This window comes from Sporosarcina obsidiansis, assembly GCF_009651005.1.
Taxonomy (GTDB): domain Bacteria; phylum Bacillota; class Bacilli; order Bacillales_A; family Planococcaceae; genus Sporosarcina; species Sporosarcina obsidiansis.
This window is the reverse complement of the sequence record NZ_WHVW01000007.1, coordinates 115,343-163,985: the sequence shown is the minus strand read 5'-3', so window position 1 is coordinate 163,985 and position 48,643 is coordinate 115,343. Positions and strand designations below refer to the sequence as shown.

Below are 48,643 nucleotides of genomic sequence, written 5' to 3'. Positions count from 1 at the left end.
GCACCCTGTACAAACTTGAAAGAATGCGCAAAAAATGCGTTAGTTTCTGAATTAGAAGGAGTCGAACAGTATAAAGAAATGCTACTGACTGTACCATTTGATCAAGCGTATGATCCTCTATTTATCGCGTTACATGATGAAATGGAACACGCCATACGAATGTCTACGATTTATAATGGAACAAAATGAATTAGCTGTTGAAATCGTATTTTTGTAAATAGTTCACGCTTTGTAGCATCCGGACACCATACCAGAACATCTCTCCATCAATAAGCTGAATAGTAGTATCCGGCAACATCTCTTGAAATTGAAGCTGTTGTTTCTCCTTGAATGGATAGGGTTCCGAAGACAATAAAACGAGATCGAGCTGTGCCTTCTTAAATTGTTCCTCTGTCACGACGGGATAGCGATCATCTGAGTAGGCAAAAGGAGTGACGAAACCGATTTTCTGTAACAAGGAGTTAATGTATGTATCTTTGCCTGCCACCATATACGGTTTTTTCCAAATAACGTAGGCAACACGTGCGGCAGGCAATGCGGGTAACTCCGCAAATGCTTGCTGGATATTCGTAACAAGTGAGTCCGCTTCTTTTTGTCGATCTGTTACAGCGCCCATATCTGTAATCATTCGGTACGCGTCGTCAATGGTTTGCACTTCTGCTACATATACCGGATAAAATGCCGATAGAGTATCTACCATCTCTTTCGTATTTTCTTCCTTTTCCATAATAATCAAGTCCGGTTTTGCTGCGTGGATCTTATCTAATTGTAAATCTTTCGTTCCTGCAACGGCAGGGATCTCTTTTGCCTCAACAGGATAAATACAATAGCGTGTCCGTCCGACTAGTTCGTCTTCAAGACCGATTGCAAATAAAGTTTCTGTAATACCAGGGCATAAAGAAATAACACGCTTTGGCGGAAATTCATACACAATTGTACGTCCCAAATGGTCTGTAATTTCTTTCCTCAATGCTATGGATACCTCCTCAATAGTGCAAGACTGTTGTTAAAAAAGCTCTATCTGCAACGTACCTGAACCGCTATCAATTGTAAAGACAAATAACCTCACTTCGAATTGCTTTTCATTCAGCTGGTTTTTGTTATAATTGGAACGAAGACCAAGTGGAATAAGGTGAAACAATTGACAATAGTGCTAACCATTTTGTTCATGGCGTTCATAGGAGCATTGATCGGTGGGGTGACAAACCACCTGGCGATTAAGATGCTTTTTAGACCACATGAACCAAAATTTATCGGAAACATACGCTTGCCATTTACGCCCGGCCTGATTCCGAAACGTCGCAATGAATTAGCGGCCCAGCTTGGTAAGACGGTGACAAATTATTTGCTGACACCCGATACGTTTCGGAAAAAGCTATTGACACCGACTATGGAAAAGCGAGTTGAGACATTTGTTCAGGACAAATTAGAAACCTACGTCCTGCAATCGGACAAGACGTTGAATGACTGGTTGGATCTTGCAGGTGGGTCTGAGCTTCCGAAACAAGTAGAAGAGAAAATGCTTCTATTGATTGATCGTCAATTGTCAGAAATGAAATCAAAAGTGACAACAGGAACAGTGGAAGACGTGATGCCGGTGCGTTGGCAACAGCAAGTAGAGGAAAGAATTCCACTTGCATCGAACTTTTTGTTGCAACGTGCAGAACAATTTATTGATTCACCTGAAGGAAGACAGACGTTCCAAAAGTTAATTGATGATTTTCTTAATTCAAAAGGGACGTTTGGCGGCATGCTCCAAATGTTTTTCGGAGAATCGGAATCACTAGTCGGCAAAGTGCAGCGAGAGGCGTTGAGATTTGTTGGCAATCCGGGCACAAAAGAGTTGCTGGATAATTTATTATGGAAAGAATGGCGTAATATTCAGCAACAGCCGATGGAGCAGCTAACGGCTCAGTTTGACTTTGATAGTGTGTTTAGCTCAGTGAAGCAATATGCGCTCGACCAATTAGCACTAACAGATCGGCTAGATCAAAGTCTCGCTCATTATTGGCCTCAAGGTTCTATTTGGACGGCAGAGAATGTGACACCGAAAATTGTCGGATTTTTATTTAGTCAGGCAGAGTCACAACTAGAACAGTCTTTACAGAAACTAAAGCTTGATGAAATGGTGAAAGAACAGGTCGATACATTCCCTGTCGCTGTTCTTGAGGATTTAGTTCTCGGTATTTCACGTAGGGAGTTTAAGATGATTACGGTTCTAGGTGCAGTACTTGGCGGAGCGATCGGAATCGTACAAGGAATTATAGCTCTTGTATTAAATGGAATGTAGGAGGAGATTAGATGTCGGTTAATATTTATGACGATATGAACAGATTGGAATCAACATTACGCAAGACAGATCAATATCTAGCGGTGAAATCTGCGATGGAAGATGTAAAAGGAGACGAGGAAGCACGCGTTTTGTTTGAAAGCTTCCGTGAAATTCAAATGAATTTGCAGCAAAAACAAATGGCGGGCGAGGAAATTGCAGGCGAAGAGTTAGAGCATGCGCAAAAGACTGCCCAACTGGCACAGGAAAATCCTAAAATTATGACGATGCTAACAGCCGAGATGAAGCTGAGTGAGTTGATTGAGGAAGTAAACCGTGTGGTCTTGAAACCTGTACAAGATCTTTATGAAAATTTCAACTGATAAAACCGGCCTTGGCCGGTTTTTTTAGAGCGGATGGAGAGTAGGAAAGAGCGATGCAACAACTAAATGTAAATGAACAGTTTCCCCAAGATTGGATTCGGATGTTCACTCATTTGGCCAATTTATTTTTCGAGCAATCAAAAATTGTGACGGAAGTAGCAGATGATGAGACAATCGATATTCATTTTACTGAACGATATGAAAAGACATCACCTGGCGTGTCGGCAGTATTGCAATGGAAAGGTCAACGACACACTGCACAATTCTCAGAGGACGTATTGGAAACAGATGAACGGGAGATCGTGCGCCAGAGGAAGAGAATGTATTCTCATGTCTTGTTAGAGGTGCTGGAGCGGGCCACAGGCATGGTGCAGGAATGGGGTATATTGACTGGAATTCGTCCAACGAAGCTCTATCATATGTATCGACAAGAAGGCAAAACAGTCGAGGAAGCAAAGCGTTTGTTGCGGAATCGACACCGAGTATCTGTTCGCAAGAGCGAATTAATCGCGCAGATTGCGGATATTCAGTTGAACGCGTTACCTGATTTATATTCGTTGAAGCAGGAAGTCAGTATCTACATCGGAATCCCGTTTTGTCCGACAAAATGTGCCTATTGCACGTTCCCTGCGTATGCTATCCATAGGAAATACGGTCGGGTGGAAAACTTCTTAGATGGCCTACATGAAGAGATGCGAGTCATAGGAAATTGGCTGAAGGAACGTGACATTAGAATCACGACGATTTATTTCGGTGGCGGTACGCCCACTTCAATTGAAGCCGATGAAATGGATGCACTCTATCAAACGATGGTGGATTCTTTCCCTCATATGGTGGAGGTACGCGAAGTGACGGTGGAAGCTGGACGACCGGATACGATTACTATTCCAAAGCTTGAAGTGCTCAAGAAATGGGGCATTGATCGGATCAGTGTGAATCCACAATCCTATACAGATGAAACATTGAAGGCAATTGGCCGGCATCATAGTGTGCAGGAGACGATCGATAAGTATTGGTTGTCCCGTGAGCAAGGTATGCGCAATATTAATATGGATTTAATTATCGGTCTTCCGAATGAAGGTCTTGCCGAATTTGAACATTCATTGGCAGAAACGGAGAAGATGCAACCCGAATCCCTGACGATCCATACGCTATCATTTAAACGAGCTTCCGAGATGACGCGCAATAAAGATAAATATCAAGTAGCGGATCGCGAGACGGTAGGCAAAATAATGAAGCGCGGAGAAGAATGGACGCGGGAAAATGGTTATATCCCGTATTATTTGTACAGACAGAAAAACATTTTAGGCAATCTTGAGAATGTAGGCTATGCAAAGCCAGGAGAAGAGAGCCTGTATAATATTTTGATTATGGAAGAAGCACAAACGATTATTGGGTTAGGATGTGGTGCATCGAGCAAGTTCATGGACCCAGCCACCGGTAAACTGACACAATTCCATAATCCGAAAGAACCCGCTGCGTATATCCTTGGGTTTGAAGAAGCAATCGAACGCAAAATAGTGTATTTAGAAGGACTATTTTCTAGGCATCATAATAGTAATTCCCCGTCATCTCATTGATAGGGGAATTTTTTTGTGAGAAAATTATGCAAATGATCTGGTAATTGTGTATAATGGAATGAATGAATAACCATTCATAAAAAGGGGGAATTAATTTGACAAAACAGATCGTATTGGAAATCGAGGGAAGATTAGCGACGGTGACATTGAATCAGCCAGATGTCATGAATGCGATGGACGGTGTGATGATGAGGGAACTGGCGGATATCGTTGAGGAGTTGAAGGGGAATTCAGCGGTACAAGTCGTTTTATTCCGAGGTGCAGGACGTGCATTTTCTGCAGGAGGGAACGTCAAAGCGATGCTGGACCCGCGCGGACCGATGAAGATGGAAGATATCATGGTCGATCTGTCGAGATTGGCTCTATCGTTGTATAGTATGCCACAAATTACGATTGCTTCCGTGCATGGCGCGGCAGCAGGACTGGGTTGCAGCCTAGCGATTGCTTGCGATGTGGTCATAGCAGAAGAAACGAGCAAGATTGCGATGAATTTCATCGGGATCGGTTTAGTTCCGGATGGTGGTGGTCATTTCTTCCTCAAAGAACGAGTAGGCACTGCAAAAGCCAAGCAACTAATCTGGTCGGGCGAAGTGCTAGATGGAAAACGTGCGATGCAAATCGGCCTTGTTGATCAAGTCGTTCCAGATGGCGATGCGTGGAATACAGCACAGCAACGTGCCCAGCTCATCTTGCATTCACCTACAGCATCAATGGTAGCATCCAAGAACATTTTGCATGCAGCGGGTTGTGCAGAGTTGGAGAGAGTGCTTGCGTTAGAAAGTGAAGCACAAGCAGCTATGCGAAGAACATCGGATCACCGGGAAGGAATTCAGGCATTCGTAGAGAAAAGGAAACCAAACTTTACAGGACAATAAAGTGAAGGGGCAGTTTGGGAAATAATAAAAAAACGCGCATGGCCAATTGCTCTGCGCGTTTACTACTCATTCATTAGCAACTTGATATAATGGATTATTGATATTTTGCGGCTGTTTCTCTCCATGAGAAATAACCCTTTTCAATCGCGCGGAGTAAAAGTTCCGCTGAAGCTAAATTTGTCGCAAGTGGAATCCCATACACATCACATAAGCGAAGTAAGGCACTCACATCAGGTTCATGCGGCTGAGCAGTGAGCGGATCGCGAAAGAATAAAATTAAGTCTAGTTGACCTGTCGCAATCATCGCTCCGATTTGCTGATCGCCGCCAAGCGGTCCAGACATAAGTCGATTTACTGAAAGATCTGTTTCCTGCATGATACGTTTACCTGTTGTTCCCGTTGCGTAGAGATCATGTTTAGCAAATAGGTGTTCATAGGCAATTGTGAAATTTACTAATTCGGCCTTTTTTTCATCATGGGCAATTAAAGCGATGTTCAAACCAGTCACTTCCTTCTACGAATTATTGACGAAGATAGCGTATCACAAACAGGGAGAAAAATCTCGCTTTTCTGAGAGTAAAGACAAAAGGAAATAATCGATGGGGTGACTTGCAGGGAAGAAATCATTCGTGATATCTCGTAAATGTAATTAATTGTAAATATATTTTTTGTTGAGGCTACTAATTAGAAAGATATCGACTGTTTAATTGTTTCCCGGGAAATAATCTTGGATGAATAGGTTAATTTTATATATATATGACTGTAGACAAAAGAAATAGCAAGTGGTCATGCTACCGTTGATCTACGTTCCAGGCGGACGCTTTCCTGGGGGATTAGCGTAACTGGCGAGACCCTGGACTGAGCGAAGGGAAAGCCGTTACTAAGGATAGCTTTTGCGAGTAAAAGCGAAGCGTTAGGAGCACATCTTTGCCATACATCCTCGGACTGCAAGCTAATATTTTTATCCTTTTTACTCTAATGTTAATTCAACTTGATCACTTTATTGTTTGTCTACAAGCTGAGACTGTTTCCCAATTTTGAGGAAACAGTCTTTTTGTTATACATGAAATAATAATAGTTTACCAAGTGGCGATGCCAAGCGGTGTGTACGTTCTAACAAATCTTTTTCAGTGAGCAGTTGGTGTCCTTTTTCCTTTGCAGCATCATCAGTTTCTGCTGTGAATGATTCTTCTGTAATCAACGAGCCGTCTTTCTCATATGCAGTAAGTTTATATGTTTTCATCAATATCTCCTCCATCATCTTTTATTCAGTATACTACGAAAAAAACAAAATGAATAGTCATTCATTATTTAATTTAGAAAACTTTGCAAATTTGTTAGTAAAGTTTGTTTGACATTATCTTTGGTGTAAAGTAAACTTTACGTAAAGTTTATTTTACATTTGAAGTGAAAGATTAGTAAAGGGTGATAGCAGTGAATAATCGAATAAAAGAAAGAAGGGTCGAAATGGGATGGACTCAAGATGGGCTTGCAGAGAGATTGGACGTTTCTAGGCAAACCATTATTTCTTTAGAAAAAGGAAAATATAATCCATCCTTGTTGCTAGCGTTTAAAATTGCTACATTGTTTGCTTGTCGAATAGAAGAAATTTTTATGTATGAGGAGGAATAAATATGTACGAAGGGTTTACTATTTGGTCCTTTCTGTTGGGGATGCCGCTTGGTTTGGCGATTGCAGGAATTATTTGGTACATCAATTGGAAAGTAGGAAAAAAACAACGTCGCTTTGATGAAAGATATAAAAATATACATCGCCAAGCACGTTCGTATTCTTGGGTTGCTACAACGATTGCTATTTTGATAGGGTGGATGGCCGTTATGCTGATGGAAGGGCCAGGGATCGCCTTCTTTATTTTTACCGCCATTTGGGTCATTCACATGACGTCTTACATTGTTGGCGCAACTATAGCAAACAATCAACATTGATTTGAAGGAGGAATTAGTATGTTGCCATCTTTATCGGGTCTCTCAGGTTTTTTTGTTGGATTTGGGACGGTGTTAGTGATTGCGTTGTACCTACGTAGAAAAGGAAAAAAAGAACGCCGCTTTGATGAACGATATGAAAAAATACATGCTAAAGCAAGAACGATTTCATGGGGGATCACAGTAATCGTATTGGCGTTAATGTGGCTTGGTGCATTGTTATATGAAGGAACAGAGCTAGCTTTTGTTTTACTGGCAACAGTTTATGCAATCATGTTGCTATCTTATGGAATTGCAAGTCTAGTACTAGAAAAGAGAGAGTAATGAATCAATTTACTAACTGAAACGTAGATCTAGATAGTGAGAAAGAAAGGAGACTGTAAGGATGGCATTACAGGTAGAGCAGGTAACGAAACGATTTGGTGAATTTACTGCTGTAGACCAATTATCGTTAACAGTAGAAGAAGGGACGATGTACGGGTTTCTAGGGGCAAATGGTGCGGGCAAGACGACCACTTTCCGAATGATTCTTGGATTGCTGAACCCAACAGAAGGATCAATTACTTGGGATGGTCGAACGATATCGTACGCGACAAGCCCCCAAATCGGCTATTTGCCGGAAGAACGAGGTTTATATCCGAAGATGAAGGTGCAAGAGCAATTGATGTTTCTAGGTCAGTTGCGTGGAATGACTAAATTTGATGCGAAAAACGCAGCCCTTCAATGGTTGGAACGTTTTGAAGTCCCGCATTATTCGAATAAAAAGGTAGAAGAATTATCGAAAGGGAATCAGCAGAAAATCCAAGTGATCGCCTCATTGATGCATGACCCGAAGTTGTTGATTCTGGATGAACCATTTTCTGGGCTAGACCCGGTAAATGTAGAAATGCTGAAAAAAGCGATCGTGGACTTCCGGAACAATGGGGCGACTATTTTATTTTCCAGTCATCGAATGGACCATGTGGAGGAGCTATGTGAGCAACTAAGTATTATCCATCATGGGCAACAGCTTGTCAGTGGGAATTTACGTGATGTAAAACGTTCATTTGGTAAACAGAATGTGAGAATACGTTCAGACTTTTCATTAGAAGGATTAGATTCAGTAGAAGGCGTCACCACGTCACATCACTCATTGGAAGGAGCGGTATTCCAGGTGACGGATGAAAACGTAGCGCATAAACTATTGGAGGCAGCATTACAAAAAGGACCGATTCGTCATTTTGAAATAGAAGAACCTTCTTTGCAAGATATCTTCATTGCGAAAGTGGGGGAAGAGCATGCGTGAATTTTGGATTATTTTCAAACAGAGTTTTGTGACCAAGGCGAAAACAAAATCGTTCTTCATTACGACGCTCATTATGGTAGCAGGAATTTTTCTCTTTGCAAATTTACCCAGTCTCTTTAATGTAGCTGATAAATTTATAGGGAATGATGAGGAAAAAGCGATACCTGTACTAGATCAAAGTGGTGTGTTGCTGAAACGTTTACAAGGGCAACTACAGCGCAGTGAAGAATCGATCACTGTAGAACTTGCAGAAGAATCTAAAAAACAGTTGCAACAGCAAGTGAAGGATGAAGAGATTGAATCATTCATTGAGTTGGATTTGGACGCTTCTCAAACCATTCAAGCGAGCTATACGACAGGAAGCTTGGTGGATTCCTACTTGCCTTCTACTTTGCACGACGCTCTGCAGGCTATCCAGACAGAGCTAAAGGCGGAAGAATTATCACTGTCTGGTGAACAAGTAGCGACTTTATTTGCCCCCATCCAGTTTGAAAAGCAAAATATTTCACCCTCCGCTAAATCGGAGGATGAGTTGAATCAAGCACGTGTATTGGTCTATGTGCTGATGTTCGTTATTTATTTTGCTGTCATCATCTACTCATCAATGATTGCAACGGAAGTGGCGACGGAGAAGTCTTCGCGTGTAATGGAAATCTTAATTTCGAGTGTATCACCAGTGAAGCACATGTTTGCAAAGGTGATCGGGATTGGCTCTTTAGGAATTGTGCAGATTCTCATCTATGGAGTCGCAGGATTCATTGCCTATCAAATATCTTCAATGGGAGAAGAAAACGATTTGTCTGCTTTTTTTAGTTTGAAAGATTTACAGATCAGTACGTTAGTCTATGCGATTATCTTCTTCTTGTTAGGCTACTTTTTATATGCAACGCTTGCAGCATTGCTCGGCTCGCTTGTCAGCCGAACAGAAGACGTTCAGCAAATGATCATGCCGATGTCATTGCTCGTGGTGGCAGCGTTTATTATTGCGGCATCAGGTCTTGGTAATCCAGAGCTTGGCTATTTGAAGATTGCTTCCTTCATACCGTTCTTTGCACCTCTCGTCATGTTTTTGCGTGTAGGCATGTTGGATTTACCGTTATGGGAGCCTTTACTGTCGATTGCTATCATGATTGTGACCATTATTGTACTTGGCTGGTTTGGAGCGAAAGTATATCGTGGCGGTGTATTGATGTACGGTCCGTCACGTTCATTGAAAGACTTGAAGAAAGCGATTCAATTAGGAAAAGAATAGAACAGACAAAGCCAGGCATCTTAATTGGATGCCGGGCTTTTATGCGCTATCCAGCAGATGAATAATTATGGTAAAATAGAGAACGAGTATTCGAGGGAGAGGTGTACATATGGAGACAATTCGTTTTTTACATATAGCTGATTTGCATTTAGATAGTCCATTTAAAGGGATGGCATCGGCAGGACCAGATGAATTGGCCAGATTGCAGCAATCGACCTTCGTGGCTTTTGAACGATTCGTGACGTATGCGGTAAAAGAACGGCCGGATTTCGTCGTCATGGTTGGTGATCTGTATGATGGAGAAGATCGCAGTTTACGTGCACAAATCCGTTTTCAGCAAGGAATGCAGCAATTAGAAAAGGCAGAAATTCCTGTATTTCTGTCATACGGTAATCACGATCATTTGGCTGGCAATTGGACGAGAGTTTCTTTACCTGGTAATGTGCACGTGTTTTCGGAAGAAGTGGAACAAAAGCAATTGATAGTGAGAGGCGAGATGGTTTCTCTGTATGGCTTCAGCTATCCTCAGCGCCATGTGCGTGAGTCGATGATAGCAGATTATCCGGTAGCAGGCCAAGACGGCTATCATATCGGTTTGTTGCATGGCAGTGTGGCAGGAGATTCCGCTCACGCAGTATACGCGCCATTTACAGTGAGAGAACTGCAAGATAAAAATTATCACTACTGGGCGCTAGGTCATATACATAAGCGTCAGCAGTTAGCGGAAGAGCCTCTGATTGTTTATCCCGGAAACATACAAGGACGACATCGTAATGAGCAAGGTGTAAAAGGATTTTATGACGTATCATTATCCGGTGAAGATGCGTCTTTAAAATTTGTCCGAACTTCTAACATTGTGTTCACCACTTTGACTGTTTCCTGTGAAGGTGTGGAATATGCAGATGATTGGGTTACGGTATGCCAGGAAGCAATCGATACACTAGCAACCGAAATGGGAAGTATGGTCGTTGAATTAGTGATGGAACATACAGAAGGATTAACTGCCGATTTACTACATGTGTCATCTGAATCAGAATGGATTGATATATTGAGAGAACAATATTCTGGTTTGGATCCATTTGTGTGGATTGCGTCAATTGAATGGCCAGGAACGTCAAATATGGAGTTGTCGAAAACATTGTTGGAACCGGTGGAATATACGTTGGAATGTTGGGATCAGAATGACTGGGACGATCTTGTGAAAGAAGTTTATAGCCATCGCGCTGGACGTTATTTAGAACGCTTGACCCCGAGTGAAACAGAACAATTGAAAGTGAAGGCTGCCGCTTTACTGGCGAATGAACTGCTGAAGGAGGGATGATCAATTGAACATCCGAAAGATCGTCTTGTATGGGTTTGGTCAGCATGAAAATATAGAAATTGAATTACACGAGGGTATGAATCTTCTTTATGGACCGAATGAAGCAGGCAAAACAACTATTCAGCAAGCAATTCTACATATTTTATTTGGATTTCCACAAAAGAATCAGCAAGAGCTCCGTTATGAACCGAAAACAGGTGTGAAATATGGTGGTTGTCTCCATATAGAAGATGAAGAATTTGGAGATTGGATGATCGAACGTATACGGGGAAGGTCATCGGGAGATGTGAGCATTCGCTTTGATGATGGACGCTCGGCAGGGGAAGAAGAGTTGAACCGATTGCTGAGAGGATATGATCGTCGTGCATTTGAAGCGATTTTTTCTTTCTCGCTGTTTCAGTTGCAAGGGCTCGAGAAGATGGATGAAGATGAACTGAGTCGCACATTGCTAGCGTCTGGAACTACGGGCCTCGATGTATTGTGGAAAGTGGAAAAAAGAATGGAAAAAGAGGCAGCTAGCTTATTTAAAAAAACGGGAAGAATACCTCTTATGAATCAAAAACTGGCAGAGATAAAGGAACTTGAACAAGCAATGCAACAAGAACAGCAAAAGCTTGCGACATTCGATTCACTATCAGAACAACAGCGCCAATTGGACGAGCAAGTACAGGCACTGCGAAGGGAAGAACAGAAGTTACATGATCAAGCTGAAAAACAGATGATTGCCATGCAGGTTGTACCGCTGCAACAACAGCAACGACAATTAATGGAGCAGCTTGCACAATTTTCGAATGACAATTTCCCTGTAGATGGAATCCGACGCTATGAAGAGTTGGCTAGTAAACTGGCTGAACTAGAAATTAAAAAAACACGTTTAGTAAATGAACAGCAACAATGGAAAGCTGAAATAGTTGAATTGCGACCAGACAGCGAACGACAGCAGTTGGAACGCTGGGTAGCTCAGGAAGCAGAATGGCATCGGTTACGTACAGATATACTCTCGGCAGAACAGGAAATCAAACTGCTTGATACGAAAAAGGTGCAACTCAAACATCGCCTTGGACTCACAGATGAACAGATGGTAGCAGTGGAGAAAATGGATATCTCCATACAAAGAGAACGTCAGCTAGAACCGCTATTGCTTGAGCACTCTGATGCTGAACAGCAACTGCATGCGCTGAGTCGGCTGATTGCAGAAGTGGAAAACGATCGTCAGGAAGCAGAGAGGCGAAAAGAGGAACTTGATCGGCAGGAGGTTACAGAGCAGGAGCTAACGAAACTGCAACAATGGCCACAGTTGAAACGTAGAGTTGCAGAGGCTAAAGCCATCGTATCTGTTTCTGACAAGCAACAATTATCTAACCGCCTGATCCCACTGTTATTCATCGTCATCGGTCTTGCTATCGGTGCATATAGTATGTTGCAACAGCAGTGGTTGTTTGTGCTTATTGGCTTCCTCAGTTTGGCTACTGGAATTTGGATTTGGAAACAGCAGCCTCATTCATTGGAAGAACAGCGGGCGTTCATTCGAGAAAATGAATCAGTAGCTAGCGAACTTGATAGTTTGGCTGAGCGATATGAAAAACTGCAAAGGGATCGGCAACAGTTATTCGAGGAAATTGGGAGACTTGACCGTAAACTTCAGAAGCTTGCGGCTGAGATGGAACAAGTGCACAGTCAAAAGAAGCAAGCCGTTAATGCATTGCAGAAATTTGTGCAAGAAGATCCAATCGATATGACATTCAATGTAAAAGAGAGTTTCCGTCTACTGCGTGAATTACAAGACGTGACAGCAGAGCAACAAATATGGCAGCAACGTTTGCAGTTAGGGAGACAGCAACTGCAAGAACGATTGGAGGCTGTGGAAGCCATACTCGGGCCGGTAACCGAAGACGTGGTACATGACCAATTGCGAAGAGAACTGATGACTCAAAAAGAACTGCATGCTACAGCTCGTAGTAGGGAGCAGACGCTAGAAGCGCTCGATAATCAGTTGCAGGAAACGGAGTTGTTACTGAATTCTGTGAAAAATGAAATCCAAGAGTTATTCGAGCAAACGGGAGTGTCGGAGAAAGAACAGTTTTATATTGCTTATCAAAATGACCAAGATGCCCAACTGGTAAAAAGGCAGTTGACGGAAGTTAACTCGCAACTCTCCCTATATACAAAAGAACCATTAACAACTGACTGGACCTTGCCAGAACTTGAACGTAGCCGAAAGAAAATAGCAGATCGTCTGCAAGTTCTTCGTAAAGAAGTAACTGAACGGGTAGACGAGCAAGTGCGAGTGACTCATGAGCTATCGCAACTTAAAACAAGTAAGACATACAGTGAACTTCAGCAATTATTTGAAGTTCGAAAAGCTGAACTTGAAGAACTCGCGAAGCAATGGATGGCCCGAAAAGCAGTGTCAGTAGCAATCCGTCAGACGATGAGTGAGTGGAGAGAGCATCAATTGCCTGCTGTTCTGGACAAGGCGAATGAATGGTTTAACCGCTTAACTGGGAATCGTTACCGTACATTAGGTCTAACATCGGAAGGGTATTTTCAGGCAGTAACCCGCGATGGTCAACAATTTACGATAAATGAACTAAGTCAGGCAACAAAAGAGCAGGCTTACCTTTCATTACGCCTAGCACTTGCTTCCGCTCTCTTGGACCGTGCGCCGTTTCCAATTATCATGGATGATCCAATTGTTCACTTTGATAATGAAAGACTTTCGCGTATGATAGAAATAATTAAAGAGTTACAGCCATCTCATCAATTTTTATATTTTACTTGCCATGCAGAAATGGAAACGAAATGGTCAAGTAAATTACATAAAGTCGAGATTGGTACTAGAGTAAAAGGAGAGATCCAGTAATGAAAAAACTAATGGAACACGAAGTTGGAGAGCCTGTTGATCTATATTTGTTGATTAAACAAGCGACTAAAGGCGTTACACAACAGGGCAGTCCTTTCATGACATTGATTCTTCAAGATAAAAGCGGTGATCTCGAAGCGAAATTGTGGGATACGGGCGAGGAACAAGCACGTATGTATCAAGCTGCCACTATCGTAAAAGTAGGCGGAGAAGTACATGAATATCGTGGTAAAAATCAATTGCGTATTAAAGCGATCCGTCCGATTAAGGAAGATGAAGGAGTTACGATTGCAGATTTGGTTCCATCCGCCGAAAAAAGTAAAGAAGTGTTATTTGAAGAATTAATGCAATATTTCTTTGAAATGAAAAATCCACATATTCAGCGGATTACTCGCCACTTATTGAAAAAGCACCAGCAAGATTTTATGTTGTATCCTGCTGCTACGAGAAACCATCATGACTATGTAACAGGTTTGCTAGACCATGTAGTATCGATGCTCAAGCTTGGAAAGGCTATCGCCGAGTTGTATCCAACCTTGAATAAAGACTTACTGTATGCGGGTATTATTTTGCATGACGTAGGGAAAGTCATTGAACTATCCGGTCCAGTCGGCACACAGTACACGATTGAAGGGAATCTTCTCGGACATATCACGATCATGGTGAATGAAATTTCCAAGGCTGCAGAGGAACTCGAGTTAGAAGGCGAGGAAATCATGCTACTTCAACATATGGTGTTGTCACATCATGGGAAGGAAGAGTGGGGTAGCCCGAAACGACCAATGCTGAAGGAAGCAGAAATTCTTCATTATATAGATAATATTGATGCAAAAATGAACATGCTGAACCGCGTCATGTCTAAGACGACACCCGGTGAGTTTTCAGAGCGTGTATTTCCATTGGACAATCGCTCGTTTTATAAACCAACATTTGAGTGAACAAGAAGTAACAATTAGTAATGAAGTTAAAAAAATCTCCCACAGCCGTGGGAGATTTTTTCTTATTTACTTTCTTCTTTTTCTGTTTCTTTATCGTCTTGCTCTACTTCTACGTCAGGAGTTTCGTCAGCAGCTGGCTGATCCTCCATTTTGAACAAGTCGAGAGCAGATTTTAGATCTTTGTCTTTAATCTTAACATCTGCTTCTTTCACCAACTTGGCTACTTTTGACAATAATTCATTTTCATCAGATTTTTCCATTAAGAGTTCTTGACGCATTTCATCTTTCTCTTCATCTGTGATCTTTTTGTCTTCTTTTTGACGCTTCTCTTTTACTTCAATAATGTGGAAACCGTGATCAGATTGAACAGGTTCACTAATTGTTCCTGGCTCTAAATCATAAGCTGCGCTCCAGAATTCAGGAACCATTACGCCATAACCAAACCAGTCCAGATCGCCGCCTTTATCTTTAGAACCTGGGTCTGTGGAGTATTCTTTCGCAACTTTCGCAAAATCTTCTCCTTTATCCAGTTTCTCTTTCACTTCTTTTGCTGTTTCTTCATCAGCAACTAGAATGTGACGAGCGTTAATTTCTGATTGAGTTTCTTCAATACGTTTATTCAACTCTTCATCTGTTACTTTAACTCCGTCAGTTAGTGCTGCTTCTTGCAACATGTTCAGACGAATCATTTTCTTAAAGCTTTCAGGTGTCTGTCCTTGTTGTGCCAAGAAAGCTTCAAAGTTTTCGCCAAGTTGTTCTTTGTTCTTGTCAAACTCTGCGTCCACTTTTTTCTCGTCTACCTTATACTTATCTTCAAGAACTTTTTCGAGGACAATCATCTGAAGGGCTTGTTCACCAACAGAATCTTTCATCTCTTTATAGAATTCCTCTTTCGTCACATCTCCTGCTTTGGATGTCATGACGACTTCGTTATCTCCACCGCCAGAGCAAGCAGAAAGAGCTGCGACAGATGCCGCTAGTGTAAAGGCTAAAATTTTCTTTTTCATTAAATAACTCCCCTAATCTGATATCGTTACAAGTTAACACTATATCATAAAACGTTTGAAAATCAAAAAGGTTCCCACTTCATCAATAACGCCTCGGTATAATGGAGGACTACACGATGCAGAGAATTTTGCCTTTGTTCATCTATTCCGCAAGAGTGTAACTCTTACGGAAGAAAGTGAAGTGCCCAACCGCTTTTTTCTTTCTACGCATAAGATACAGTGTGAAAGGGGGTGCCTTCATGAGCGGTTATAGTTCTGGCGGAGCAGGTGCATCTGGCTTTGCTTTAATAGTTGTTTTGTTCATCTTGTTGATTATTGTTGGTGCAGCTTACTTGTGCTAAAAAAAAGCCCTACCCCTTAATGGGGTGGGTTTACATATCTTGTTTAAACATTAAAGAAAACTTCCACGTATAAAGACAAAATGAGGATCGTGATAAGAATATTCACAGTCCGATAGATTTTCGGCTGCTTCTCATCTGGAATCTCTCTAGATTGACAAAGAGCAAATGTCATTTTATTAATTTGATATAAGTAAAACAATGAAAATAGAATGGTGATGGTGAGAACCATTTTAGACCTCCTCTTTAATGCGTCTGTACTATCATAGCAGAATATGAGAGCAAAAGGAAAAAACCGAATTACTTGTTGACTATTCTTATGTTTCTACTTCTGCCTTTTGCAGATAATCTTCCTGATCTTCATAGGTCTTCTCAATATTCTGGAATCCTCGCTCGAAAATATCCATGAAGTCATCACCGTAAATATTGCGTAGCACAGACATTACTTCGAGAAATTCAGGGAATTTTCCGTAGAGTTCTCTAATAGGTAGGGAGCCCTGAAGTATTCCGTATTCTTCATTATGGTAGTTCGCGTTCATTTCAATCAGTAGTTTTTTGCCTTCATCTGTCACAGTCACATATGTATTGCGTCGGTCGTCATTTTTTTTGGAAAAGTAAAGTAGTTCCCGCTGTTCTAGTTTTTTTGAAAAGTTAAAAGCCGTAGATACATGCATGACGCCGAATTTAGCTATATCGGAAATAGTGGCGCCTTCTAGGTGGAAGGCAATCCATAAAATATGGTGTTCATTAATATTCAGATCATAAGGTTTGATCCATTGTTGCCAATCTTTCTCAACAGCTTTCCATAATGCTTTGGACATTTGGGCAACGCGTTGATTAAAGATCATAGCTTCTTTCCGTGAAATACTTTGCTCTGCCATCGGGGCACCCGCTTTCTGTCAGTCTTTTTATTTATTATACCAAAAAAGCAACAAATAAAAAAGACGGAATAATAAAAAAACTAAGACTAGGTGTAAGTGCTTGCAGAATACGATCGCAAGTCTGGGTATATTCTGCAGCATTCTCTTACACGTTAATCTAGCCAGTGTGGAACTGAAACAGAGGCGGACGATTCTGTCTACCAGTAAAAATCGGATGTATGTACACTAACACATATCTAATTATATGCTTCTTGAGCGTACAATAACCGTATTATCGATTACTAAGAGATTTTTCAAGATCATCCAGAGCAGTTTGAATTGCAGAAATTTCTTTTTCTAACCGCTTTTTATTGTGCTCTGTAGATCGCTGCCAATCTGCTACAGAATCTTTCATTTCTTCCACAGTCTCGGGAACTAGTTCTTTGGCTTCTTTTGTTAAATTTGTGACAGAGTCTTTTAGATCCGCCACTTTGACTTTGACATCTTTTAACTTATCTTTCATTTCAAGTGAAGCAGATTTAACGCTTGACCGCAATTCACTGCCAGGTTTGGGCGTAGAGTAAAGCACTGTGATGGCAGAAGTGACAGCACCAGCCGCCAAACCAATAAAGAATGTAGACGCTTTCATGTGTAAAGCACTCCTTTTTGATGATAGTCATTTTATTAAAGCATGCCAACCCACTAATGGGCAAGATAAAATCTCATAATTATTATGCAAACAAAAGCTTTTCGAAGAGAAAAGCTTTTGAGGACATTTTATGATTCTAGTTTTTGTTTAATATTTTGAGCCAATTCAGAAACGACTTCCATTGGGAATTGTTCCACTTTTGGATTCCATTCCATCTGATAACCATCTGATTTATCGTAACGAGGAATAAAGTGCATATGGAAATGAAAAACGGATTGACCCGCAAAAGATCCATTGTTTTGTAAGAGATTTAACCCTACAGGCTGGAATTCTTCCTTTAATGCATTGGCAATTTTAGGAGCTGCTTTAAATAAATGAGAAGCCTCTTCTTCAGTCAGTTCATACAAGTTTTCTCTGTGCGTTTTTGGTATAAGAAGTACATGGCCTTTTGTGACAGGCATAATATCCATAAATGCAACGACATGCTCGTCCTCGTAAATTTTTTCGCCAGGGATCGTGCCTTCAACAATTTTGCAGAAAATACATGAGGTCATTTCTACACTTCCTTTCATGTTTGGATGTATTGTAGCATATTTTCTGATAGTTAACGAAGTCAAATTAATTACGCCTTGGCGTAATTGCGTCCGGATTTTGAATTGTGCTTGCACAAGTAACTCATTCAAAATTCGTAACATCCACCGGAGATCTTATCTGAATCCAGATAAGGCAATTTTAGAAGTTCTTTGTTAAAATGAAGGAGAAGATTGGAGGAAAGATGATGGCAATTCTAGAACTCGAACATGTAACAGGCGGTTATACGCGCAAGCCGGTTTTGCACGATCTCTCATTCAAAATTGAAGAAGGGGAACTGGTAGGACTAATCGGACTGAATGGCGCAGGCAAAAGTACTACAATCAAACATATTATTGGCGTGATGAATCCTCTGCAAGGCACGATTACAATTGACGGTGCAACATTTAGTGATAAAGCACATTATCGACAGTCATTCAGCTATATACCTGAAACTCCTGTACTTTATGAAGAGCTGACTTTGCAGGAACATTTGGAGTTGACTGCGATGGCATATGGTTTGGACAAGCAGCAATTTGAAATACGGACAGAACAGTTATTGAAGGAATTCAGAATGGAAAAACGACTAAAGTGGTTCCCCGCACACTTTTCAAAAGGGATGCGACAAAAAGTCATGATTATGTGCGCATTTTTAGTAGAACCTAAATTGTATATCATTGATGAACCATTTGTCGGTTTAGATCCACTAGCAATTCGTGCACTGTTAGATCAGATCATTGAGCGCAAGAAGGCCGGTGCGTCTATCTTGATGTCCACACACGTTCTAGCAACGGCAGAGAAATATTGTGATCGTATTATCTTGCTTCATGAAGGTCGTATCCGTGCAAATGGTACAATGGATGACTTGCGTAAAGCTTTCGGTCGCCCCAATGCAACATTGGATGATCTTTATATTGCAATGACTGAGGAAACTGATCATGAACAGCATGCGTGATATTTGGGGACAACGATTTTTCCATTACATGAATGAATTGCAAAAGTATATGCGTTATGTATTTACAGGACATTTGGCTATTGTATTCATGTTCGCCATCGGGGCAGGCGGCTATGCTTACAGCGAGTGGCTGAAGGAAGTGCCGGTTAGTTTCCCTTCTGCTCTTATCGTGTCCATCGTCATCGCATTACTTCTGATGAATTCTGGTCCTACGACTTTGTTGAAGCCTGCGGACATAGTGTATTTCTTGCCTTTAGAGCATCAATTGGAAAGTTACATGAAACGAGCAATTTCCTGGACAACTTTTTCACAACTTCCGTTACCAATTATTACGGTTGTTATAGCGTTACCTCTATTGAAAGCGACAGAAATTGGAACGGGCATTGATTATCTATTGATCGTACTGTTAATCATCGCCCTAAAATCACTATACGTAGGTACGGAATACTGCGTACGAGTGGTCAGTCAGGAATTTGTCTGGCCAGATCGATTGATTCGGTTCGTACTAGCATTTTTAGCGATCCAGTTTGGTTTGATTTGGAGTCCAATTGCTATTTTGTTAGGGATTATAGTAGCTATTATGTATGCGAAATGGTGGGAAAAACAAGCAAGTCAAAAGCCTTTCCCGTATGAACAATTTATCGAGTTGGAACAGAACCGGATGATGCGTTTTTATCGATTTGCCAATTACTTTACAGAAGTGCCTCATCTGGTCGGGTCTGTCAGCAAACGAAATTGGCTGAAGTTTGCAATGAAACAACCTACATTTAACCGACGAGATGTACAAGCGTTTCTTGTAAGGAGGACATTTATCCGGACGGATGATACATTCTGGCTGTGGCTCAGACTGACGGTAATATCCGCCCTTGGTGCATTGCTCATCCCTTTGCCGATCGTATCTTTTATCTTCGTGGGTGCACTAGCATTCGCAACAGCAGTCCAGCTGATCTTAGCATTAGAAGGTGGTTTCGAGTTCACCATGGATCAGCTATTCCCTGAAGAAGAGGAAAAATCCCAAAGCAAAGCCGTCCGCGCCTTAGTTAGACGACTCATCTTGCTGCAAGCATTTATTTTGTTACTAGCAGCACTGCCATTGTACGGAGTAAGCCTCACACCCGTACTGATTGCTCTAGTTGCCATCATTGTAGGTGAGGCTACGATTCGATTAACTAAGGAACAAGAAGTGGAGCTATGAGATGTACATCTTAAATGGGCGAATAACCTTTTTGAGTGGGCAACAGCAATCAATCTTAGTCGATTTGTTATAAATCACTTCCATAGAACTGAAATATCTGAATATATGTACCTAGTAGACATCTGACTGACTATATAGAAATCATTCAAAAGTTCGAATAGTTAGTATTGTAGTTGCAAAAAGGGTTTCATTGCATATATAATTACTAAAAGGTATCAGGGGTGAGAGAGATGAACAATAACAACTCATATGCTGAATTTTTAAAAGCCGTAGGGAACAACAGCACTTCTCTCCAGGCGGAAAAGTTGCTGAATGAAATTTATTGGGATCTATTTTTACAACATATTCACTGGGAACAAACGAAAGCCCGTATTATGAACCTTATCGATGACGCATTAGATCGCCATGACGAAGAAGCATTCCAGACATATACTCAACAACTATCAGAGTTCACTCAAGAACAAGGATATAAATACGAACCAAAATAACCGTGAAAACACTATGCAGATCTATTCTGTATAGTGTTTTTCTTTTTGTAAATACATGGATTAGTGGTGCCAAGTAATTCTATTACGCTGAACGTTTCTATAGGTTCGTATAGGGTAACATATGAGATATACATACTTATTTTAAAACGTACGTTCGTTAATTCTTTGGAAAAGAGAGTGGCTGTGGTAAAATAGAAGGACTAGGTGTTTGAGAAGAGGAGTGGAACCATGTGAATGAAACATTTCAATTGCAAGCCCCATATACCCCACAAGGAGATCAGCCTACAGCGATCGCGAGCCTTGTAGGTGGATTAAAAGAAGGTAAAAAACATCAAACGTTGTTAGGAGCAACAGGGACAGGAAAAACGTTCACCGTTTCCAACGTCTTAACAGAAATTAATAAACCAACACTGGTCATTGCTCATAATAAAACATTGGCCGGCCAATTATATAGTGAATTCAAAGAGTTCTTTCCAGATAATGCGGTCGAGTATTTCGTTAGTTTCTATGACTTTTATCAGCCGGAAGCGTATGTACCACAAACGGATACGTATATTGAAAAAGATTCATCTATCAATGATGAGATCGATAAACTTCGTCACTCTGCGACTAGTTCCTTATTTGAACGGAACGACGTATTGATTGTCGCGTCCGTATCGTGTATTTATGGTCTCGGTTCACCTGAAGAATATAATGAAATGGTCGTATCATTGCGGACAGGTATGGAAATACCGCGCAATGACTTGTTACGTAAACTTGTCGATATTCAATATGAGCGTAATGACATCAACTTTACTCGCGGTACTTTCCGTGTAAGAGGTGATGTGGTGGAAGTTTTCCCAGTATCTAGAGATGAACGTTGTATCCGTCTTGAATTTTTTGGAGATGAAATCGAACGCATACGTGAAGTGGATGCATTAACAGGTGAAGTGCTCGGCGATCGAGAGCACGTAGCAGTTTTTCCAGCGTCTCACTTCGTCACACGCGAAGAAAAATTATTGAAAGCAATTGCCAATATAGAAATCGAGTTGGAAGAGCAACTTAAGTATTTACGTGATAACGATAAATTACTGGAAGCGCAACGTCTAGAGCAACGGACCCGCTATGATCTGGAAATGATGCGAGAAATGGGCTTCTGTTCGGGTATCGAAAACTACTCCAGACATTTGACGTTACGGGAAGCAGGAGCTACACCGTATACGCTACTTGATTACTTTCCGGATGATTTTTTAATTGTGGTCGATGAAAGTCATGTCTCTCTTCCACAGATCCGAGGTATGTATAATGGTGACCAAGCTCGTAAGAAGGTATTAGTAGAACACGGTTTCCGTCTGCCATCTGCACTGGATAACCGACCGTTAATGTTCGAGGAATTTGAGCAGCATATCAATCAGGCGATGTATATTTCCGCAACGCCAGGTCCCTATGAGATTGAGCATACGGATGAAATGGTCGAGCAGATTATACGTCCGACGGGTCTGTTAGATCCGACCATCGAAGTGCGCCCGATTGAAGGGCAGATTGATGATTTATTAGATGAAATTCAGTTGCGCATCGATCGTAATGAACGTGTACTGATTACGACGCTAACGAAGAAGATGTCAGAAGATCTGACGGATTATTTGAAGGATATCGGAATTAAAGTACAGTATCTTCATTCTGAAGTGAAGACGCTGGAACGAACGGAAATTATTAGGGAACTGCGCCTGGGTACGTACGATGTTCTGATCGGTATCAACTTATTACGCGAAGGGATCGATATACCGGAAGTATCATTGGTAGCGATTTTGGATGCGGATAAAGAAGGGTTTCTACGTTCCGAACGATCCTTAATACAGACGATTGGGCGAGCCGCGCGTAATTCTGAAGGCCGCGTGATCATGTACGCAGATAAAATGACGGACTCCATGCAAAAGGCGATTAGTGAAACAGAACGACGCCGAGAAATTCAACAAGCGTACAATGAAAAACATGGGATTACGCCACAAACGATCAAAAAACCAATTCGAGAAGTGATCCGTGCGACTCAAGTGGCGGAAGAAACAGAATCTTATTTACAACGAATGACGGAAGGCAAGAAGCTATCAAAAGATGAGAGAAGCTTGCTGCTCGTTAAATTGGAAAAAGAGATGAAGGAAGCAGCCAAAGCTCTGGACTTTGAGAGAGCTGCCGAGTTGCGAGACAGTATTATAGAACTGAAGGCAGAAAGGTAGAATCCGGATGAAAAATAAAGAACTTGTAATCCAAGGAGCAAGAGCACATAACCTGAAAGACATTACCGTCAAGATTCCACGTGACCAATTAGTAGTCATCACGGGCTTATCAGGTTCTGGAAAGTCCTCACTTGCTTTCGATACGATCTATGCAGAAGGGCAGCGGCGTTATGTGGAATCATTGTCTAGCTACGCTCGGCAATTTCTCGGGCAAATGGACAAGCCAGATGTAGATTCTATTGAAGGGTTATCGCCTGCCATATCGATCGATCAGAAGACGACTAGCCGAAATCCGCGTTCTACAGTCGGTACGGTTACGGAGATTTATGACTATTTGCGTTTGCTCTATGCAAGAGTAGGAAAGCCAGTTTGTCCGTTGCACGGCACGGAAATTTCTACACAGACAGTCGAACAAATGGTGGATCGAGTCATAGAATTGCCTGAACGAACACGAATTCAAATCCTCGCTCCGATTATTTCGGAGCGGAAAGGCACCCACGCAAAATTGATTGAGGATATTAAGAAACAAGGGTATGTACGTGTTCGGGTTAACGGTGAGACGATTGATTTAGACGACAATATTGAGTTAAATAAAAATAAAAAGCATACGATTGAGATTGTCATCGACCGGATTGTGATGAAAGAAGGCGTGGAGACGCGTCTTAGTGACTCGCTTGAATCTGCCTTGCGCCTAGCGGACGGAAATGTCATTGTTGACGTGATCGGAGAAGAAGAGCTGTTTTTCAGTGAGCATCATGCCTGTCCGATTTGTGGATTTTCCATTGGAGAACTAGAGCCACGCATGTTTTCATTCAACAGCCCATTTGGTGCTTGTCCTGAATGTGATGGTTTGGGGATGAAATTGGAAGTAGATCCTGACCTAGTCATCCCAAATAAAGATTTGACGCTGAAAGAACATGCAATAGCGCCATGGGAACCGACTAGCTCTCAGTACTATCCAGAGTTGCTGAAGACGGTGGCAAAGCATCATGGGATCGACATGAGTGTTCCAGTTAGTGAATTAGCAGATACAGATGTTGAAAAGCTGTTAAAAGGTTCTACAAAAGAAAAAATCCATTTCCGTTACACCAATGAATTCGGTAGTACACGCGACAGCAATATATATTTTGAAGGGGTTCTACGCAATATCGAGCGTCGGTATCATGAAACATCCTCTGATTATATTCGCGAACAGATGGGGAAGTATATGACAGAACGACCATGCCCTGCTTGTCTCGGCTATCGTTTAAAGCCTGAATCGTTGGCGGTGTTAATTGACGGACAGCATATCGGCTTGATTACGGAACGTTCAATTGTGGATACAGTGAAATTCTTCAAACAACTACAGCTATCTGAGAAAGATGCACAAATTGCAGATATGATTTTACGGGAGATTCAAGAACGCTTAGGCTTTTTGATCAATGTAGGTCTAGATTATTTGAATTTGTCACGCTCGGCAGGCACATTATCCGGTGGAGAAGCACAGCGGATACGATTGGCTACACAAATCGGTTCTCGTCTGACAGGTGTTCTTTATATTTTAGATGAGCCATCAATCGGCTTGCATCAGCGAGATAATGATCGACTCATTACTACGTTACAAAGTATGCGAGATATTGGCAATACATTAATTGTAGTAGAACATGACGAAGACACGATGATGGCAGCCGATTATTTAATCGATATCGGGCCTGGCGCGGGTGTAGCAGGTGGAGAAATTGTGGCAGCTGGCACTCCAGCTAAAGTGATGAAAAACAAAAAGTCTTTGACTGGAAAATATTTGAGTGGAGAGTTGTTTATCCCCTTACCTGTAGCACGAAGACCTCGTGACGAGCGGAGTATAGTGATTACAGGAGCAGCGGAAAACAATCTGAAACATTTAGATGTAGAATTTCCATTAGGACAATTTATCGCTGTGACAGGTGTTTCTGGTTCGGGGAAAAGTACGCTAGTCAATGAAATCTTACACAAAGCATTAGCGCAAAAATTGAATCGCTCGAAACAAAAACCAGGTACGTTTGATGAGATCAACGGACTAGAGCATTTGGAAAAGGTCATTGATATCGATCAGTCACCGATTGGACGTACACCGCGTTCCAACCCTGCGACGTATACAGGGGTATTCGATGACATACGGGACGTCTTTGCCATGACCAATGAAGCGAAAGTGCGTGGCTATAAAAAAGGTCGATTTAGTTTCAATGTCAAGGGTGGACGTTGTGAGGCGTGCCGTGGAGATGGGATTATAAAAATTGAGATGCATTTCTTGCCGGATGTCTACGTCCCCTGTGAAGTGTGCCATGGAAAACGTTATAACCGGGAGACGTTGGAAGTGACATACAAAGGGAAGAACATAGCGGATGTGTTGGCGATGACAGTAGAGGATGCGGTAATCTTTTTCGAGAATATCCCGAAAATCCATCGCAAACTGCAGACGATTGTAGATGTGGGACTAGGCTATGTTCAGCTTGGACAGCCTGCTACCACGTTATCTGGCGGTGAAGCACAACGAGTTAAATTGGCCTCTGAACTGCACAAACGTTCCAATGGGAAGTCGTTTTATATTTTGGATGAGCCGACAACGGGTCTCCATGTCCATGATATCGCGAAATTATTGGAAGTACTTCAACGTCTCGTGGATGGCGGCAATACGGTACTCGTTATCGAACACAATTTGGATGTCATCAAAACAGTGGATTATATTATTGATATTGGACCAGAAGGTGGAGATAAAGGTGGGCAGATCGTTGCAACCGGAACGCCAGAGGAAGTAGCAGAAGTGAAGGAATCATATACAGGAAAGTATTTGCGTTCAATTTTGGAGCGAGATCGAGACCGCATGAAACAGCTGATACAGAAAACCGGAAAATAATAGCCAGATGAAACTTTTAGATTGCACAGCCGTATAAATAGATAGGAACCGAATAGGATGTTCAAAATGAGGAGGAATTTAGAGATGCAAAATGAACGCAGACGAATACTTACGTTGCTAGAAGAAGGTAAAATCACAGCGGACGAAGCGTTGAAATTATTGGAAGCACTTGGAAAGCAATCGGATTCTTCAGTTCAAGACGAAAAGACGTCCACTGTACAACATCCCTATACTGAAAAGGAACGGCCTGCATTTGAAGATCAACCAAAGAAGGAAAAGTCTGTGGAATCGACTGATCCACATCATACAACAGACGAATCTTCAGCTGATGACTTTTTTGAAGATATACGCAAAGAATTCATGAGTGTCGGAGACCGTTTTATGCAATTTATGGATACTGCTGTGCAGCGCGTGAAGACGTTCGATTTTGAGGCACCTTTCGGCAAGTCGGTAGCTTTTACTCATTCGGAGAAAAAGAGCGTAGATGATGTAGAGGAACTCATTCTTCACATTGATCATGGGAAAGTAGAAGTTCACTCGACTGACGAAAAGGAAATTACTGCAAAATTCTCTGTTAAGTATTTCAATCAAGATTCAGAGTCGGAAGCACGTAGCCAGTTTCTCGACAAACTGTTATTTGTAAAAGATGGCAACAAACTTCGAATCGGTAGCGATATGAAAATGGTGCAGGTAAATGTGGATTTATATGTACCGAATTATCAGCCCTACCATAAACTGTCCGTGCGATTAGTGAATGGTGGCTGTTCAGTGGAGAATGTAGATTTTAACGAGCTACGCGTGAAAACAGCGAATGGTAAAATCGAATGTGCGCATATCAAGTTCGACGAAGCTGAATTAGAAACTGCAAATGGCATGGTCCGTTTATTGAAGGTGCGTGGCAATAAACTTGAAGCAGAAACGTTGAATGGTCGTGTGTATGTAGATGGCGAATTGCTGGACATCGATGCGAAGTCATTAAACGGCAATGTCAGCTTGACCACTACCTCTGCCAATGCAAAACGCCTAGATGCCAAGTCCATTAGTGGAGCTGTCGAGCTGTATTTCCCTTCATCTATCGGATTGAATGGCGAAATCACTTCCAATATGGGGAAATTGGACTTGCAACTAAAAGACGTATCACGTGTGGAAGAGCAAGAACAATTCCTACATCGTACAATTCGTTTTAGTAAATCCGGCGATGACGATACGAAGGCGCCTTTACAAATTACAGGTGAGTCTAAAACAGGCTCTGTCTTGGTACACTATAACTCCATTGAGCTATAAGTCGCCGTGAATTTAAATGCACCTGCTCAACCACTATATTGTGGAGGAGCAGGTGCATTTTATTTGTTATAAATCCAACATAGTATGCCGAAAGTTAACGCTCTTGCACATTGCAGTTGATACGCTTTACTCTGCAGCAAAGTCGCCTCAGTTCGATGCGACATAAAGCCGCATTCTGCAAGGATGGCTGGCATATGGGTGTCACGTAATACGGCGAAATCCGCTTTTTTCACTCCTCGATCAGTTCGTTGACAGGCAGTGATGAGAGCTTTTTGAACATAATTTGCAAGAACTGATGCACTTTTACTTGCTTGCGGATAGATGTAGGTCTCAATCCCTTGTGCCTTACTCCAACCATTGCCATGTGCATTGGCATGAATTGATACATAAGCGTCTGCGCGTAATCGATTTGCTATAGCAGTTCGTTCATGTAAAGGGACATCCCGAGATGACTCGTGTGCATATCGAATCGTCACTCCTTCTCTTATCAGACGTTCGCCAACAAGTGAAGCAACTACCGAATTAAATTGAAATTCACGTAGCTTCCCGTCAGGTGTTCGTTTTCCGGGCGTATTAGGTCCGTGCCCCGCGTCAAGAATGATGGTTGTCAAATCTCTCCACTCTCCTTTATTCTCTATATAGACGCTATTTTAGAATAGGAGACAGCAAAGATGGAAAATCTACGGGGTTAAATCCATTTCATTTCTTTTTCTTCATGTTAAAATGAGGATTGAATGAGTAGTTACTAGCTTTTATGTGAAATTTACATTCAATTTGTATAGTAGGAAAGCGGGGGAGCTTTATGGGCGAACTAACAGTAGAAGATATTATGAACCGATTTGGTCTAGAATTGATTGCCGGACATGACGGTATTCACCGGCAAGTCTATACGAGTGATATATCTCGACCTGGTCTAGAGATGGCCGGTTATTTTGACTATTATCCTTCGGAGCGCGTGCAATTAATTGGACGTAAGGAAATGTCGTTCTTGGAAACGCTACCGTCGATTACGAGAAGGAAACGGCTAGAACGACTCTGCTCAGACAATACACCTGCATTTATTATTGCTCACGGTGAAGAAGGTCCAAAAGAGCTTGGTCATTTAGCGGAAGAGAAAAATATTCCGGTACTGCGGACTGATTACAAAACTACACAATTTTCTGGTATGCTGACCAATTATTTAATTGGCCAATTAGCGCCTATGACAACGGTCCATGGGGTGTTAGTAGACGTGTATGGCGTTGGGGTTTTGATCACAGGTGGTAGTGGTGTTGGAAAGAGTGAGACGGCATTAGAGCTCATTAAGCGAGGCCACCGACTTGTGGCTGATGACTCGGTGGAAATCCGTCAAGTTGCCGACAATGTGTTAATCGGTACGTCTCCAAAAATTTTAAAGCATATGTTAGAGATTCGTGGTGTGGGCATTATTGATATGATGACATTATTTGGTGCGAGTGCAGTGAAAGATGATAAGCGGGTGTTATTGGCGGTAGATTTGGAAATCTGGGATACGGATAAACATTATGATCGTCTCGGTATCGATGAAGAGAAGATTGAAATCCTCGATTCGCAAATTACACGTTTATCCGTTCCTGTCAGACCCGGACGAAATCTATCGGTCATCATCGAAGTGGCAGCCATGGATTATCGGATGAAGAGACTCGGTTTCAATGCTGCTGAAGAATTTACAAAGCGCTTGGATCAAGCGATCGCAGAGAATGCGGAAATTTTGAAAGAAGAGGGGCGCAACTAAGTGAATTTATCTTTACTTGCTATTAATCCCGTGGCTATTAGCATAGGAAGCCTAGAAGTGCGCTGGTACGGTATTTTAATTGCTTTGGGAATTATTTTAGGGTTTATGATTGTACAACGTGAAATGTTAAAAAAAGGTATGCATCCTGACTTTCTGACAGACATGCTCATTTGGGCAATTCCTATCTCCATCATTAGTGCACGCATTTATTATGTCATATTTACATGGGATTTTTATCGTGAACATCCTGGCCAGATTATTCAGATCTGGAATGGTGGGATTGCCATTCATGGTGCGTTGATTGGTGCTATTATTACAGCTGTTATATTTACAAGAAAGCGTGGCGTATCGTTTTGGAAGGTAGCCGATATTACAGCACCTGGCCTGTTAATCGGTCAGATCATTGGGCGATGGGGCAATTTTATGAATCAGGAAGCGCATGGCGGACCCGTTTCTGATGCCTTTAAAGAAAATACCATTATTCCAGACTGGATCATGAACCAAATGACGATCGATGGCGTAACCTACCATCCAACGTTTTTATATGAGTCGCTATGGAATGTTGTGGGTCTAATTTTGATTTTAGTAATAAGAAGAGTGCTAAAGATGAAGCGTGGAGAAATCTTTTTGTTTTATGTGATCTGGTATTCAATCGGCCGATTCTTTATTGAGGGAATGCGAACAGATAGCTTGTATGTCATAGGTAGCTTGCGAGCAGCGCAGTTAGTTTCCGTGACTGGCGTCATTGTGGCAATAGCTATTTTGCTATACCGCCGATTTGTTATGAAAGTGGATGTGAATTATCAAGATGAACGCAAATAATATCGCATTATCCACTACTGCACGAAATGGTTTGAAGTCAGGATTGAAAACCACCTGGTCGCTCGGGAAAATTATTTTTCCTATCACATTAATCATTACAATTCTACAATTTACACCGATACTCCCGTGGTTAGTTGAGCTAGTATCTCCCATTATGCATATTTTTGGTTTGCGTGGTGAAGCGGCAGTGCCGATTGTGCTCGGAAATACGTTGAATCTGTATGCTGGAATTGCGGGAATCATTTCATTGGAATTGACTGTAAAAGAAGTGTTTATCATTGCCGTGATGATTAGTTTCGCTCACAATTTGTTTATTGAAACGGCCGTGGCATTGAAAGTCGGTGTTAAACTATGGCTCGTGATTGTCGTTAGACTTGGATTGGCCGTACTTTCTGGTATTTTGCTGAATCTCTTCTGGACAGGTGGTTCAGAAATTGCTCAATACGGTTTGACACCACAAGCCGAAGTTATTCCAGAAGGGTTTTGGCAGATTTTCCTTCTAGGTGTGGAGAAAGCATCATTTGGTGTTTTGCAGCTAGCAATGATTGTGCTCCCGCTGATGCTATTTGTTCAATTCGTGAAGGACCGAAATTACCTAGAGTATTTTTCGAAGGGACTCGCACCGTTTACGAAGTTGATCGGCGTGAAACCCAATGCCTCCATGACTCTCGTTGCGGGTTTATTAATTGGTCTTGCATATGGAGCTGGGGTTATGATTCAGGCAGTGCAGGAAGATGGCGTTTCCAAACGAGATATTACGTTAGCATTTATTTTTTTAATGGCTTGTCATGCGGTGATTGAAGATACGCTTTTATTTTTACCTCTCGGAATACCGATTTGGCCATTATTTATGATAAGACTTGTGACTGCTATTTTGCTGACTGTTACAGTTAGCGTATTGTGGAAACGACCGAGAGAGAAGGAGGAGTCCGTTGTTGACTGTTAAACCAATTACTACTTTATTATTTGATTTTGATGGGACGTTAGCTGATACGAATGAATTGATTATCGCAACATTTCAACATGTACTAGAACAGCACTTTCCTGGTCGTTTCCAGCGAGAGGATATCTTGCCTTTTATCGGACCATCCCTTCATGATACATTTTCATCAATTGCGCCAGAGTTAACGGAACAATTAATTACTGAATACCGTGTTTGGAATCAAGCGAATCATGATGTACTTGTGAATGAATTTGATGGAGTGGCGGATACACTTCGCCAATTGCATGAAAGAGGAGTAAAAATGGCAGTCGTATCCACCAAGAAGCGAGATATGGTGGAAAGAGGAATGCGCTTAATTGGCATTGATCCGTATTTTGAGGTGGTCATCGGTCTAGATGACGTAACGAATGCGAAGCCCGATCCAGAGCCTCTCATGCTAGCTCTAGAGCGTTTGAACAGTACCCCTGCGGAAGCGTTAATGGTCGGGGATAACTTCCACGATATATTGGGAGGACAGAACGCGGGTGTACGTACAGCGGGTGTTGCCTGGGCGCTAAAAGGAGAGGACTATTTGCAAACGTTTAAGCCTGATTTCATGTTGCACCATATTTCGGACCTTTTCGCTTTGCTTGAAGGAGAACGGCCTTGAGACGCACGGAGCGGTATCGTTCCAAAGGCGATGCAAATTCACTTTGGCATATTTATCGGACTGTATCCATCTGGAAAGTAGCGAAAAATTTCATTGTGATTCAAATAGCACGGTACACTCCATTTGTTTCTTGGAAAAATGTCTTCTATCGTGTGTTCTTGCGTATGAAAGTAGGGAAACAGACAGCATTTGCGCTCATGGTGGTGCCAGATGTTATGTTTCCTGAACGAATTACGGTAGGTGATAACTCAATTATTGGTTTTAATACGACTATATTAGCGCATGAATATTTGATCGATGAATACCGTATCGGTGATGTGGAGATTGGCAATAATGTATTAATCGGGGCTAATACAACAATTTTACCAGGTATCAAAATTGGTGATGGGGCGATTGTTTCTGCAGCATCACTCGTCAATCGAGATATTCCGGCAGGTTCTTTCGCTGGCGGAAATCCAGTGAGAATCATTTACTCAGCTGATGAAATGAAGGTAAGAGCAGCTAAGGAAGCAAATGAATGACGAGTGTTTAAGTTGTGCTATAATAAAGGTAGATTGCAGAGGGGAACGTTTCATCTGGTGCCAGATGAAGTCTCCAGCGGATGTCACGGATTTTGTGTAGAACGTAGTCTAAGATGACTACGTTCTATAGGCCACATTTCAAAATCTCGACACAATCACGCTTCGGCGTGATTGATACGTTTCTCTTACATTTTCGGAGGAGTTCGATTGGATAAAAAGCAAAGATTTAAGAAGGATAAAATTGTTTCATTTCTACCCGACGGAGATTTCTATCGCAAACGTGCGATGCAAGCTATGCAGCGAGAGCAATTTTCAGATGCCGAGAAATATTATAAACGCGCATTAGAGCTGAATCCAGATGATGCACTTACTCACATGGAGTATGGTGTCTTCATCATGGAAGTCGGTCGTTTTGAAGACGCCTATGAGCTATTGAAAAAAGCGGATGAAATAGAGCCGAATAACGAAGAGACTACGTTTTATTTGGCAGAAGTCCATGCGCATCTTGGCTTACTTCGTGAAGCAAAACAATATGCGCTGAAGTATATCAGTTTATCACCAGGTGGTTTCTTTATGGAAGAAGCGCATGAAATCGTAGAGTTTGCAGATCAAGAAGAGACATTTCTAGAGGATGGGGAGTCACCGGACGGGGAAGTCTTATTTATGCAAGAAAAGGCCCGGAAAATGATGGAGGAAGGGAATTTTGAACAGGCGATAGAAGTGTTGGAAAATCTGTTAACAGACTATCCGCAAACGTGGGCTGTTCATAATAACCTGGCACTGGCGTACTTCTATATTGGGAAAGAAAAACATGCAGAAGAGATTTTATACGATGTGTTACGTGAGGAAAAAGGGAATATTCACGCACTTTGTAATTTAGCGGTGTTTTTCTATTATGGTCGGGATGAAGAACGTCTTCACAGCATGATGGAACTGTTGGCTAAAATTAAACCGTATCAAGTGGAACATCGTTATAAACTCGGTGCGACCTTTGCGCTAACAGGACGTTATGAAGAGGCTTATCATTGGTTGCGCAGTCTGCAAAAGCGTGGTTTCCAAGGGGATATTGGGTATTACTTCTGGTTGTCGAATGCGGCATACTTTACTGGACATCGTCAAGTGGCAGAGCAGGCTTATGAGAAATTGTTGCAAATGGATCCATCGAAAGAAGGGTTCGAGCCTTGGAAATCGATAGGGGATGAGTTACCCCCTGATTCGTATGAGGAAGATGTGTCGTTCTTGATTGAGAAGATTTCTAATCCTTATCGCAGTGAAAGGATGTTTGGTTTGTTCTTATTAGGCAAGTCCTCTCATCTACAAGAAATCCTGTCTCATCCTGGTTATATCGATGTGGAAAAGTTAAGTGCAGCTGAACAGCTGTTTTTAGCACATAGCTTGGATTATGAATTCATTGCAGATAATGATTTTGAAAAATCGTTTAATAAGGCACTGACTACATGTGACTTGCTGTATGAACAGTACAAGCCACTGGATTTGCAAGGAACGCATTTATTTCAGATGTGGTTCACTTTATGTGAGAATGCATTAGTCAGCGAGTATTCTTTTACTAATCCTAAAGCGATCGCTGCGGCTACAGACTATATGTTCCAATCATCGCGCTATGATCAGGTGACGAAGAAATCATTGGCGGAAAAGTATGGCGTGGCAGTTGCGACTTTAACGAAGTATGTGCAAGAACTCATTCAATTTTTACCTTACACGAATGATTGACAATGAATTGGATGTTGCATTTAAGTTGAATTCCTTCCACGATTCTACTACGATTTTATATAGCGATTATTTATCTGGATTCCAGGTAAAACCTCTGGCGAATTTGATGGTTTTTGCGGTGTTCTAAATAAGCCATTCCACAATTTTGCCGAGGTGTAATTGATATTTGAGGAGGAACAAATACGATGTCATTGGATAAAGTGTATGATGTGATTATTGTCGGTGCAGGTCCAGCGGGTATGACAGCAGCTGTATACACAGCGCGTGGTAATATGTCTACGTTAATGTTGGAAAGAGGTGTTCCAGGGGGCCAGATGGCCAATACAGAAGAGATTGAGAACTACCCTGGTTTCGAAAGTATTTTAGGACCGGATCTTTCTACAAAAATGTTCGAACATGCCAAGCGTTTTGGTGCAGAATATGCTTACGGTGATGTGACGAAAATTGAAGACGGTCGGGAATATAAAACAATTCACGTGGGCGAGAAAAGCTATAAAGCGCGCGCCATTATTTTAACAACAGGAGCAGAATACCGTAAAATGGGTATTCCTGGTGAAACTGAATTAACGGGCCGTGGTGTTAGCTATTGTGCAGTATGTGATGGCGCATTTTTCCGTGGGAAAGATATCGTCGTGATTGGTGGAGGAGATTCGGCAGTAGAGGAAGGTTCATACTTGACTCGTTTCGCCAACAAAGTGACAATCATTCACCGTCGAGATGAGCTCCGTGCTCAAAAAATCTTACAAGAACGTGCGTTTGCTAATGAAAAAATCGATTTCATTTGGAATACGACAGTGAAGCAGGTAAACGAGAAAGATGGCAAAATTGGATCGGTAACCGTGGTATCTACTGAGGACGGTTCTGAGCGCGAGATGGAAACAGAGGGAATGTTCATCTATGTCGGACTTGACCCACTGACAGCACCGTTTAAAGAGCTAGGAATCTTGGACGAGAACGGATATATTGAAACGAATGATATTATGGAAACGAAAATTCCTGGTATCTTTGCTGCAGGAGATGTACGCGAAAAGCTTCTCCGTCAGGTTGTAACTGCAACAGGAGATGGAAGTATTGCCGCTCAAGCAGCTCAAAAGTATATTGAAGAGTTGATGGAAGAACAAGAAGCTAACGCGTAATTGATTTAATTCGTAACCTTTATGTAACAGAATTGCAATGTGAAAGGGGTATAATATAAGTAGTCAAGACCCCCCTTTTTATAATATAGCAACTTTGTGGCTATTTGCGGTAACAAACTTCCGTGAATAGCCTCCTTTTTTTGTCGTTTTTCAAGAAAGCATTGTATACTAGTACTACATTCGTGAAAAGTGGGGAACTACATATGCAAAAAATTGCTAATTTACTCGTTGTTAAAGAGGGAAATGTCCTCTTGTTGAAGAAACCGAGACGCGGTTGGTATGTGGCTCCAGGAGGGAAGATTGACGAAGGAGAATCCGTCTATGAAGCGGCTATACGTGAGTTTGTTGAAGAAACAGGCGCACGTCCCATTAATCCGCACTTAAAGGGTGTTTACACGATGATGATCATGGATAATGGAGGAGAGCAATTGTTAAACGAATGGCTCCTTTTCACCTTCATTGCTCATGATTACTCAGGCAACGTGTTGGAAACAACAGTGGAAGGTGAGCTAGAGTGGCATCCGCTTGAGAGTCTGCATACATTACCAATGGCTGAGGGAGATCGTGCCAATTTAATATTCGCGATTGAAAATAAAGGTATGCAATATGGAACTTTTTATTATACCGAGCAGTTCCAATTGTTGCGCCAGTCGCTCCAACAATCGATGGAAGGTGAATAAAAGAGTATGGAACAATCATATGTGTCGAACGAATATGAGGTTGTAATTATTTCAGGAATGTCTGGTGCAGGCAAAACAGTGGCTATGCAATGTTTTGAAGATATGGGGTTTTATTGTATCGATAATCTTCCTCCTGAGTTATTTGTAACCTTCTTGAATTTAATGATGAAGTCTGATAATCAAATGCGACGTATTGCTGCAGTGATGGATACACGTGGTGGAAGTCTATTCGATTCTTTGGTAACTGCGCTGGATGAGTTATCAAATATGGATGATGTAAAGGCTAGCTTGTTATTTCTAGATGCTGATGATGCCACTCTGGTGAAACGCTATAAGGAAACACGGCGCTCACACCCATTATCTGAAGGTGGCGTATTGCTTGAGGGAATACGGAAAGAACGTATTTTGCTGACGGAACTAAAAGGTTTATCGCGTTCTATTTATGATACGTCTCGTTTAAAGCCGAAACAATTACGCGAAAAGATTATGCGGGAATTTTCCAAGGCTGGGGAGCCTACATTCACTCTAAATTTCGTTTCATTCGGTTTTAAGCATGGAATGCCAATTGATGCCGACGTGGTATTTGATGTGAGATTTTTGCCTAATCCTTATTATTTAGAAGAATTACGTCCATTGACAGGATTGAACGAGGAGGTATCTGAATACGTTTTGAAATGGAATGACACTAAATTGTTGATTGATAAACTGACCGATCTTTTCAAATTCTTGATTCCGCAATATAAACAAGAAGGAAAAGGGCAGGCAGTCATTGCATTTGGATGTACAGGTGGACAGCATCGTTCGGTAACTCTCGCTGAATATTTCACAAAAGAGTTTAAAGAAGATTACCCAACACATGTCTCTCATCGGGATGTTGAAAAAAGAAAGGGTTGACATTGCTATGCAATCCACTACTATAAAAAGAGTCGTTGTGTTCGGTGGGGGAACAGGACTTTCAACCATTCTGAGGGGGCTGAAACGCCATCCGATTGATCTGACAGCGATTGTTACGGTAGCAGATGATGGAGGAAGTTCTGGCCGTCTATTTGACCAATATGACATTCCTCCTCCAGGAGATATCAGACAGGTTATGGCAGCGCTTTCAGATGTAGAACCATTAATCGAAAAGATGTTTCAATACCGATTTGAAGGTTCAGATGATTTGAAAGGCCACTCCCTCGGGAACTTGATGCTAACCGCATTGACTACAATTACTGGAGATTTTGCGCGTGCTGTAGAGCAAATGGGCCGCGTATTGAATATAAAAGGGAAAGTATTGCCTGCTGCAAATCAACGTATTACCTTGCATGCAGAGCTGGAAGATGGTTCAATTATTACAGGTGAATCGAAAATCCCTCTCTATGGAAGAAGAATCCGCAATGTATTCATCTCACCACAAGATGTGAAACCGTTGCCGGAGACAGCTGCAACCATTCAAAAAGCAGATTTAATCGTCTTTGGCCCTGGTAGCTTGTATACTAGTATCTTGCCGACAATTTTAGTGCAAGATATTCGGGATGCCGTTCTTACTAGTTCTGCGAAAAAAGTCTATGTCGGCAACTTAACAACACAAAGAGGGGAAACCTATCGCTATACGGCATCAGAGCACGTTCAGGCGTTGTATGATCATGCCGGTTCTCCTTTTTTGGATGCGGTACTGGTAAATAACGTGGAAGCCTTCAGACGTACGCACAGCATGGTAGACGATGAAGAACCATGGCTTGTTGAAAATGATTTAGATAAGTTGCAGGCTCTAGTGCCGGAAGTCTTTGTGCAAGAGATTGCAACGGTTTTTAATGGGACCATTCTGCATAAATCAACGGATGTGGCGGATATATTAATGCGTTATATAGAGAGAGCATAGAAGGCGGATAGATATGAAGATTGCCGAAAAAGGGGGAATATCATGTCTTTTGCATCTAAAACAAAAAAAGAACTGACACAAATTGAAGCGGACGATTGCTGTATCAAAGCAGAAATAGCAGCCTTTATTCGCATGAACGGTGTGATGTCTTTTTCTAATAAACAATTGAGTCTTGATGTACAAACTGAGAATGCAGCTATTGCGAGACGACTTTATTCTAACCTGAAAAAGTTGTATCCTTATAAAGTGGAATTGCTCGTACGTAAGAAAATGCGTCTGAAGAAAAATAATATTTATATTTGCCGTATTCGGGAAGGAGCTAAGACCCTTCTCGAAGAACTATCTATTATCACGCATGATTTTCAAATGATTAATCACATCGATCCACAGCTAATTCGTGATGATTGCTGTGCGCGCGCATACTTACGCGGAGCTTTCCTGGCAGGAGGTTCCGTCAACAATCCCGAGACATCTTCCTATCATTTGGAGGTATTTTCAAGTTATCAAGAACACAGCCAATCATTAGTTGAGTTAATGAATCGATTCCAGTTAAATGCGAAGTCCATTGAGCGGAAAAAAGGATTTATCGCCTATTTAAAAGAAGCAGAAAAAATTTCCGATTTTCTTGGGATAATCGGTGCACATGTATCTCTTATGAAATTCGAGGATGTCCGGATCATGAGAGATATGCGAAATAGTGTGAATCGGTTAGTGAATTGTGAAACGGCCAATCTCAATAAAACGATTGGTGCGGCACAGCGACAAGTGGAGAATATTAAGTTGATTGAACAAACGATTGGGCTGGATCAACTACCAGAGCGCTTGCAAGAAATCGCTCAATTACGAGTGGCATATCAAGACGTTACGTTAAAAGAACTGGGTGAACTGGTGACAGGTACGCCTGTTAGTAAATCCGGAGTGAATCATCGTTTGCGAAAGATTGAAGAAATTGCTGAACGTTTGCGTGGAAATTAACAAACTAACGAGTAGATCCTTCTGAAGAAGAGGAAGAAAAGGAGCACACGATATGGTAGAAAAAACAGTAAAAGTTGGTATTAAACCTGGCTTGCAAGCGAGACAGGCGGCATTATTTGTGCAGGAAGCAAATAAGTATACTGCGGATATCTATTTGAAGAAAGAAGTACGCCAAGTAAATGCAAAGAGCATCATGGGAATCATGAGTCTCGCCATTGCAAAAGGTACAGAAGTTACGTTGGTGGCAGATGGAATAGATGAAGACTTGGCACTTCAGAATTTGTCTGAATTGGTAGAAGCAGAACAACAATAATAAAAACCGATTCTTCCCAAAAGGAGAATCGGTTTTTGGTTTGTATTATTTTTTCATGTCACTACGTTGAACGATGTGATCGATTAAGCCATACTCTTTTGCGCGTTCTGCCGTCATGAAGTTATCACGATCTGTATCGCGAGCAATAACTTCGATTGGCTGTCCTGTGCGATCGGCCAAGATTGAATTCAATTTCTCACGCAAATGTAAAATGCGTTTGGCTGCAATTTCAATTTCAGTTGCTTGACCTTGTGCACCACCAAGTGGTTGGTGAATCATCACTTCAGCGTTAGGTAATGCATAGCGCTTACCTGCTGTTCCTGCTGTAAGCAAGAATGCACCCATAGACGCTGCCATTCCTACACAGATCGTCTGAATGTCTGGTTTGATGAATTGCATCGTATCGTAGATAGCCATTCCAGCCGTGATACTTCCACCTGGGCTGTTAATATAAATGGAGATGTCTTTTTCTGGATCTTCTGCTTCCAGGAATAAGAGCTGCGCAACGATCGAATTCGCAACGTTGTCATCGATGCCGCTACCGAGCATGATAATCCGGTCTTTCAATAGGCGAGAATAGATGTCATACGCCCGTTCACCACGGTTGGTTTGTTCAATAACTGTAGGAATTAGATTCAATGGTACTTCCTCCTTTAAATGCTTCATAGTAATCGTTCGGTTGAAATCAATTGGTATTTCAACTATAATTGTATTTTACCTATTATGGTCAACAAAGGTCAAATCATTTGCCTTGAAAAAATAGTTTGCTTTTCATTCTATTCCGCGATATAATGGAAGATGTCTGTTAGAGAGGTTTTTATTTCTAATGACAAGCCACCATGTGTTTTCAGGTGGGAAATATGTAATATGCCCTCGTGGTGCAACGGATAGCACGTAAGATTCCGGTTCTTGAGATGTGGGTTCGATTCCTGCCGAGGGCGTTACTAAATTAAGTGAACATATGAGTGACACTAATTAAAACTCCTGTAAACGCTGGTATAAAAGCGTTTGCAGGAGTTTTTGATTTTCTTTAGTGTTTGGAAAAGAAGTTATATACAACTACCATTTACTATTACCCATCTTCTTAATCTGATTATTTAATTGATCTATTTGTTTTTGCATTTTATCAAGTTCATCTGTTAGTTGTTGTTGGGAATCTTGCTGATTTGAGTTTTCTAGTTCTTGAAGTGCAATACCCGCGGCGATTGTCGAAATTCCATCACCTAATGTAGAAAGTGCGGCCCCAAACAAAGCAAGCTTAGCTGCGAATATCTCGGGAGAGTCAGTGTTATTCATAAACTGTTGCTTATTCGTATTGTACATACACATGCCCCCTTTTTATTTAACGCTAGCTATGATTGAGGAAATATAAGAACCAAACCGCATGATTTTGTTCATCGGCTGAAGCCTGAGTAAAAGCAGAACTAATAATGGGATTAGTAGTTTTGCGTGCAGCTTCATGATAAAAATCAACTGTTGCTTGCTCATCCATAAAAGCTGCTTTTACGCCACTCATATAGTCTTTTGCACAGCCTTCTGTTAATTTGATCTCGGGTTCCTTACCAGTTAATTGAAAATAGAGAACCCAAAAGGTTTGGTAGTGCCTCATTTCGTCATTCCGAATCTCTAGTATTTTATTTTTAATATCTTGGGTAGGTGCTTGATTAGCTAAAATTTCATAGCAATAGATCGCGTGATATTCTCCATGCATAGCTTTCAATAAATTATTTATAGTTTGTATGTTGGGGTTTGGGTACACTTGATTTGTATTTTGCAATTCACACACTCCTTTCATAGTAAACGATCCTTCTTCATTATTTTATGTTCATTTTTTTAATCAGTGACTGAAATAAAAAACGGAACTATTAGCGTCTACTGAAAAGTCTCTGTATCAAAAAAGCGCTGCTACCATTAGTGATTTTATCATTAATAGTAGCAGCGCTTTTATATTGGATCATGAGCATGCTGACTTCAGATGATTTCCACTCAAGGATCTATCAGCTAAGGAGTTTGTGTCGAAAATAATATACTGCGTCATGATCTCGTTGATTTAATTTTTATTCTAGAATGAGAAATACATATTGTAGTCATTAACTTTTTTGTGGATAATAAAAATCATTTTAACGTATAATTTAAATAGGAGATGATATGATGACGATCAGCAGAAAAGATTACCTATTACAAATCGCTAAATTAGATAAACGGTTAATAAAAGGCTCTGAGGAATATGCGGAAATATCCGAGAAATATATCTTCATGCAAGACCATGATATTTCGGCAATGAAAGAAGAATGGTTTTCAAAAGTAGAAGATTTCAAAAAGATACAACAAGATATAAATCGTTTGGAAATCCCGAATGCTTTTGAATCGATGGGCAAGGAACTTAGGGATGCGTATAAAAGATATATCGACTGCGTGGAAGAAAAAACAATTAAATTTAGTATGGAAACGATGAATAATGGCGAGCTGGATATAATTCAAGATAAGGAAAGACAAGCCGCGGAAGATATCGAAAGTATTACCGAAACATTACTTGGTGAATAAAATGATTCTTTTCCCATACAATTGAAAAAAGAGCCGAATAGGCTCTTTTTCAATCAGATAAACAATTTACATAATCGTCAGCCACCACCACAACCCAGTCAACGTGATAAATAAGGTCGGAACAGTCAGCACAATACCTACCTTGAAATAATAGCCCCAGGATATTTGTACACCTTTCAGTGAAAGAACATGGAGCCACAGTAAAGTCGCCAACGATCCGATAGGCGTTACTTTCGGTCCAAGATCTGAACCAATGATGTTGGCATAGATGAGAGCCTCCCGAATTTCAGGGGAGACAGCTGCATCTTGAATAGCTAATGCATCAATCATCACAGTAGGTAAGTTATTCATGACAGAAGATAATATGGCAGCAATGAATCCCATACTGAGCGTAGCTGCATATAAACCATGGGCAGATGTCCATTCTATCAAATCAGTTAAAGTAGTTGTCATCCCTGCATTCCGTAAACCATATACAACGACGTACATACCGATTGAGAAGAAGACAATGGCCCAAGGAGCCCCTTTCAGCACCTCGCCCGTCTGAACAGCAGGGCTGTTTCTGGCAGTCAGTAAGAAAACCAGTGCAACCAATCCTGCGACAAATGAAACAGGTAGAGCGAGCGAATCACTGACAAAGTACCCTATCAGCAAAATACCAAGTACAATCCAAGAAATACGAAACATTTTCTGATCTTGTATAGCAGAAGCGGGATGACGCAGGCGTGTTTCATCAAAATGTTTTGGAATAGATTTTGCGAAATAAAGGTACAGCACTAAGATGCTCGCTGTTAAACTAAAAAAGTTCGGGACTATCATGCGACTAGCATATTCTGCAAAGCCGATACCGAAATAATCTGCGGATACAATGTTCACCAGATTGCTCACGACAAACGGCAGAGAAGTCGTATCAGCTATAAAACCTGACGCCATGATGAAGGGCAGAATCATCTTTCCCTTAAAATCAAGAGCTCTCACCATAGCTAGAACAATCGGGGTCAAAATCAGCGCAGCGCCATCATTTGCGAACAACGCGGACACCGCAGCACCAAGAAGGATGACCAACAAAAACATCCGCAATCCACTGCCTTTGGCAAACCTCGCCATATGTAATGCTGACCATTCGAAAAATCCGATTTCATCTAAAATGAGTGAAATGATGATGAGTGCAACAAACGTCAACGTCGCATTCCATACAATCGATGTGACGTCCACGATATCCGTAAAGCTGACGACTCCTGCTAGCAAGGCTAGAAAAGCACCTGCTGTGGCAGACCAGCCAATGGATAATCCTCTTGGCTGCCAAATTACAAAAAGAAGAGTTAGTAAAAAAATGATGGAGGCCAATATTATTTGCATCATGTAGTCTCCTTGCTTTTATCAATTGTCTGAATGGGTAAAACTTCCAACAGATAAAACGGGAAAGGATTTTTTGGGGGATGTGTGTTGATCGACCAATCAATCCACTTGCCGTGTCTTTCATCTTGTGCGACTTCCTGCCATTTCATATGTTGGCTAATAGCAGGATGGGATACAGACATAAGTCCTTCTTGTAAAACTTTCAGTAACTGTAAAGTTGATTTTTCACCTATTGTTTTTACGTAACGTTCGATCGTTATACTTTCCATAAAAAAGCTCCTTTGTTTACATGCTGCAAGTACCATATAAGTTTATGGCTATGTGTATAATAGCCTCTTACAAAAACTCTATCATGAAAAAGGAAGTCACTAGTTAAAGTGACTTCCTTTTATAATAATAGCTGGTTGGCTGAATGTGAAATTTTTAACGTTTTTTGCTCAGTTCGTCATGAATTAAATCCATATTGTAATTCAAGTATTTAATATACGTATCAATTTCTTCGCCAGGATTACCAATTTCATCAGAGTAGATTGGTTTTTCAGCGATTGGAACGCCTGTTTCTTTAGAAACGGTCTCCATTGGACGAGTATCTACATTAGACTCTACGAACAGGACAGGTACTTTATGATCTTGGATAAAGTGAACGAGTTCTTTAATTTGCTTAGGTGAACCGTTCTCTTCAGTATCGATTTCCCAAATAAATGCTTCTTTCAAGCCATAGTGGTCGTTCAAGTATTGGAAAGCACGTTCACTTGTGACGAGTACTCGGTTTTCTTCGGGGATAGATGCAATGCGTTTTTGAAATTCAATATCCAAATCTTTCAAACGTTGTACATACGCATCGCCTTGTTCTTTAATTTTGTCGCTATCTGATGGGTGCTTTTCAATCAATGCATCACGAATATCTTCTGCCATTTTCACACCTACAGCTGGATCAATGAATGCGTGTGGGTTGATTTCTTCATCACGGCCATCTTCTCCGCCGATGTACATTGGATCTACGCGTTCAGTCAAACTGTAGATGTTTTCATCTTTCTGGTTAACGGTGTCCATCATTTTAAAGAACCAGCCATTTTTCCCGCCTTCCAGGTTCAATCCGTTATAAAACAATACGTCTGCATTTGTTGCTGCTTTTATATCATTTGGCAAAGGCTCATATTCGTGAGGATCCGTTCCAGAAGGGACTAAGTTATATACCTCAACGTAGTCTCCGCCAATTTCACGAGCCATATCTGCAATAATGGTAAAGGACGTTACAACCTGTAACTTTTCTCCGGAATCAGGAGCTTTGTCTCCGCCATCCGTTTTTGATGTACTGTCGTCATTGCCGCAAGCTGCTAACAGGAACACGGTGAGCAAGGACAGTCCTAGCCATGTAACTAAGTTTTTCATGTGATTCATTCTACTCCTTTGAATATCATTAATTTATATTCCCGCAGAAGCGGTTGATCCTAAAATTAGTTGCCAGTCGCAACTGTTTTGCGCTTAGAAGCTTTACGAATTTTTCGGATAACAATCCCTTGCTTTGGCGAAAATAGAAATGCTAATACGAAGATACCTGTCGTTGCCAAGGCGATGACTGGCCCTGATGGCATGTTGTACAAGAAACTAAAATATAAACCGATGATGGAGGACAATGCGCCGAAAAAAGCGGCCAGCACGACCATAATCGATAGACGGTTCGTTAAGAGATAAGCAGTTGAAGCAGGTGTGATCAATAATGATACTACTAAAATGACTCCAACCGTCTGTAATGAAGCAACGGTTACTAGTGTCAAAAGAAACATAATACCATAGTGAATCATACGAGTCTTCAATCCGTAAGCTGCTGCCATCGTCTCATCAAAGCTAGAGACGAGAAGTTCTTTAAAGAACAAAATCACTGCGAAAATAACGATTGCTCCTATGATCAATGTTAGCCACATATCAGAGGTACGAACCGATAGCACGTTTCCAAATAAAATTTGCGTCAGGTCTGTTGCACTCCTTGCTTGGGTGATCAAAATAATACCGAGAGCGAAAAACGCTGAAAATACTAGACCGATTGAAGAATCATTTTTAATACGGCTATTTTGAGAAATGGCGCTGATCCCGAACGCTGTTAGCAACCCCGTCACGACGGCCCCGTAGAAATAGTTGATACCGAGCATATAAGAAATGGCAACACCCGGCAAAACTGCGTGAGATATTGCATCTCCCATCAAAGCCATTCCACGAAGTACGATGAAACTCCCGATTACACCACAAATAATCCCCACCATAACAGAAGTGATAAAAGCTTTCTGCAAAAAGCCATATGTCATTAAATCCTGGATGAATTCCATTACATTGAAACCTCCAAACCATCTAGCATGAATTGACGGTCATATGCTTTTGTCATATTACCTGACTGGAATACTTTGCTTACAGGTCCCGCGTCGATCAACTCTTTATTGATCAATACCAACTCATCAAAATAACTTTTCACTTTCGATAAATCATGGTGTACAACGAAAACAATTTTGCCGGCATCTTTTAATTTACGCAAAATATTAATAATGACTTCTTCACTTGAAACATCAATACCGACAAATGGTTCATCTAAGAAGAAGTAATCGGCTTTTTGTGCCAATGCCCGTGCTAAAAATACACGCTGTTGTTGACCGCCTGAAAGTTCACCGATTTGCCGGTTGGCGAAGTCTTCCATGCCAACTTGCTGGAGACATTCCATCGCCCATTCTTTATCTGCTTTTTTGGGGCGTCGTAGCAAACCGACTTTCGGATATGTTCCAAGAAGCACAGTATCTTTAACCACAATTGGGAAGTTCCAGTCAATATTTGAACGTTGTGGGACATACGCAATTTTCTTTCGCATTTCATCTACAGACTTGCTGCCAAGTTTTACAGTCCCTTGATCTTTATGGATTAAGCCGAGCATAGCCTTCATTAATGTTGATTTTCCGGCACCGTTTGGACCAAGTACCCCAATCAAACTTGAGGCTTCAAATGAAAATGAAACATCTTTCACTACTTCGTTTCCATCGTACGATACACTGATGTGTTCGACTGTGATCGGATCGATCATCCTGTTTCCTCCTTTATATTTCTTTCCTTTGTGCAACTTTTAGGTAAATAAAAACCAGTTGGATGTATATCGGTTACGTTCTAAAAAGTACTATAAAACAATAGTTTCCTAAGTGCAACTTTAGTGCATGATTTGGTTTAATTGTTTCCTTAGAGCAACTTTTTTATAGTATAGCCTACTCGAAATAACCTGTAAAGTATTTTCTGGAAAAATACTCACAGAGCTAGTGATTCTCATTTAAAAACACCTGTACTTTACGGAATAACCCTGTCATATAGTAGTTACTATATTCTTAACATCATATACAGTATTGGACTTTCACCTATACGAGACCACTTTATTGTGGAGCTACATAAAATAACTAGAAGTTTGGCGGGATAAAGAATTAGGGTAAGTAAATACTAATTCAACATGAAAGGAGCAGATGTGGATGAAGAAAATTACAGGACCACTAGTAGTTGTCATCATTTTAGTTGTACTTGCGGCTGTTATGATTGTTCCCAGCTATAATAAATTAGTTAATTTGGATGAAGATGTAGATCAAGCGTATGCACAAGTCGAAACTCAATTACAGCGAAGAATGGATGTAATTCCTAACTTAGTCAGTACGGTAAAAGGATATGCGTCTCATGAAAAGGAGGTTTTAGAGAATATCGCCAACGCACGGAGCAAAATGGCAGGTGCGCAAGGGCCAGAAGAACAAGCAGCAGCGGATTCAGAGCTATCTAGTGCGTTAAGCAGATTGTTGGTCGTAGTCGAAAACTATCCAGATCTAAAAGCAAATCAGAACTTCCAGCAATTAATGGATGAATTGGCGGGTACAGAAAATCGGATTGCAGTAGCTCGTAAAGATTACAATGATGTAGTATCTGTATATAATCGAAAAGTAAAACGTTTCCCAGGAAAAATGATTGCGTCAATTTTTGGATTTGACGAAAAAGAATATTTCAAAGCGGATGAAGGGGCGAAACAACCGCCAACAGTCGACTTTGGAGATGATACGAAGTGAGGAATCGCTTCCGCATGTTTGTAGTTGCATTGTTATTCGCCCTGATTGGCACTGCAACGACTGCTCATGCGATAACGGAAGTGGTAGTAGACGATGCACAGATTCTATCGCCTCAACAAGAGGCAGAGTTACGGGAGTATGGAATTCGTCTTTTTGGCGCCACCAAAGCAGAGCTTGCTGTTCGAACTGTTACTACGTTAGAAGATGAGCCGGTAGAAGAGTACGGAGTAAGGAAATTCCGTGAATTGCAACTTGGTGATAAGGAGCTGGAAAATGGAGCACTGTTAATCGTTTCAACTGAACCTGAAGGCACCAATGAAAGAAAATTTCACTTAACTGTCGGTTATGGATTAGAAGGCGCACTCCCAGACGGCAAAGTAGGTCGCATTATCGATGAAGTTGCCATGCCATATTTAACAGCAAAGCCCGAACAACCTGACCTAGCCATTATGGAAGCATATAAAGCCTTCTATAATGAAATTGCAGCGGAATATGGACTAGAGGGAGATGAGCTTCCCGTCGAATATGCTCAGACCGAGGGAGAGCCTGGTATACCTTCATTTCTCGTAGTTCTTATTATCTTATACATTCTCTTCCGTGTCTTTATGGGCGGGGGAGGAAGAGGCGGCGGTGGCGGTCCACGTGGAAGATCTCGAGGCGGTCCGATCTTCTTCCCAGGTTCAATGGGAGGTGGAAGTGGCGGTTTTGGCGGCAGAAGCGGAGGCGGCTTCGGAGGTTTCGGTGGCGGCGGTTCCACTGGAGGAGGCGGCGCCGGAAGAAGCTGGTGACATTCTCCTTTTGGGGCTGTCTGAAAAGTTATGTAACCTAACTTTTCGGGCGGCTCTTGTTTTTTATGAGAAGACCTTTCTTAATTAATAGAGGAAATGTGCGGTGAGCTGCTGTTTTGGTTCGTTCCGTGCGAGTTTTGGATCGGTTCAGCATGATAATTGCGCGGTACTATATGTTTTTGGTTCTGTTCGGTGCCACTTTGGTGCGGTGCAATGACACTTTGGCGCGTTCCTCTTGTTTAAGATCGATTTATTTTATACTATAAGATTAAAATTACTCACGAGGTGACTTGCATGAATTTCACATTTTACACGAGACCAGGATGCCCACTCTGCGTTGAGGCAGAACAAATGCTTCGACTGGTGGCAGAAGATCATCCTATCGAATGGTCGACTATTAATATTGAAGAAGATGATCAAATTCATGAGAAATATATGCTGATGATCCCGGTGCTTGAACAAAACGGAAACGTCATTTTATACGGAAATATCGGCTATATCGATATTTTAGAAATAATTGATTAATGAAAGCGTTTTCTTTATTGATTTGTAATTTGAATAGTGTTATAATCAGTATATAATAATTTTTTAAAGTAGGTGGGACAAATATTGTTTAATGGGATCGAAATTTACCCACTTGAAAAGAGTGATGGAACTGAACTTATCATTTAACGATGCACAACTGGCACTTGTACCTGAACTTCCTTCGTTAATTGAACAACGATATCATTTGCTAAAACTCATTAAACTGGCTGGACCAATTGGTAGAAGACCACTAAGTTCTATGTCTGGCTATTCAGAACGAGAAACAAGAACGATGCTTGAATTGTTTAATCAACAAGGTCTAGTGGGTATTTCTAAAGAAGGTGTGTCTATTACTGAAAAAGGTGTAGATGTCCTCTTTATATTGCATGATACGATTGAAGAAAAATCTGGTAGACGAGAACTTGCCAAAGAACTTACGAAAAGATTGTCCATTCAAAAAGTCCATATAGTGGAAGGTGACTCCGATCATTCGGGGTTAACGAAAAAACTACTTGGCATGCATACAGCGAAGCAATTTCGTACGCACATCCATAACCGTAAAATTGTGGCTGTGACAGGTGGTAGTTCAGTGGCGGCGATTCCTCCCTTCATGCAGAACGATGAGTTGTCAGATATTCAATTCATCGCTGCGAGAGGTGGCGTTGGCGAAGAAATTGGCCTACAAGCCAACATGATTGCAGCATCATTTGCTGAAGCTTGCGGTGCATCTTATAAAGCGTTTTATTACCCTGACACTCTTAGCGAAGAAGCACATGCAGTTTTCCAACATGAGCCTGCCGCAAAAGAGATGTTAGATCTATATAGTA

Annotated in this window: 53 protein-coding genes, 1 tRNA gene and 1 pseudogene (1 of these 55 only partly in view); 38 read left to right on the top strand and 17 right to left on the bottom strand. The window is 41.3% G+C overall.

Translation table 11 applies throughout. The annotated features are described in order from the left end of the window. Positions 1 to 189 (top strand): annotated as a pseudogene (locus GD002_RS17760) (ferritin-like domain-containing protein); the annotation flags it as partial. 1 nt (position 190) lies between these two features. Here GD002_RS17760 and GD002_RS08380 read toward each other — a convergent pair. Beyond that, on the bottom strand, positions 191 to 970 hold the full coding sequence (locus GD002_RS08380; RefSeq protein WP_153731901.1) for a helical backbone metal receptor: 780 nt from the start codon (positions 968 to 970) through the stop codon (positions 191 to 193). A 162-nt stretch (positions 971 to 1,132) separates the two neighbouring features. Here GD002_RS08380 and GD002_RS08375 point away from each other — a divergent pair, with 162 nt between their 5' ends. The 4 genes from GD002_RS08375 to GD002_RS08360 all read left to right on the top strand — a co-directional run bounded on the left by GD002_RS08375 (position 1,133) and on the right by GD002_RS08360 (position 5,107). Continuing rightward, positions 1,133 to 2,290 (top strand): DUF445 domain-containing protein, encoded by a 1,158-nt coding sequence (locus tag GD002_RS08375; RefSeq protein WP_153731900.1) that lies wholly within the window; start codon positions 1,133 to 1,135, stop codon positions 2,288 to 2,290. Between the two features lie 11 nt (positions 2,291 to 2,301). Further along, on the top strand, positions 2,302 to 2,652 hold the full coding sequence (locus GD002_RS08370; RefSeq protein ID WP_153731899.1) for a YlbF family regulator: 351 nt from the start codon (positions 2,302 to 2,304) through the stop codon (positions 2,650 to 2,652). A 53-nt stretch (positions 2,653 to 2,705) separates the two neighbouring features. Further along, positions 2,706 to 4,232: a coproporphyrinogen III oxidase gene (locus GD002_RS08365; RefSeq protein WP_153731898.1), complete on the top strand. Its 1,527-nt coding sequence runs from the start codon at positions 2,706 to 2,708 to the stop codon at positions 4,230 to 4,232. An 89-nt stretch (positions 4,233 to 4,321) separates the two neighbouring features. Further along, positions 4,322 to 5,107, top strand: coding sequence for an enoyl-CoA hydratase (locus GD002_RS08360; RefSeq protein WP_153731897.1), 786 nt, complete (start codon positions 4,322 to 4,324; stop codon positions 5,105 to 5,107). Between the two features lie 94 nt (positions 5,108 to 5,201). Here the strand turns inward: GD002_RS08360 and mgsA are convergent, their stop codons facing one another. Both mgsA and GD002_RS08350 read right to left on the bottom strand, forming a co-directional pair. Next, positions 5,202 to 5,606: a methylglyoxal synthase gene (gene mgsA / locus GD002_RS08355; RefSeq protein ID WP_228548334.1), complete on the bottom strand. Its 405-nt coding sequence runs from the start codon at positions 5,604 to 5,606 to the stop codon at positions 5,202 to 5,204. A gap of 558 nt (positions 5,607 to 6,164) precedes the next feature. After that, complete coding sequence (locus tag GD002_RS08350) at positions 6,165 to 6,350, bottom strand: YhzD family protein (protein WP_153731895.1); 186 nt, start codon at positions 6,348 to 6,350, stop codon at positions 6,165 to 6,167. Between the two features lie 191 nt (positions 6,351 to 6,541). On the opposite strand from GD002_RS08350, the gene GD002_RS08345 reads away from it, so the two are divergent. The 8 genes from GD002_RS08345 to yhaM all read left to right on the top strand — a co-directional run bounded on the left by GD002_RS08345 (position 6,542) and on the right by yhaM (position 14,709). Continuing rightward, a complete protein-coding gene (locus tag GD002_RS08345) occupies positions 6,542 to 6,739 on the top strand; it encodes a helix-turn-helix transcriptional regulator (protein WP_153731894.1) in 198 nt (65 codons plus the stop codon). Positions 6,740 to 6,741: 2 nt separating this feature from the next. Continuing rightward, complete coding sequence (locus tag GD002_RS08340; protein WP_153731893.1) at positions 6,742 to 7,053, top strand: hypothetical protein; 312 nt, start codon at positions 6,742 to 6,744, stop codon at positions 7,051 to 7,053. An 18-nt stretch (positions 7,054 to 7,071) separates the two neighbouring features. Further along, entirely contained in the window at positions 7,072 to 7,374 is a 303-nt protein-coding gene (locus GD002_RS08335) for a DUF3796 domain-containing protein (RefSeq protein ID WP_153731892.1), read from the top strand. Positions 7,375 to 7,435: 61 nt separating this feature from the next. Further along, positions 7,436 to 8,335 carry an ABC transporter ATP-binding protein gene (locus GD002_RS08330; RefSeq protein WP_153731891.1) on the top strand — a complete coding sequence of 300 codons (900 nt, stop codon included), beginning with the start codon at positions 7,436 to 7,438 and terminating at the stop codon, positions 8,333 to 8,335. Next, positions 8,328 to 9,587, top strand: coding sequence for an ABC transporter permease (locus GD002_RS08325; RefSeq protein WP_153731890.1), 1,260 nt, complete (start codon positions 8,328 to 8,330; stop codon positions 9,585 to 9,587). Before GD002_RS08330 ends, GD002_RS08325 begins: the two co-directional genes overlap by 8 nt. A gap of 109 nt (positions 9,588 to 9,696) precedes the next feature. Then, on the top strand, positions 9,697 to 10,908 hold the full coding sequence (locus tag GD002_RS08320; RefSeq protein ID WP_153731889.1) for a metallophosphoesterase family protein: 1,212 nt from the start codon (positions 9,697 to 9,699) through the stop codon (positions 10,906 to 10,908). A gap of 4 nt (positions 10,909 to 10,912) precedes the next feature. Further along, the gene (locus tag GD002_RS08315) at positions 10,913 to 13,771 is read left to right on the top strand and encodes an ATP-binding protein (RefSeq protein ID WP_153731888.1); all 2,859 of its coding nucleotides are present in this window, start codon (positions 10,913 to 10,915) and stop codon (positions 13,769 to 13,771) included. Next, on the top strand, positions 13,771 to 14,709 hold the full coding sequence (gene yhaM, locus GD002_RS08310; RefSeq protein ID WP_153731887.1) for a 3'-5' exoribonuclease YhaM: 939 nt from the start codon (positions 13,771 to 13,773) through the stop codon (positions 14,707 to 14,709). Before GD002_RS08315 ends, yhaM begins: the two co-directional genes overlap by 1 nt. Positions 14,710 to 14,771: 62 nt before the next feature. Here yhaM and GD002_RS08305 read toward each other — a convergent pair whose 3' ends face one another. Continuing rightward, positions 14,772 to 15,716: a peptidylprolyl isomerase gene (locus tag GD002_RS08305; RefSeq protein WP_153731886.1), complete on the bottom strand. Its 945-nt coding sequence runs from the start codon at positions 15,714 to 15,716 to the stop codon at positions 14,772 to 14,774. Between the two features lie 239 nt (positions 15,717 to 15,955). On the opposite strand from GD002_RS08305, the gene GD002_RS08300 reads away from it, so the two are divergent. Further along, on the top strand, positions 15,956 to 16,057 hold the full coding sequence (locus tag GD002_RS08300) for a YjcZ family sporulation protein (RefSeq protein WP_153731885.1): 102 nt from the start codon (positions 15,956 to 15,958) through the stop codon (positions 16,055 to 16,057). Positions 16,058 to 16,100: 43 nt separating this feature from the next. On the opposite strand, the gene GD002_RS08295 is transcribed toward GD002_RS08300, so the two are convergent. The 4 genes from GD002_RS08295 to GD002_RS08280 form a co-directional block, all read right to left on the bottom strand. Further along, a complete protein-coding gene (locus GD002_RS08295; RefSeq protein WP_153731884.1) occupies positions 16,101 to 16,286 on the bottom strand; it encodes a hypothetical protein in 186 nt (61 codons plus the stop codon). A gap of 85 nt (positions 16,287 to 16,371) precedes the next feature. Next, positions 16,372 to 16,935 carry an HTH-type transcriptional regulator Hpr gene (locus tag GD002_RS08290; protein WP_153731883.1) on the bottom strand — a complete coding sequence of 188 codons (564 nt, stop codon included), beginning with the start codon at positions 16,933 to 16,935 and terminating at the stop codon, positions 16,372 to 16,374. Between the two features lie 271 nt (positions 16,936 to 17,206). Continuing rightward, positions 17,207 to 17,563: a YtxH domain-containing protein gene (locus tag GD002_RS08285; protein ID WP_153731882.1), complete on the bottom strand. Its 357-nt coding sequence runs from the start codon at positions 17,561 to 17,563 to the stop codon at positions 17,207 to 17,209. Between the two features lie 128 nt (positions 17,564 to 17,691). Continuing rightward, positions 17,692 to 18,117 (bottom strand): HIT family protein, encoded by a 426-nt coding sequence (locus GD002_RS08280; protein ID WP_153731910.1) that lies wholly within the window; start codon positions 18,115 to 18,117, stop codon positions 17,692 to 17,694. Positions 18,118 to 18,341: 224 nt separating this feature from the next. Here GD002_RS08280 and GD002_RS08275 point away from each other — a divergent pair, with 224 nt between their 5' ends. From GD002_RS08275 to GD002_RS08250, 6 genes are all read left to right on the top strand, one after another. Continuing rightward, entirely contained in the window at positions 18,342 to 19,088 is a 747-nt protein-coding gene (locus GD002_RS08275; protein ID WP_153731881.1) for an ABC transporter ATP-binding protein, read from the top strand. Further along, positions 19,072 to 20,283, top strand: coding sequence for an ABC transporter permease (locus GD002_RS08270; RefSeq protein ID WP_153731880.1), 1,212 nt, complete (start codon positions 19,072 to 19,074; stop codon positions 20,281 to 20,283). The genes GD002_RS08275 and GD002_RS08270 overlap by 17 nt, the downstream gene beginning before the upstream one ends. Positions 20,284 to 20,513: 230 nt before the next feature. Then, positions 20,514 to 20,771, top strand: coding sequence for an IDEAL domain-containing protein (locus GD002_RS08265; protein WP_153731879.1), 258 nt, complete (start codon positions 20,514 to 20,516; stop codon positions 20,769 to 20,771). Positions 20,772 to 21,001: 230 nt separating this feature from the next. Beyond that, complete coding sequence (gene uvrB, locus GD002_RS08260) at positions 21,002 to 22,984, top strand: excinuclease ABC subunit UvrB (RefSeq protein ID WP_153731878.1); 1,983 nt, start codon at positions 21,002 to 21,004, stop codon at positions 22,982 to 22,984. A 7-nt stretch (positions 22,985 to 22,991) separates the two neighbouring features. Next, positions 22,992 to 25,856 carry an excinuclease ABC subunit UvrA gene (uvrA, locus tag GD002_RS08255; RefSeq protein ID WP_153731877.1) on the top strand — a complete coding sequence of 955 codons (2,865 nt, stop codon included), beginning with the start codon at positions 22,992 to 22,994 and terminating at the stop codon, positions 25,854 to 25,856. A gap of 84 nt (positions 25,857 to 25,940) precedes the next feature. Continuing rightward, positions 25,941 to 27,140 (top strand): DUF4097 family beta strand repeat-containing protein, encoded by a 1,200-nt coding sequence (locus GD002_RS08250; protein ID WP_194841520.1) that lies wholly within the window; start codon positions 25,941 to 25,943, stop codon positions 27,138 to 27,140. A 59-nt stretch (positions 27,141 to 27,199) separates the two neighbouring features. Here GD002_RS08250 and GD002_RS08245 read toward each other — a convergent pair whose 3' ends face one another. Next, positions 27,200 to 27,751, bottom strand: a complete 552-nt coding sequence (locus GD002_RS08245; RefSeq protein ID WP_153731875.1) for an N-acetylmuramoyl-L-alanine amidase family protein — start codon at positions 27,749 to 27,751, stop codon at positions 27,200 to 27,202. A 191-nt stretch (positions 27,752 to 27,942) separates the two neighbouring features. On the opposite strand from GD002_RS08245, the gene hprK reads away from it, so the two are divergent. From hprK to GD002_RS08185, 12 genes are all read left to right on the top strand, one after another. Then, on the top strand, positions 27,943 to 28,893 hold the full coding sequence (gene hprK / locus GD002_RS08240; protein ID WP_153731874.1) for an HPr(Ser) kinase/phosphatase: 951 nt from the start codon (positions 27,943 to 27,945) through the stop codon (positions 28,891 to 28,893). After that, positions 28,894 to 29,715 (top strand): prolipoprotein diacylglyceryl transferase, encoded by an 822-nt coding sequence (gene lgt, locus GD002_RS08235; RefSeq protein WP_153731873.1) that lies wholly within the window; start codon positions 28,894 to 28,896, stop codon positions 29,713 to 29,715. It abuts the gene before it with no gap. Beyond that, positions 29,702 to 30,661, top strand: a complete 960-nt coding sequence (locus tag GD002_RS08230) for a nucleoside recognition domain-containing protein (RefSeq protein ID WP_153731872.1) — start codon at positions 29,702 to 29,704, stop codon at positions 30,659 to 30,661. The genes lgt and GD002_RS08230 overlap by 14 nt, the downstream gene beginning before the upstream one ends. Then, positions 30,651 to 31,307, top strand: coding sequence for a pyrophosphatase PpaX (gene ppaX, locus GD002_RS08225; RefSeq protein WP_153731871.1), 657 nt, complete (start codon positions 30,651 to 30,653; stop codon positions 31,305 to 31,307). Before GD002_RS08230 ends, ppaX begins: the two co-directional genes overlap by 11 nt. After that, entirely contained in the window at positions 31,304 to 31,828 is a 525-nt protein-coding gene (locus tag GD002_RS08220; protein ID WP_153731870.1) for an acyltransferase, read from the top strand. Before ppaX ends, GD002_RS08220 begins: the two co-directional genes overlap by 4 nt. A gap of 207 nt (positions 31,829 to 32,035) precedes the next feature. After that, positions 32,036 to 33,559: a tetratricopeptide repeat protein gene (locus tag GD002_RS08215; protein ID WP_153731869.1), complete on the top strand. Its 1,524-nt coding sequence runs from the start codon at positions 32,036 to 32,038 to the stop codon at positions 33,557 to 33,559. Positions 33,560 to 33,744: 185 nt separating this feature from the next. After that, on the top strand, positions 33,745 to 34,695 hold the full coding sequence (gene trxB, locus GD002_RS08210; protein ID WP_153731868.1) for a thioredoxin-disulfide reductase: 951 nt from the start codon (positions 33,745 to 33,747) through the stop codon (positions 34,693 to 34,695). A 203-nt stretch (positions 34,696 to 34,898) separates the two neighbouring features. Beyond that, complete coding sequence (locus GD002_RS08205; RefSeq protein WP_153731867.1) at positions 34,899 to 35,375, top strand: 8-oxo-dGTP diphosphatase; 477 nt, start codon at positions 34,899 to 34,901, stop codon at positions 35,373 to 35,375. A gap of 6 nt (positions 35,376 to 35,381) precedes the next feature. Beyond that, positions 35,382 to 36,269, top strand: a complete 888-nt coding sequence (rapZ, locus tag GD002_RS08200; protein ID WP_153731866.1) for an RNase adapter RapZ — start codon at positions 35,382 to 35,384, stop codon at positions 36,267 to 36,269. Continuing rightward, entirely contained in the window at positions 36,247 to 37,239 is a 993-nt protein-coding gene (locus GD002_RS08195; RefSeq protein ID WP_153731909.1) for a gluconeogenesis factor YvcK family protein, read from the top strand. Before rapZ ends, GD002_RS08195 begins: the two co-directional genes overlap by 23 nt. Positions 37,240 to 37,281: 42 nt before the next feature. Continuing rightward, a complete protein-coding gene (gene whiA / locus GD002_RS08190) occupies positions 37,282 to 38,214 on the top strand; it encodes a DNA-binding protein WhiA (RefSeq protein ID WP_153731865.1) in 933 nt (310 codons plus the stop codon). 52 nt (positions 38,215 to 38,266) lie between these two features. Continuing rightward, positions 38,267 to 38,527, top strand: coding sequence for an HPr family phosphocarrier protein (locus GD002_RS08185; protein ID WP_153731864.1), 261 nt, complete (start codon positions 38,267 to 38,269; stop codon positions 38,525 to 38,527). Between the two features lie 45 nt (positions 38,528 to 38,572). Here the strand turns inward: GD002_RS08185 and clpP are convergent, their stop codons facing one another. Beyond that, a complete protein-coding gene (gene clpP, locus GD002_RS08180; RefSeq protein ID WP_153731863.1) occupies positions 38,573 to 39,166 on the bottom strand; it encodes an ATP-dependent Clp endopeptidase proteolytic subunit ClpP in 594 nt (197 codons plus the stop codon). A gap of 230 nt (positions 39,167 to 39,396) precedes the next feature. Between clpP and GD002_RS08175 the strand changes: the two genes are divergently transcribed. Beyond that, positions 39,397 to 39,468: transfer RNA gene (locus tag GD002_RS08175), tRNA-Arg, on the top strand. Between the two features lie 118 nt (positions 39,469 to 39,586). Here GD002_RS08175 and GD002_RS08170 read toward each other — a convergent pair. Together GD002_RS08170 and GD002_RS08165 are read right to left on the bottom strand one after the other, a co-directional pair. Then, complete coding sequence (locus GD002_RS08170; RefSeq protein ID WP_153731862.1) at positions 39,587 to 39,850, bottom strand: translation initiation factor 2; 264 nt, start codon at positions 39,848 to 39,850, stop codon at positions 39,587 to 39,589. A 25-nt stretch (positions 39,851 to 39,875) separates the two neighbouring features. Beyond that, entirely contained in the window at positions 39,876 to 40,304 is a 429-nt protein-coding gene (locus GD002_RS08165; protein WP_228548333.1) for a ferritin-like domain-containing protein, read from the bottom strand. Positions 40,305 to 40,678: 374 nt separating this feature from the next. Between GD002_RS08165 and GD002_RS08160 the strand changes: the two genes are divergently transcribed. Next, positions 40,679 to 41,071 (top strand): hypothetical protein, encoded by a 393-nt coding sequence (locus GD002_RS08160; protein WP_153731860.1) that lies wholly within the window; start codon positions 40,679 to 40,681, stop codon positions 41,069 to 41,071. A gap of 66 nt (positions 41,072 to 41,137) precedes the next feature. Here GD002_RS08160 and GD002_RS08155 read toward each other — a convergent pair whose 3' ends face one another. The 5 genes from GD002_RS08155 to GD002_RS08135 form a co-directional block, all read right to left on the bottom strand. Beyond that, positions 41,138 to 42,433, bottom strand: coding sequence for an arsenic transporter (locus GD002_RS08155; RefSeq protein WP_153731859.1), 1,296 nt, complete (start codon positions 42,431 to 42,433; stop codon positions 41,138 to 41,140). Beyond that, a complete protein-coding gene (locus GD002_RS08150; RefSeq protein ID WP_153731858.1) occupies positions 42,430 to 42,699 on the bottom strand; it encodes a hypothetical protein in 270 nt (89 codons plus the stop codon). Before GD002_RS08150 ends, GD002_RS08155 begins: the two co-directional genes overlap by 4 nt. A gap of 154 nt (positions 42,700 to 42,853) precedes the next feature. Further along, complete coding sequence (locus GD002_RS08145) at positions 42,854 to 43,822, bottom strand: metal ABC transporter solute-binding protein, Zn/Mn family (RefSeq protein ID WP_194841518.1); 969 nt, start codon at positions 43,820 to 43,822, stop codon at positions 42,854 to 42,856. 65 nt (positions 43,823 to 43,887) lie between these two features. Beyond that, a complete protein-coding gene (locus GD002_RS08140; protein ID WP_153731856.1) occupies positions 43,888 to 44,754 on the bottom strand; it encodes a metal ABC transporter permease in 867 nt (288 codons plus the stop codon). Beyond that, positions 44,754 to 45,494 (bottom strand): metal ABC transporter ATP-binding protein, encoded by a 741-nt coding sequence (locus GD002_RS08135; protein ID WP_153731855.1) that lies wholly within the window; start codon positions 45,492 to 45,494, stop codon positions 44,754 to 44,756. The genes GD002_RS08140 and GD002_RS08135 overlap by 1 nt, the downstream gene beginning before the upstream one ends. 430 nt (positions 45,495 to 45,924) lie before the next feature. Here GD002_RS08135 and GD002_RS08130 point away from each other — a divergent pair, with 430 nt between their 5' ends. From GD002_RS08130 to GD002_RS08115, 4 genes are all read left to right on the top strand, one after another. Then, positions 45,925 to 46,503 carry a LemA family protein gene (locus GD002_RS08130; RefSeq protein WP_153731854.1) on the top strand — a complete coding sequence of 193 codons (579 nt, stop codon included), beginning with the start codon at positions 45,925 to 45,927 and terminating at the stop codon, positions 46,501 to 46,503. Next, a complete protein-coding gene (locus tag GD002_RS08125) occupies positions 46,500 to 47,291 on the top strand; it encodes a TPM domain-containing protein (RefSeq protein ID WP_228548332.1) in 792 nt (263 codons plus the stop codon). Before GD002_RS08130 ends, GD002_RS08125 begins: the two co-directional genes overlap by 4 nt. Before the next feature lie 294 nt (positions 47,292 to 47,585). Beyond that, positions 47,586 to 47,816, top strand: coding sequence for a glutaredoxin family protein (locus GD002_RS08120; RefSeq protein ID WP_153731853.1), 231 nt, complete (start codon positions 47,586 to 47,588; stop codon positions 47,814 to 47,816). A gap of 91 nt (positions 47,817 to 47,907) precedes the next feature. Continuing rightward, a protein-coding gene (locus tag GD002_RS08115) for a sugar-binding transcriptional regulator (RefSeq protein WP_153731852.1) crosses the window boundary here: on the top strand, positions 47,908 to 48,643 show its 5' portion. The gene runs 329 nt beyond the window's last position; the window shows 736 of its 1,065 coding nt (coding positions 1-736); it begins with the start codon at positions 47,908 to 47,910; its stop codon lies off the right edge, out of view.

What these genes read in the sequence shown, in the direction of transcription:
- GD002_RS08320 (WP_153731889.1), top strand. Translation starts at nt 9,697, where the DNA reads ATGGAGACAATTCGTTTTTTACATATAGCTGATTTGCATTTAGATAGT.
- rapZ (WP_153731866.1), top strand. Translation starts at nt 35,382, where the DNA reads ATGGAACAATCATATGTGTCGAACGAATATGAGGTTGTAATTATTTCA.
- hprK (WP_153731874.1), top strand. Translation starts at nt 27,943, where the DNA reads ATGGGCGAACTAACAGTAGAAGATATTATGAACCGATTTGGTCTAGAA.
- GD002_RS08370 (WP_153731899.1), top strand. Translation starts at nt 2,302, where the DNA reads ATGTCGGTTAATATTTATGACGATATGAACAGATTGGAATCAACATTA.
- GD002_RS08265 (WP_153731879.1), top strand. Translation starts at nt 20,514, where the DNA reads ATGAACAATAACAACTCATATGCTGAATTTTTAAAAGCCGTAGGGAAC.
- GD002_RS08150 (WP_153731858.1), bottom strand. Translation starts at nt 42,699, where the DNA reads ATGGAAAGTATAACGATCGAACGTTACGTAAAAACAATAGGTGAAAAA.
- GD002_RS08140 (WP_153731856.1), bottom strand. Translation starts at nt 44,754, where the DNA reads ATGGAATTCATCCAGGATTTAATGACATATGGCTTTTTGCAGAAAGCT.
- GD002_RS08130 (WP_153731854.1), top strand. Translation starts at nt 45,925, where the DNA reads ATGAAGAAAATTACAGGACCACTAGTAGTTGTCATCATTTTAGTTGTA.
- GD002_RS08170 (WP_153731862.1), bottom strand. Translation starts at nt 39,850, where the DNA reads ATGTACAATACGAATAAGCAACAGTTTATGAATAACACTGACTCTCCC.
- GD002_RS08340 (WP_153731893.1), top strand. Translation starts at nt 6,742, where the DNA reads ATGTACGAAGGGTTTACTATTTGGTCCTTTCTGTTGGGGATGCCGCTT.
- GD002_RS08230 (WP_153731872.1), top strand. Translation starts at nt 29,702, where the DNA reads ATGAACGCAAATAATATCGCATTATCCACTACTGCACGAAATGGTTTG.
- GD002_RS08365 (WP_153731898.1), top strand. Translation starts at nt 2,706, where the DNA reads ATGCAACAACTAAATGTAAATGAACAGTTTCCCCAAGATTGGATTCGG.
- GD002_RS08330 (WP_153731891.1), top strand. Translation starts at nt 7,436, where the DNA reads ATGGCATTACAGGTAGAGCAGGTAACGAAACGATTTGGTGAATTTACT.
- GD002_RS08325 (WP_153731890.1), top strand. Translation starts at nt 8,328, where the DNA reads ATGCGTGAATTTTGGATTATTTTCAAACAGAGTTTTGTGACCAAGGCG.
- trxB (WP_153731868.1), top strand. Translation starts at nt 33,745, where the DNA reads ATGTCATTGGATAAAGTGTATGATGTGATTATTGTCGGTGCAGGTCCA.
- yhaM (WP_153731887.1), top strand. Translation starts at nt 13,771, where the DNA reads ATGAAAAAACTAATGGAACACGAAGTTGGAGAGCCTGTTGATCTATAT.
- GD002_RS08185 (WP_153731864.1), top strand. Translation starts at nt 38,267, where the DNA reads ATGGTAGAAAAAACAGTAAAAGTTGGTATTAAACCTGGCTTGCAAGCG.
- GD002_RS08275 (WP_153731881.1), top strand. Translation starts at nt 18,342, where the DNA reads ATGGCAATTCTAGAACTCGAACATGTAACAGGCGGTTATACGCGCAAG.
- GD002_RS08155 (WP_153731859.1), bottom strand. Translation starts at nt 42,433, where the DNA reads ATGATGCAAATAATATTGGCCTCCATCATTTTTTTACTAACTCTTCTT.
- uvrA (WP_153731877.1), top strand. Translation starts at nt 22,992, where the DNA reads ATGAAAAATAAAGAACTTGTAATCCAAGGAGCAAGAGCACATAACCTG.
- GD002_RS08350 (WP_153731895.1), bottom strand. Translation starts at nt 6,350, where the DNA reads ATGAAAACATATAAACTTACTGCATATGAGAAAGACGGCTCGTTGATT.
- GD002_RS08290 (WP_153731883.1), bottom strand. Translation starts at nt 16,935, where the DNA reads ATGGCAGAGCAAAGTATTTCACGGAAAGAAGCTATGATCTTTAATCAA.
- whiA (WP_153731865.1), top strand. Translation starts at nt 37,282, where the DNA reads ATGTCTTTTGCATCTAAAACAAAAAAAGAACTGACACAAATTGAAGCG.
- GD002_RS08135 (WP_153731855.1), bottom strand. Translation starts at nt 45,494, where the DNA reads ATGATCGATCCGATCACAGTCGAACACATCAGTGTATCGTACGATGGA.
- GD002_RS08250 (WP_194841520.1), top strand. Translation starts at nt 25,941, where the DNA reads ATGCAAAATGAACGCAGACGAATACTTACGTTGCTAGAAGAAGGTAAA.
- GD002_RS08335 (WP_153731892.1), top strand. Translation starts at nt 7,072, where the DNA reads ATGTTGCCATCTTTATCGGGTCTCTCAGGTTTTTTTGTTGGATTTGGG.
- GD002_RS08280 (WP_153731910.1), bottom strand. Translation starts at nt 18,117, where the DNA reads ATGACCTCATGTATTTTCTGCAAAATTGTTGAAGGCACGATCCCTGGC.
- GD002_RS08145 (WP_194841518.1), bottom strand. Translation starts at nt 43,822, where the DNA reads ATGAAAAACTTAGTTACATGGCTAGGACTGTCCTTGCTCACCGTGTTC.
- GD002_RS08205 (WP_153731867.1), top strand. Translation starts at nt 34,899, where the DNA reads ATGCAAAAAATTGCTAATTTACTCGTTGTTAAAGAGGGAAATGTCCTC.
- GD002_RS08285 (WP_153731882.1), bottom strand. Translation starts at nt 17,563, where the DNA reads ATGAAAGCGTCTACATTCTTTATTGGTTTGGCGGCTGGTGCTGTCACT.
- GD002_RS08120 (WP_153731853.1), top strand. Translation starts at nt 47,586, where the DNA reads ATGAATTTCACATTTTACACGAGACCAGGATGCCCACTCTGCGTTGAG.
- GD002_RS08195 (WP_153731909.1), top strand. Translation starts at nt 36,247, where the DNA reads ATGTTGAAAAAAGAAAGGGTTGACATTGCTATGCAATCCACTACTATA.
- GD002_RS08300 (WP_153731885.1), top strand. Translation starts at nt 15,956, where the DNA reads ATGAGCGGTTATAGTTCTGGCGGAGCAGGTGCATCTGGCTTTGCTTTA.
- GD002_RS08160 (WP_153731860.1), top strand. Translation starts at nt 40,679, where the DNA reads ATGACGATCAGCAGAAAAGATTACCTATTACAAATCGCTAAATTAGAT.
- GD002_RS08295 (WP_153731884.1), bottom strand. Translation starts at nt 16,286, where the DNA reads ATGGTTCTCACCATCACCATTCTATTTTCATTGTTTTACTTATATCAA.
- GD002_RS08270 (WP_153731880.1), top strand. Translation starts at nt 19,072, where the DNA reads ATGAACAGCATGCGTGATATTTGGGGACAACGATTTTTCCATTACATG.
- GD002_RS08305 (WP_153731886.1), bottom strand. Translation starts at nt 15,716, where the DNA reads ATGAAAAAGAAAATTTTAGCCTTTACACTAGCGGCATCTGTCGCAGCT.